General features: G+C 57.5%; 44 protein-coding genes and 2 tRNA genes (2 of these 46 running past the window's edge). 23 read left to right on the forward strand and 23 right to left on the reverse strand.

Going from position 1 to position 57,671, the window contains the following annotated elements; all coding sequences use genetic code 11:
* Positions 1 to 368: the final stretch of an Nramp family divalent metal transporter gene (locus KFE13_RS17735; protein WP_260704924.1), read on the forward strand. Its footprint begins 883 nt before the window's first position; 368 of the gene's 1,251 nt are visible here — the last part of the coding sequence; its start codon lies off the left edge, out of view; the stop codon is at positions 366 to 368.
* A 120-nt stretch (positions 369 to 488) separates the two neighbouring features.
* Here the strand turns inward: KFE13_RS17735 and KFE13_RS17740 are convergent, their stop codons facing one another.
* The 5 genes from KFE13_RS17740 to KFE13_RS17760 form a co-directional block, all read right to left on the reverse strand.
* On the reverse strand, positions 489 to 950 hold the full coding sequence (locus KFE13_RS17740) for a (deoxy)nucleoside triphosphate pyrophosphohydrolase (protein WP_260704925.1): 462 nt from the start codon (positions 948 to 950) through the stop codon (positions 489 to 491).
* Between the two features lie 46 nt (positions 951 to 996).
* Positions 997 to 1,719: an HAD family hydrolase gene (locus tag KFE13_RS17745; protein ID WP_260704926.1), complete on the reverse strand. Its 723-nt coding sequence runs from the start codon at positions 1,717 to 1,719 to the stop codon at positions 997 to 999.
* A gap of 166 nt (positions 1,720 to 1,885) precedes the next feature.
* Positions 1,886 to 2,521, reverse strand: coding sequence for an outer membrane lipoprotein chaperone LolA (lolA, locus tag KFE13_RS17750; protein ID WP_260704927.1), 636 nt, complete (start codon positions 2,519 to 2,521; stop codon positions 1,886 to 1,888).
* Between the two features lie 11 nt (positions 2,522 to 2,532).
* On the reverse strand, positions 2,533 to 3,066 hold the full coding sequence (locus KFE13_RS17755) for a type IV pilin protein (protein WP_260704928.1): 534 nt from the start codon (positions 3,064 to 3,066) through the stop codon (positions 2,533 to 2,535).
* A 40-nt stretch (positions 3,067 to 3,106) separates the two neighbouring features.
* On the reverse strand, positions 3,107 to 4,426 hold the full coding sequence (locus tag KFE13_RS17760) for a M16 family metallopeptidase (protein WP_260704929.1): 1,320 nt from the start codon (positions 4,424 to 4,426) through the stop codon (positions 3,107 to 3,109).
* A 76-nt stretch (positions 4,427 to 4,502) separates the two neighbouring features.
* Between KFE13_RS17760 and rlmN the strand changes: the two genes are divergently transcribed.
* On the forward strand, positions 4,503 to 5,810 hold the full coding sequence (gene rlmN, locus KFE13_RS17765) for a 23S rRNA (adenine(2503)-C(2))-methyltransferase RlmN (RefSeq protein ID WP_260704930.1): 1,308 nt from the start codon (positions 4,503 to 4,505) through the stop codon (positions 5,808 to 5,810).
* A gap of 4 nt (positions 5,811 to 5,814) precedes the next feature.
* Here rlmN and KFE13_RS17770 read toward each other — a convergent pair whose 3' ends face one another.
* From KFE13_RS17770 to KFE13_RS17795, 6 genes are all read right to left on the reverse strand, one after another.
* Positions 5,815 to 6,165 (reverse strand): VOC family protein, encoded by a 351-nt coding sequence (locus tag KFE13_RS17770; RefSeq protein WP_260704931.1) that lies wholly within the window; start codon positions 6,163 to 6,165, stop codon positions 5,815 to 5,817.
* 194 nt (positions 6,166 to 6,359) lie between these two features.
* Positions 6,360 to 7,010 (reverse strand): GNAT family N-acetyltransferase, encoded by a 651-nt coding sequence (locus tag KFE13_RS17775; RefSeq protein ID WP_313900664.1) that lies wholly within the window; start codon positions 7,008 to 7,010, stop codon positions 6,360 to 6,362.
* On the reverse strand, positions 6,958 to 7,800 hold the full coding sequence (locus tag KFE13_RS17780) for a GGDEF domain-containing protein (protein WP_260704933.1): 843 nt from the start codon (positions 7,798 to 7,800) through the stop codon (positions 6,958 to 6,960). Before KFE13_RS17780 ends, KFE13_RS17775 begins: the two co-directional genes overlap by 53 nt.
* A gap of 17 nt (positions 7,801 to 7,817) precedes the next feature.
* Positions 7,818 to 8,879, reverse strand: coding sequence for a gluconeogenesis factor YvcK family protein (locus KFE13_RS17785; RefSeq protein ID WP_260704934.1), 1,062 nt, complete (start codon positions 8,877 to 8,879; stop codon positions 7,818 to 7,820).
* An 80-nt stretch (positions 8,880 to 8,959) separates the two neighbouring features.
* Positions 8,960 to 9,517 carry a tetratricopeptide repeat protein gene (locus tag KFE13_RS17790; RefSeq protein ID WP_260704935.1) on the reverse strand — a complete coding sequence of 186 codons (558 nt, stop codon included), beginning with the start codon at positions 9,515 to 9,517 and terminating at the stop codon, positions 8,960 to 8,962.
* 156 nt (positions 9,518 to 9,673) lie between these two features.
* Positions 9,674 to 10,369, reverse strand: a complete 696-nt coding sequence (locus tag KFE13_RS17795; RefSeq protein ID WP_260704936.1) for a DUF4254 domain-containing protein — start codon at positions 10,367 to 10,369, stop codon at positions 9,674 to 9,676.
* An 18-nt stretch (positions 10,370 to 10,387) separates the two neighbouring features.
* Between KFE13_RS17795 and KFE13_RS17800 the strand changes: the two genes are divergently transcribed.
* From KFE13_RS17800 to rfaD, 3 genes are all read left to right on the forward strand, one after another.
* On the forward strand, positions 10,388 to 11,491 hold the full coding sequence (locus tag KFE13_RS17800) for a glycosyltransferase family 9 protein (protein ID WP_260704937.1): 1,104 nt from the start codon (positions 10,388 to 10,390) through the stop codon (positions 11,489 to 11,491).
* 98 nt (positions 11,492 to 11,589) lie between these two features.
* On the forward strand, positions 11,590 to 13,071 hold the full coding sequence (hldE, locus tag KFE13_RS17805) for a bifunctional D-glycero-beta-D-manno-heptose-7-phosphate kinase/D-glycero-beta-D-manno-heptose 1-phosphate adenylyltransferase HldE (RefSeq protein WP_260704938.1): 1,482 nt from the start codon (positions 11,590 to 11,592) through the stop codon (positions 13,069 to 13,071).
* Entirely contained in the window at positions 13,068 to 14,042 is a 975-nt protein-coding gene (rfaD, locus tag KFE13_RS17810) for an ADP-glyceromanno-heptose 6-epimerase (RefSeq protein ID WP_260704939.1), read from the forward strand. Before hldE ends, rfaD begins: the two co-directional genes overlap by 4 nt.
* Before the next feature lie 57 nt (positions 14,043 to 14,099).
* On the opposite strand, the gene KFE13_RS17815 is transcribed toward rfaD, so the two are convergent.
* Positions 14,100 to 14,175 (reverse strand) — tRNA-Lys (locus KFE13_RS17815).
* A gap of 331 nt (positions 14,176 to 14,506) precedes the next feature.
* Here KFE13_RS17815 and KFE13_RS17820 point away from each other — a divergent pair.
* The 6 genes from KFE13_RS17820 (at position 14,507) to KFE13_RS17845 (ending at position 32,084) form a co-directional block, all read left to right on the forward strand.
* The gene (locus tag KFE13_RS17820) at positions 14,507 to 16,954 is read left to right on the forward strand and encodes a cellulose synthase operon protein YhjQ/BcsQ (protein WP_260704940.1); all 2,448 of its coding nucleotides are present in this window, start codon (positions 14,507 to 14,509) and stop codon (positions 16,952 to 16,954) included.
* A complete protein-coding gene (gene bcsA, locus KFE13_RS17825; protein WP_260704941.1) occupies positions 16,951 to 21,399 on the forward strand; it encodes a UDP-forming cellulose synthase catalytic subunit in 4,449 nt (1,482 codons plus the stop codon). The genes KFE13_RS17820 and bcsA overlap by 4 nt, the downstream gene beginning before the upstream one ends.
* Before the next feature lie 91 nt (positions 21,400 to 21,490).
* Positions 21,491 to 22,615, forward strand: a complete 1,125-nt coding sequence (bcsZ, locus tag KFE13_RS17830) for a cellulose synthase complex periplasmic endoglucanase BcsZ (RefSeq protein WP_390891588.1) — start codon at positions 21,491 to 21,493, stop codon at positions 22,613 to 22,615.
* Between the two features lie 156 nt (positions 22,616 to 22,771).
* Positions 22,772 to 27,784: a cellulose synthase subunit BcsC-related outer membrane protein gene (locus KFE13_RS17835; RefSeq protein WP_260704943.1), complete on the forward strand. Its 5,013-nt coding sequence runs from the start codon at positions 22,772 to 22,774 to the stop codon at positions 27,782 to 27,784.
* A 308-nt stretch (positions 27,785 to 28,092) separates the two neighbouring features.
* Positions 28,093 to 29,979 carry a DUF3857 domain-containing transglutaminase family protein gene (locus KFE13_RS17840; RefSeq protein ID WP_260704944.1) on the forward strand — a complete coding sequence of 629 codons (1,887 nt, stop codon included), beginning with the start codon at positions 28,093 to 28,095 and terminating at the stop codon, positions 29,977 to 29,979.
* A gap of 47 nt (positions 29,980 to 30,026) precedes the next feature.
* Positions 30,027 to 32,084 (forward strand): DUF3857 domain-containing protein, encoded by a 2,058-nt coding sequence (locus tag KFE13_RS17845; RefSeq protein WP_260704945.1) that lies wholly within the window; start codon positions 30,027 to 30,029, stop codon positions 32,082 to 32,084.
* On the opposite strand, the gene KFE13_RS17850 is transcribed toward KFE13_RS17845, so the two are convergent.
* Positions 32,029 to 33,693, reverse strand: coding sequence for a hypothetical protein (locus KFE13_RS17850; RefSeq protein ID WP_260704946.1), 1,665 nt, complete (start codon positions 33,691 to 33,693; stop codon positions 32,029 to 32,031). The two genes, KFE13_RS17845 and KFE13_RS17850, sit on opposite strands and share 56 nt — an antisense overlap.
* Positions 33,694 to 33,944: 251 nt before the next feature.
* Between KFE13_RS17850 and KFE13_RS17855 the strand changes: the two genes are divergently transcribed.
* Both KFE13_RS17855 and KFE13_RS17860 read left to right on the forward strand, forming a co-directional pair.
* Complete coding sequence (locus KFE13_RS17855) at positions 33,945 to 34,967, forward strand: lysylphosphatidylglycerol synthase transmembrane domain-containing protein (protein ID WP_260704947.1); 1,023 nt, start codon at positions 33,945 to 33,947, stop codon at positions 34,965 to 34,967.
* Positions 34,968 to 35,008: 41 nt separating this feature from the next.
* The gene (locus tag KFE13_RS17860) at positions 35,009 to 37,012 is read left to right on the forward strand and encodes an arginine--tRNA ligase (RefSeq protein WP_260704948.1); all 2,004 of its coding nucleotides are present in this window, start codon (positions 35,009 to 35,011) and stop codon (positions 37,010 to 37,012) included.
* Positions 37,013 to 37,070: 58 nt separating this feature from the next.
* Here the strand turns inward: KFE13_RS17860 and KFE13_RS17865 are convergent, their stop codons facing one another.
* Positions 37,071 to 38,627, reverse strand: a complete 1,557-nt coding sequence (locus KFE13_RS17865; RefSeq protein WP_260704949.1) for a leucyl aminopeptidase — start codon at positions 38,625 to 38,627, stop codon at positions 37,071 to 37,073.
* A gap of 157 nt (positions 38,628 to 38,784) precedes the next feature.
* Positions 38,785 to 39,327, reverse strand: coding sequence for an SsrA-binding protein SmpB (gene smpB, locus KFE13_RS17870; RefSeq protein WP_260704950.1), 543 nt, complete (start codon positions 39,325 to 39,327; stop codon positions 38,785 to 38,787).
* 209 nt (positions 39,328 to 39,536) lie between these two features.
* Here smpB and KFE13_RS17875 point away from each other — a divergent pair, with 209 nt between their 5' ends.
* The 4 genes from KFE13_RS17875 (at position 39,537) to KFE13_RS17890 (ending at position 44,281) form a co-directional block, all read left to right on the forward strand.
* Positions 39,537 to 42,083 carry a cohesin domain-containing protein gene (locus KFE13_RS17875; protein WP_260704951.1) on the forward strand — a complete coding sequence of 849 codons (2,547 nt, stop codon included), beginning with the start codon at positions 39,537 to 39,539 and terminating at the stop codon, positions 42,081 to 42,083.
* A gap of 2 nt (positions 42,084 to 42,085) precedes the next feature.
* Complete coding sequence (locus KFE13_RS17880; RefSeq protein ID WP_260704952.1) at positions 42,086 to 42,559, forward strand: type II secretion system protein; 474 nt, start codon at positions 42,086 to 42,088, stop codon at positions 42,557 to 42,559.
* Positions 42,553 to 42,972: a type II secretion system protein gene (locus KFE13_RS17885; RefSeq protein WP_260704953.1), complete on the forward strand. Its 420-nt coding sequence runs from the start codon at positions 42,553 to 42,555 to the stop codon at positions 42,970 to 42,972. The genes KFE13_RS17880 and KFE13_RS17885 overlap by 7 nt, the downstream gene beginning before the upstream one ends.
* A 127-nt stretch (positions 42,973 to 43,099) precedes the next feature.
* Entirely contained in the window at positions 43,100 to 44,281 is a 1,182-nt protein-coding gene (locus KFE13_RS17890; RefSeq protein WP_260704954.1) for a M48 family metallopeptidase, read from the forward strand.
* 2 nt (positions 44,282 to 44,283) lie between these two features.
* On the opposite strand, the gene KFE13_RS17895 is transcribed toward KFE13_RS17890, so the two are convergent.
* Positions 44,284 to 45,042 carry a hypothetical protein gene (locus tag KFE13_RS17895; protein ID WP_260704955.1) on the reverse strand — a complete coding sequence of 253 codons (759 nt, stop codon included), beginning with the start codon at positions 45,040 to 45,042 and terminating at the stop codon, positions 44,284 to 44,286.
* Between the two features lie 168 nt (positions 45,043 to 45,210).
* Here KFE13_RS17895 and queF point away from each other — a divergent pair, with 168 nt between their 5' ends.
* Together queF and KFE13_RS17905 are read left to right on the forward strand one after the other, a co-directional pair.
* On the forward strand, positions 45,211 to 45,648 hold the full coding sequence (queF, locus tag KFE13_RS17900) for a preQ(1) synthase (RefSeq protein WP_260704956.1): 438 nt from the start codon (positions 45,211 to 45,213) through the stop codon (positions 45,646 to 45,648).
* Positions 45,649 to 45,726: 78 nt separating this feature from the next.
* Complete coding sequence (locus KFE13_RS17905; RefSeq protein WP_260704957.1) at positions 45,727 to 46,248, forward strand: BON domain-containing protein; 522 nt, start codon at positions 45,727 to 45,729, stop codon at positions 46,246 to 46,248.
* A gap of 164 nt (positions 46,249 to 46,412) precedes the next feature.
* On the opposite strand, the gene KFE13_RS17910 is transcribed toward KFE13_RS17905, so the two are convergent.
* From KFE13_RS17910 to KFE13_RS17925, 4 genes are all read right to left on the reverse strand, one after another.
* Complete coding sequence (locus KFE13_RS17910; RefSeq protein WP_260704958.1) at positions 46,413 to 47,288, reverse strand: M48 family metalloprotease; 876 nt, start codon at positions 47,286 to 47,288, stop codon at positions 46,413 to 46,415.
* A 128-nt stretch (positions 47,289 to 47,416) separates the two neighbouring features.
* Positions 47,417 to 48,607, reverse strand: coding sequence for a glycosyltransferase (locus tag KFE13_RS17915; RefSeq protein WP_260704959.1), 1,191 nt, complete (start codon positions 48,605 to 48,607; stop codon positions 47,417 to 47,419).
* Positions 48,608 to 48,695: 88 nt separating this feature from the next.
* Positions 48,696 to 49,991 (reverse strand): spinster family MFS transporter, encoded by a 1,296-nt coding sequence (locus KFE13_RS17920; protein WP_313900665.1) that lies wholly within the window; start codon positions 49,989 to 49,991, stop codon positions 48,696 to 48,698.
* An 18-nt stretch (positions 49,992 to 50,009) separates the two neighbouring features.
* Positions 50,010 to 50,924, reverse strand: a complete 915-nt coding sequence (locus KFE13_RS17925) for a hypothetical protein (RefSeq protein WP_260704960.1) — start codon at positions 50,922 to 50,924, stop codon at positions 50,010 to 50,012.
* Positions 50,925 to 51,799: 875 nt separating this feature from the next.
* Here KFE13_RS17925 and KFE13_RS17930 point away from each other — a divergent pair.
* The gene (locus tag KFE13_RS17930) at positions 51,800 to 52,765 is read left to right on the forward strand and encodes a tetratricopeptide repeat protein (RefSeq protein ID WP_260704961.1); all 966 of its coding nucleotides are present in this window, start codon (positions 51,800 to 51,802) and stop codon (positions 52,763 to 52,765) included.
* A 27-nt stretch (positions 52,766 to 52,792) separates the two neighbouring features.
* Here KFE13_RS17930 and ispG read toward each other — a convergent pair whose 3' ends face one another.
* Positions 52,793 to 54,025, reverse strand: coding sequence for a flavodoxin-dependent (E)-4-hydroxy-3-methylbut-2-enyl-diphosphate synthase (gene ispG, locus KFE13_RS17935; protein WP_260704962.1), 1,233 nt, complete (start codon positions 54,023 to 54,025; stop codon positions 52,793 to 52,795).
* Positions 54,026 to 54,091: 66 nt separating this feature from the next.
* On the opposite strand from ispG, the gene KFE13_RS17940 reads away from it, so the two are divergent.
* The 3 genes from KFE13_RS17940 to KFE13_RS17950 all read left to right on the forward strand — a co-directional run bounded on the left by KFE13_RS17940 (position 54,092) and on the right by KFE13_RS17950 (position 55,742).
* Positions 54,092 to 54,168 (forward strand) — tRNA-Arg (locus tag KFE13_RS17940).
* A gap of 32 nt (positions 54,169 to 54,200) precedes the next feature.
* The gene (locus KFE13_RS17945) at positions 54,201 to 54,842 is read left to right on the forward strand and encodes an O-methyltransferase (RefSeq protein ID WP_260704963.1); all 642 of its coding nucleotides are present in this window, start codon (positions 54,201 to 54,203) and stop codon (positions 54,840 to 54,842) included.
* Between the two features lie 78 nt (positions 54,843 to 54,920).
* On the forward strand, positions 54,921 to 55,742 hold the full coding sequence (locus tag KFE13_RS17950; RefSeq protein ID WP_260704964.1) for a fumarylacetoacetate hydrolase family protein: 822 nt from the start codon (positions 54,921 to 54,923) through the stop codon (positions 55,740 to 55,742).
* Positions 55,743 to 55,761: 19 nt separating this feature from the next.
* Here KFE13_RS17950 and KFE13_RS17955 read toward each other — a convergent pair whose 3' ends face one another.
* Together KFE13_RS17955 and KFE13_RS17960 are read right to left on the reverse strand one after the other, a co-directional pair.
* Positions 55,762 to 57,006 carry a NupC/NupG family nucleoside CNT transporter gene (locus KFE13_RS17955; RefSeq protein WP_260704965.1) on the reverse strand — a complete coding sequence of 415 codons (1,245 nt, stop codon included), beginning with the start codon at positions 57,004 to 57,006 and terminating at the stop codon, positions 55,762 to 55,764.
* Between the two features lie 92 nt (positions 57,007 to 57,098).
* Positions 57,099 to 57,671 carry the 3' portion of a GGDEF domain-containing protein gene (locus KFE13_RS17960; RefSeq protein WP_260704966.1) on the reverse strand. 732 nt of this gene lie beyond the right edge of the window, so only the last 573 of its 1,305 coding nucleotides appear in the window; its start codon lies beyond the right edge, outside the window — the gene reads right to left on this strand; the stop codon is at positions 57,099 to 57,101.

A 57,671-nucleotide genomic window follows, 5' to 3' on the forward strand; every position in this document is an offset into this window, starting at 1 on the left:
TCGCGGCATCTATCCTTCCGCTCTCGACGGCATATACGGTTTGCGAAGGTTTGGGCCTTGAAAGCGGCCTGGACAAGAGCTTTGGCGAGGCGCGCTTCTTCTACTGGTTCTATACGCTGCTCCTGGCCCTCGGTGCAGCTGTAGTTCTGATCCCGAATTTTCCTCTGGTCAAGGTCATTATCGGCTCGCAGGTTCTCAACGGAGTTCTGCTGCCGATCGTCCTCATCTTCATGCTCCGGCTGATCAACAGGCACGAGCTGATGGGAAAATATACGAACTCACACTGGTTCAATATCGTGGCCTGGGTGACGGCCATAATCGTCATCGGCCTCTCCCTGATGCTGATGTGGAACACCATTCACGGCTAGCAACGGAGGGAGGAGCGGGCGAAGAAGATAAAGTTGATAAAACCAGATTTTGGGGGAGTCCACCGCTCCCTCCAAGCCGTCTAAAGGAAAGTTTGGAGCTTATCGAATATTTCGAAGCAGCTAGATAATCTTTCCTTCAGAAAGGTCCTGAATCAACCCCAGGTCCGCCGCCAGAAAGTCATACTGCGGGAGCGTCGAAAGTGTCGCCCAGCGCACATCGTTGAAGATGCGGTTTTCAATCTCGCCTGCAAACTCAAGCACGGTAAAGAACTCCAGATCGATCACGCCGCCGTTGCGGTATTTATGACGGACGCGGGCAACACTCTTGCCCAGTGTAGCCGTGATACCGAGCTCTTCATTCAGCTCACGCAGCAGGGCATTCTCTGGTGTTTCGCCCGGTTCGATCTTGCCTCCAGGAAACTCCCACTTCAAGCTCATCGGCTGATCCGGCTTGCGCTGGCAGATCAGAACCTCAGTTTCCGGCCCCGTTGTTCGCAAAATTAGCCCTGCGACAACAAAGCGTACCGGCCTGGGCAATGTCGTGCCGGGAGGAACCTTGAACTTGGGAATCGACTCACTCACCGAGTCCAGTGTATGCCGCCAACCGCCCTGCGAGAGCACCTATTCTTTATGCGGGTGTAACGGAGGCAGGATAGTAAACAGCCCAGTTCTCCTGCGCGCTACGCTCCAACAGGCCTGCCGTGGGGTTGACCGGAAACGCCCGCTTCGCAATCGCCAGCATTGCCGCATCATGGACCGAGTTGCCAAACACTGCATCCGGAGTAGTAATGCCCACCAGTGCCAGCGATGCCACCTTGCCTTCGTCTGTTGGCACATCCAACAGCTTGTCGGTGATTATGCCGTTTCGCGACGCGACTTTGGCCGCCAGCACGCGCTCTGCGGGGATGCCGAAGCGGCGAACGCCTTCCTCAATCACCCAGTCGTTCGTGGAGCTCACGGCCCATATCTCGGTGCCCTGGGCAATCAGCTCCGCAACCAACACAGACATCTCAGGGAAGATATTCCGCTCAATCTTCGTCGCAAAGAACTCGCGTGCCGCCTTGCGTAGCTCCTCCTCGCGCAGTCCCTGGTACAGTTGCACCATCTCGCCGCAGATCGCAATCTCCGAAACCTCGCCGCGGTGGTAGGCCCTATAGCGGGCATCGATCCAGTCCGCACCTTCACGTGAAACCAGGCCTGTCTCGATCGTCCACTTCATAAACGACGATCCGGCATCGCCCGACCACAGTGTTCCGTCGCAGTCGAAGATAGCAATCTTTGGGGACAGGGAATGGACGGCGGCGTGGAACTCTTCAGTCGACAGGGTTCGAATACTTAGTGCTTGGCTCACGGGAAACTCAACTTTTCTGCGCGACCGCAACTGGCGCGCTCTCGATATTCGTCAGATCTTCTAGGGAATTCTACCAACGTGACGTTACAAATTCGACGTATCAATCGCATGGCTTGAACCACCGTCAATACGTCCTCAATGTTAAAAACACGTTATTTCAAGCGATTTAGATCGGTGCAGGAGCGTCCACGACCGCAATGCCTGCCGGTGGTGTGAACGTAAAATCACCTTCACGGATGGGCACGTTCTCCTCGACTTGCGTAAAGGAAAACTCCGTTGTGGCTCCATCCAACTCCTCAAGCTTCATATGCTGAATCGCTCCAGTACCTGTAACATCGAGCGTCAGCAGCTTGATGCGCTGCTCCATGCCATGAGGAATACCGGCGATATGAATGCCGTGCGAATCCTCAGTCACCGTCAAACTACCCAGCTCTTTCTTCAGCTGTGTATGGCCCAGCAGAAACCGCAGAGGACTGCGTAGATCATCCAGCTGCTTTGCCGGTACACGCTGCACTTGCGCATCACCAGGTGTAAAAAACCACGCATACTTTCCGTCCAGCACAAAAAGTTTGCCTTCCGGCTGGTCATAGTTCCAGCGCATGCGTCCCGGTTTCTTTAGCAGCAACGTGCCGGTCTCCGTGCGGTCTACTCCCATGCCCGCATAGCGTTCCGCATAGTGAGCACGCAGAGAGCTAAGCCGGTTGTAGTGGTCGTCCACCTTACGCAGCAGGGCATCTGCATCCTGCGCCCGCAAGATGGCAGGAAAAGCCAGTGCAAAGGTCAGGGTCAAAGCACCACGCATCAAACGACGTCTCACTGGATCGGCTGTGTGCAGTTTGTGCCCCCGGCCGGGTCATAGGTGAGGTGATTATTCTCGTCGGAGCAGAAGCCGCGGTCACCCGACTTTCCGACAGAGAGCGGCACAGCCGTCACCTCAAAGGACGTGATCATGTCCTGGTTGTTGACCGTTACCTTGTTGCAGTTGGTGATGGCAAAGGCATACCCTGCCTTGCTGCCAGTAGCAAGTTCGGTGGGGATCAGCTGTGCGGCTTGTGCCGAAGGCGCTCCCGACTTGGGGTCGCCACCAAGCTGCGCCAGCGAACACGCAAATCCGTTGGCAGGGAACTGTGAGTTGTACTGCAACTGGGCCTGCACGATCGTGCGTACCGACTGCATCGCCGAGGTCTCATGAGCCGTCTTGGTCAGCTTCAACATCTGCGGCACGGCCAATGTCATCAGGATCAGCATCACCGACATAACGATCAGCAGCTCGATCAGCGTAAAGCCCTGCTCGTTCCGTGTTCTCTTCTCTTGAAGACCCTGCTTTATCCTCGACCGATCCATCATGTCCTCGTATCCTCGTTTGTCCTGCCAACTCCAGACTTTATCAGCAGGCGAGGTCTGCGCGCTCGACGTTCATTGCACCAAGGTTACCAAGCAGGGTCAGGGCCATCGCCTCCGGCCTGAAAAGCTCACGTGCCAACCGCTGAACGTCGTCCGGCGTCACCGCCTCAATCTCGCGCGTTATCTCGTCCACGCCAAAGAAACGCCCGTAGTACATCTGCTGGCGCGCCAGATTCGCCATCCTGCTCGACGAACTTTCCAGCCCCAGCACGATGTTACTCTTCAGTTGATCCTTGGCGCGAAGCAGCTCCGCTTCGCCTACCGTCTCCTGCTTCAGACGCCGCAGCTCCGCCATCGTGAGCGCCAGAGTCTCCTGTGTCTTATCCACGGCAACACCAGCCGAGATCATCAGCGCTCCCGTATCCCGAAACGGGCTCATCTCCGAGTAGATCGAGTACGCCAGCCCACGCTCCTCGCGTACCGTCTGAAACAGCCGCGAGCTCATCCCACCGCCCAGCATCGCATTCAGCAGGTAGATCCCATAGCGGTCAGGATGGTTCACTGCAGGTGCCGGCATTCCCAGCATCAGCTGTACCTGCTCCAGCGACTTCTTACTCTTCAGCGTGATGTGCGGCATCGCCACCGGAGCCTCACGCCGGGGGAAAGGCGTGCTCGCGCTAGGAGCCAGCCCGCCAAACTTCTTCTCCACCTCGGCGACAAAGCTCTCATGATCAAGATTGCCCGCCGCCGAAAACACCATATTCCGCGGCGTGAACTGCTCGCGGTAGAAGTCAAAGACCATCCCCTGCTCGAACGACGAAACCGTCTTCTTCGTCCCCAGAATTGGCCTGCCCAGCGAATCGCCCTTCCAAAAATTCTGCGTGAAGATTTCGTTTACCAGATAGTCCGGGTTGTCCTCATCCATCTTGATTTCTTCGAGGATCACACCCTTCTCGCGATCCAGCTCCTCTGGCGTAAACGTCGGGTGCAGCACAAGGTCAGAAAGCACATCGAGTGCCGGGGAAATATGCTCGTCCAGCACCTTGATGTTGAAGCAGACCGTCTCTTTGCTGGTAAAGGCGTCGAGATTGCCGCCGATCGTGTCCACCTCGCGGGCAATCTGACGGGCTGACCGGCTCGTCGTCCCCTTGAACACCATGTGCTCCACAAAGTGCGAGATACCGTTGATAGGGGCCGCCTCGTCCCGGGAGCCGGAGCCGACCCACACGCCCATCGAAACGCTGCGCAGGTGCGGAATGCTCTCCGTCAGAACGATCAGGCCATTATCCAAAACAGATTTGCAGATGTTGCGGGAGATACGGGGAGTAATACGAATATCTTCAATCAGAGTGCTTGCTGCCATAGCTCTATTCTTTCATAGGCGGCACAAACGGCGTAAACTGTAGAAAGACAAGGATATGGGTGAAGTTTAGATCTGTATGTCGAACAAAATAAAAGACGAAACCCTGGCCCCGGCTTCTGCCGAAGCTCCCCGCCCGCAGGCCCTCTTCGGCATGCTCCCCGACGAGTTGAAGCAGCTCGTGGAGAGCCGCGGGCAGAAGCCCTACCGAGCCGCTCAGATCGCCGAAGCCTTGTATCGTGAGCGAGTTACGTCTATCGACGAAATAACCGTCCTCCCTGCAGCCCTTCGCCAGGAGCTGGTCGGTGCCGGATTCACTCTCGGCCTGCCCGAAATCGTACAGACTGCGCGCTCTGTGGACGGGACCGAACGCTACCTCATGCGTATGGCCGACGGGGAAACCGTCGAAACTGTTTGGATGCCCGACGGCGATGGAGGCGAGCGAGGCGACGGCAGCGAAGCCTCAGCTGAAGAAGAGGCTGTCGACGGCCTCGAGGGCAACGCCTCCGAGTTCTCCGAAGTCCCCAAACGCGACCTCAGCGGCCATGATCTGAGAAAAACCGATCTCAGAAACATGGGTGCGCTTGCCGAGAGCGGGTATCGCCGCGCCACCATCTGCATCTCCTCGCAGGTCGGTTGCGCCGTCAACTGCCAGTTCTGTCTCACCGCCAAGCTCGGCATCAAGCGTAACCTCACTGGAGGCGAAATCGCCGGACAGGTTGCCCAGGTACTGAACCGCCATGGCATCAAGATGGGTAAGGACCGCATCAACCTCGTCTTCATGGGCATGGGCGAGCCCTTCCTCAACTACGACGAGTTCATCCGCTCGGTCCACGTTCTGACGAAACATATCGGCATCCCCGAATCGCGCATGACCGTCTCGACCAGCGGCATCGAACCGGCCATCCGCCGCTTCGCCGCAGAGCCAGTCCGCCCCAAGCTCGCCCTCAGTCTCAACGCCTCCAACGACACTATTCGCGAGCAGGTGATGCCCATCACGCGCAAATGGAAGATCGACCAGCTGCTTGAAGCCGTCAGCACTATCCCGCTCGGCAAACGCGAATGGGTCACCTTCGAGTATGTCCTGCTCGGCGGCGTCAACGACCAGCCCCAGCATGCCCGCGAAGTCCTCGACCTGCTCAAAGACATGCGGGCCAAGGTCAACCTCATCGTCTGGAACCCCGGCCCCGGCATCGCCTACACCCAGCCGAAGCCCGAAGACGTCGCCGTCTTCCAGAAGATGCTCATCGACGCCGGCATGCCCACCTACATCCGCCGCCCACGCGGCCGCGACATCTACGCCGCCTGTGGCCAGCTCAAGCGAACAGTGAACGAGACTCAGCCCGGATTAGTCGAAATCCAGGCTGCATCGGTTCACGCGTCGTGAGCCGTTACTCCGACCAAACCGCCAGATGATTGCCATCCGGGTCGAGAAAGTGAAACCGTCTGCCTCCGGGGAAAGCAAAAATTTCTTTGTGAATCTTCCCTCCAGCTGCTTTGACGGCAGCTAACGTCGCTTCCAGGTCTTTACTGTACAACACAACCCGGGCGCCACCCTCCGAAGCAGGCTCTGACGTCGTGAAGCCGCCTTCAAGATGCCCATCGTTGAACGAGACGTACTCCGGCCCCCAGTCCTGAAACGTCCAGCCAAACACGGTCGCATAAAAGCGTTTGATGGATTCAGGATGCTTGCAGGGAAATTCGATGTAGTTGATCGTATGGTGCAGACGCTCGGCTGGCATGGTGTACTCCTTCGGCTAAAGAGGCGGTTGTGAGCATAGCAATGCTATGCCTGCATGGCCTCCGTTCACAGCGCTGCGGGGCGAAGCTGTGAGTAGAGTCTCCCGTCTGGAACCTGAACCATACAAGCGGGCGGAGACTGCCGAGGTACTGTCACAGGCTATCGAAGGATATCTGCCGATGCAACTCGGGTGATCTATCGCGTATCGGCGGCAAGCCTCGCCTGCAGATTCGCACGAACGTCTGGCCACTCTTCCTTCGTAATCGAAAACCACACACTATGCCGCAGCGATCCATCCGGCATTACGCAGTGATTGCGAAACGTTCCTTCATACACAGCGCCCAGCTTTTTGATTGCCGCCTGCGACTGCAGATTCTCGTGATGCGTCTTGAAGGCCACGCGGTTCAGTCCGAGCGTGTCGAACGCATACTCCAGCTGCAGCAGCTTTGCCTCTGGATTTACGCCTGCAGCATGAAGAGCAGGCGCAATCCACGTATGCCCGATCTCGACCGTACGGTGATGCAGGTCGAGATCGATAAACCGAGTCGACCCCACCACGCTCCTGTTGCGCCTCAGCACCGTCACCCACGGAAGCTGCGTGCCCGTGGCAGCGACCTTGAGTGCTGCTTCCACCCAGTCCTCAAGATCCTTCTTTGTTTCGACCCGCGTCAGCATGTACCGCCAAATGCGGCTATCGAATGCGAGCCCTTCCAGGGCAGGCAGATGCTTTCGGGTCAGAGGTTCCAGTCGCACATGCCGTCCTTCAAGTACCGGTTGTTCCATGCCGATGACTCTAGCAGGCCCAGCGATTGCGGCCGCCGCGTTTCGCCTCGTAAAGGGCAGCATCGGCCCGGTCGATTACATGAGCAAACCCTTGCTCCACGCTGCTGAGCCCGATGCTGACCGTGACGGCGATCGTTTCCTCTTGAATAGACACCCGCGTCATGGAGACTGAGCGCCGTAGCCGCTCTGCGATCGCGCACGCCTCATCGAGAGCTGTCTCCGGCAAAAGAACAATGAACTCCTCTCCGCCATACCGTGCGAGCGTGTCCTGCGGCCGCAGCGGAGTTCGTATGGCCCGAGCGATAGCCTCGAGCGCTATGTCGCCGCCGATATGTCCATAGCAGTCGTTGATCGATTTAAACTCATCGACATCGATCATCATGATCGACAGCGGAGCCTTGATCTTCTGCGCTCTCCGTCTCTCTGCCTCGAAGCGCGACATGAAGTACGAGCGATTATAGGTCGAGGTCAGGGAGTCATGGGTGGCCATGTAGTGCAGCTTGGCTCGTGCCTCTCCCAACTCGACCGTCAGCCGGATGATCCTGGACATCGTCAGCGGTACCATGATCATCGGAACAATGGTGCCGATAACGCCAGAATAGAGATATCCAACGCCGGTAAGTCCGAGCAGCCAGGCGAGTGTAAGAGTAACCAGGACTGAGCCAAGTGTGCTGGCTAACGTCAGAAGCAGCAGTGCGCGCCCATGCCCAAACCGCAGTACCCAGCTGTCTCGCTCTTGAGAGACAGATGAGAGGTTATCGAGCATTGCTGCAGCCTGCAGCTGCCTGCGAATCGGTTCTTCCTCGATTGCGGTGATAGCAGAAGACGCATTCGAAGCAAGATGATCGTTCATGGCAATGGGCGTGGAGTCTAGCGAACCGGCATGGAGCCAGTTGAAGTCAAGCAGATGGAAAGCAGTATCTGGGCAACCCGGTCGTAGTCATGCCGCAGTACATCCCCTTCGTGAAGAAAATTACCTGGGATCGGCTCAACGCCAAGAGCGCGTACCTTCTCGAGATCATTCACGAGCGGCTCCTGACCCTCACGTGCGTACTGGGCAAGGATTGCCGGCGAGATCGGTGCCGTATTGATCACCGCGTAGTCAAAGATTCTTTTGCCTCCGGCGTACTGCAATGTCTTCGCAATATGTTCGGAGGCAGGTAAACCCAGCGATTCATTGGCCTGCGTCATCAGATTGCAGATAAAGACACGGGTCGCTTTCGAGGCAGCGATGGCCTCGGGAATTCCGCGCACCAGCAGGTTGGTGATCAACGAGGTGTACAGCGATCCCGGTCCGAGCGTGATCAGGTCCGCATTCGCGATGGCCTCCAGCGTTTCGGGCAGGGGATCCGCGCCTGTAGGCTGTAGTGTCAGCTCAACAATCGTCCGCTTGCTCTTGGTTATATTTGTCTCGCCCTCAACCATAGAGCCGTCATCCATCCGCGCTGCCAGGGTGACATTCTCCGTCGTGGCAGGGAAGATCTTGCCACGCGTCGCCAGAATCTGTGATGACAGACGCACCGCCTGGGCAAAATCGCCTGTGATGCCGGACATCGCGGCGACAAAAAGATTGCCGAAGCTGTGCCCCTCAAGTTCACCCTGGTCGAAGCGATAGCTGAATAGGCGGGAGAGCAGGTGCTCATCTTCTGACAGCGCCACCATGCAGTTGCGGATGTCACCCGGAGGCAGGATGTTCAGGTCTTCGCGCAGACGGCCTGAGGAGCCGCCATCGTCCGTCACGGTCACCACTGCAGATAGGTCCGCAATGATTGAACTTTCCTGCATTGCAGGATCATGCTCCCGCGGAGTGCGACGGCGGTCGGGCACTGCCACAAACCGCTTCAAGCCGCGCAGCAGGGTCGAAAGTCCTGTGCCCCCTCCGATCGCGACGACACGAAGCGGCCTGACGTCGGACGAAACTGTACTCTTCAACAAGACCTCACAAAGAAGAAGCGCTCAATTCATGGTACTGGATTGAGCGCCGATCGTTTGCAAGCCACTGCACGTGAGGACTATACCTCTGGATAAAGCAATTCCGTAAAGCGTGGATCGTCCGCCATATCCTGGAAGTCCGAGTCCGACCTTGCCTGAATGCGGTTCTGCGGATTGCGGCGAATCGCCTCCGTCAGATGCTCAAGGCAGGTCTGCGAATCACCCGTCATCGAGGCCAGTATCGCCAGTCCGTAGAAAGCGTAGTCAGCGTTCTCGTTCTTTTTGAGGATCAGCGTGAACTGCTCACGTGCATCCTCATAGTTGCCATCGTTCAGTAACGAGACCGCATAGTCATACTGCTCCTCCGCGCTGGAGAAAGAGGCTTTGTTTTTTGCCCCCTGAGCCACGCATGCACTGATGTACATGCGTACGCGATCCGCAAGATCGCCTGCGCCTGAGTGGAGCAGCTTCTCAAAGGCGGCATGCGCCTTGTCGAACTTGCCCTCCTGCAGCAGCCGTATGGCGCCCTCATAGGTTGCTAGTACGGTGGCCCGGGCTGGATCGTCTGCTGGTGAAACCGCACCGGCGATGGTGCGAGGGGGGCGTTTAGTAGCAGCTGCGGTCTTTGTCTGTGCCATGTTCGAATTCAATCTCGCCTTCTGGGGCGCACTCCTGAGTCAGCCGCTGTCAGCGGTGACCGATTTTCTTAGACTGCTTCAGTCTCGGATTTATACGCAGAGTCAAGCCTAAGGTCAACTCCACCTTTGCATCAACTCGACGTCGGCCGTCTCCGACTAAGGTTTGCTATGGTTTGCGGTGTAGATCATCGGGTTCAGTTCCGGATCGTTATACATCTTCATCTGTCGATATAGCTTGAACCGCTTTCTGCCCGCAACTATATCCTCTTCCAATGCTGCCAAAGCTGTAGCCAGATCATCTCGCTGTTCATGCAGCAAGGCAAGACGCTGCTTGTTTTTGTCTCGATGCTCCTCCGTAGCGCTTGCCCTTTCCGACTCTTCACGCGTGTGAAAGATTTTTAGCGCCAGGATCGACAGTCGGTCGATCATCATCCCCGGAGTCTCCGAGTGCAGGGGACTCCCTATATGAGCTTCAAATACAGGCGTCAGCTCGGCCAGCAGCAGGGAATCGATCTGCTCCACCAGATCGTTGCGCCACTGGTTCAGTTTGTCGATTGACCGCTTGACCGCTGCGATGCCAGCATCCGTAGCCTTTGGATCGCGCGCTTTGTCCTCTTCATGCCAAAGGTCGAAATTGGCGCGGTGCTGCGCGCGAATCAGCTCCTTCAAGCTGGTTGAGTTGCCTTCGCGGACGATCATCGGTTCATCGCCACGAGGCCCATGCCAGTCGGCCGTCGTCTGGTCCTGCAATTGTGTAATGGAGAGCGCGTCCACCATGCTGTACAGAATCGTTACCTTAACGAAGACTTTACCAGTTTGCGACGTATCGGTTGCCTCATCCCGCGTAACCAAGCAGACTAAGACCAGGCCATGACGACAATACCCCTCCCCCAATCAGCAGAGGCCGCCGAGACGCAGGTGCGTCGAGTTTTGATCTATCGCCTGGGCAGTCTTGGCGATACTCTGGTCGCGCTTCCTGCCCTCAATCTCGTTGCTCGTGCTTTTCCTAATGCCGAGCGCCGCATGCTCACCAACGTTCCCGTCAACGTCAAAGCTCCGCCTGCTGCAGCCATTCTCGATCACACCGGCCTTGTACATAGCTTTATGCGCTATGCGGTTGGAACGCGCAGCCCTCTGGAGCTTGGCCGTCTCTGGTGGACACTGTTCCGCTGGCGTCCTGAAGTTCTTGTCTACCTCGGCTCGGCACGCGGTGTCGCTTCTGCGCAGCGCGATGCCCGATTCTTCCAGTTCTGCGGCGTCCGTCGCATAATAGGCATCCCGATCACCGAAGAGATGCAGACGAATCTTTGGCAGCCTGAACACCAGGCGCTTGAGCCCGAAGCCGAGCGTCTCACCCGTAATATCGCATCACTTGGCGATGCTCGTCTTGATGATCCGGCAAGCTGGGACCTCCACCTCACTCCCGAAGAACAGGCACATGCCGATGCGGCCCTCGGTTCCCTCGCAGGTAAGTTATTGATTGCAGTGAGTGTTGGAACAAAGGTCCAATCCAAGGACTGGGGGCGCGATAACTGGCGCACGTTTCTGACAAAGCTGGCCGTGCTATATCCCGGCTACGGTCTCGCCCTCAGCGGTGCTCCTGAAGAGAGTGATGCCAGCGAATTCGCCGGTGATGGGTGGCGTCAGGCAGGTGGCGGCCCGATCGTCAATCTTTGCGGCAAGCTTACTCCACGCGAGAGTGCCGCAGCCTTCCGCCGTGCGCGCCTCTTCGTCGGGCATGACAGCGGCCCAATGCATCTTGCCGCAGCCGTACAGACGCCCTGCGTGGCCATCTTCGCGGCGCGCAACAAGCCGCGCGTGTGGTTCCCTTATGGCAACCGCCATCGCGTTCTTTATCACCAGACAGAGTGCTGGGGTTGCGGCCTTGAAACGTGCATCGTCGAGCAGAAGCGGTGCCTCACCTCCATCACTCCCGATGAGGTTGTCGCTCACGTCCGCGCCATTCTGGGTTGAGGTGGAAGTTGCGTTCTGCGATGCCTCCAGCGCAGACGTTCTTCAGAATGTCACGGTGAAATGCGATGATTGAAAGCGAAGGAGTATCTCCCCGCGGCATGTTACCTGAACTGCACTCCATCCTGAACCTCCTCGAAGGAGGTTTCTCGAAGCTCAAAGTTCTTGTAGTGGGCGACATCATGCTCGACCGCTACATTCACGGCGAGGTAGAACGCATCTCTCCTGAGGCACCTGTTCCGGTTATCCGTCACGCGCAGCGCTACGAGCGCGCAGGCGGCGCGGCCAACGTAGCCATGAATCTCGCTGGCCTTGGTTGCCAGGCGATCCTGGCGGGTTTCTGGGGCGACGATACCGAGAAGACCGAGCTTGACGTGATCCTCCAGCGAGCAGGTGTCGATACGGTTGGAGTCGTAACCAGTTCGCTGCCCACCATATCGAAGACACGTATTGTTGGTCGCATGCAACAGCTTCTGCGTCTCGACATTGAGAGTCGCGAGCTGCCTCCATCTGGAGAGATGACACGGCTGATCGAGCGAGTGACCGGACTCGTCGACAAGGTCCACGCCGTCATCCTCTCCGACTATGCCAAGGGCGCGCTCTCCCGCGCCGTCTGCGGAGCGGCTATCCGGGCCGCGCGTGCCAAGGGCATTCCTGTTTTCGCTGACCCTAAGTCGCCTGACTTTAGCAAATATTCCGGCGCAACCTCTGTCTGTCCTAATCTTGGCGAGCTGTCGTTAGCTACTGGCGTCCCGGCGCATCAGTCAGAGGCTCTTCTTGACGCCGGCCAGCGTCAGGTTGCGGAACACGATCTTAGCTTCCTCACTGTCACCATGAGTGAGAAGGGCATCAGTGTTCTCTGGCCCGATCGCCGTTTTCATTCTCCTGCGCGTGCCCGCGAGGTCTTCGACGTTTCTGGCGCTGGTGATACCGTGATTGCGACGCTGGCTGCTTCCCTGGCCGGTGGTTTGCAGATCGAGACTGCCGTCGATCTCGCCAATCTTGCCGCCGGAATCGTCGTTGGCAAGATGGGAACCGTCCCTATTGCCCAGCATGAACTTATAGCAGCACTGACTCCAAGCTCTGGTGTGACCTCGGGAGAAAAGATTCTTGATCGTGATCGGATCGCCAAGCGCGTCGCTGAGTGGCGCGCTTCAGGTGAAACGATCGTCTTCACCAACGGCTGCTTCGACCTCCTTCATGTAGGCCACATTACCTTGCTCGAAGACTGCCGCCGCTTCGGCACGAAGCTCGTCCTCGGCCTCAATGCCGACGCCTCCGTCTGCCGTCTCAAAGGTCCCGCGCGGCCCATCGTAGGTGAGCGCGAGCGCGCTCGCGTAATGGCGTCTCTGGCCTCGGTCGATGCCGTCGTGCTCTTTGAAGAAGACACGCCGTTAGAGTTGATCCGGGAGTTGCGCCCCAACGTACTCGTCAAAGGCGGCGACTACACAATCGAGACTGTCGTTGGCCATGAAGATGTTCTTGCCGCTGGGGGGCGCGTCGAGATCGTTCCGACGGTTGAAGGTTTCTCTACCACCAACATCGTCAAAAAACTTACGGCTACACAGGAGAACGCGAAGTGATCATAGTTACCGGAGGAGCAGGTTTCATCGGCAGCAATCTCGTTCACCAGCTCAACAGCATCGGTGAAAAGAACATCCTCGTGGTAGACAATCTCGCTCCTGCGCCCAACCTCAGCGGGCCGAAGTTCCTCAACCTCGCCGGTGCCGTTTACGCCGACTACATGGACAAGCGCGAGTTCCGTGCGCTCCTCAAGTGCGGCGACTTCGAAGGTGCCAAGGTCCGCGCCATTCTTCATCAGGGTGCCTGCTCGAACACTCTCGAAGACGACGGCCGCTACATGATGGACAATAACTTTACCTACTCGAAGGAGCTTCTGCACTTCGCCCTCGAGCATAGGATCCCGTTCGTCTACGCCTCTACGGCTGCGACTTATGGCGCTAGCGCCAGCTTCACCGAGGTTCCTGCGAACGAGCGTCCCCTGAATGTTTATGGCTACTCGAAGCTTGTCTTCGACAATTACGTGCGCCGCCTGATGCCCGAGATGAAGTCGACTGTCGTCGGCCTGCGTTACTTCAACGTCTATGGTCCGCGCGAGCAGCATAAGGGACGTATGGCCAGCGTGTTGCATCACTTCACCAAGCAACTCAAAGAGACCGGCGTTATCAAGATGTTCGAGGGCTCAGGTGGTTACGCCGATGGCGAGCAGCGCCGCGATTTCGTTTTCGTCAACGATCTCTGCCGTATCAACATGTTCTTTACTGGCCTGCTTCCGGGCGAACACGCGCCGAAGAACGTGCATGCCGTTGTCAATGCTGGAACCGGAGAGGCTCGCACTTTCAAAGCCGTAGCCGAAGCCCTGATGAAGGTCCACGGACCGGGCAAGATCGAATACATTCCGTTCCCCGGCGATCTCAAGAACCGTTATCAACACTTTACGCAGGCGGATATTACGGGCCTTCGCAATGCTGGGTACACAGCGCCGTTTACCTCTCTGGAGGAAGGCACTGTCGAAACGTTTAAGCCGCTCTAAACGCAACTTGAGGTTAGTTTGGCTGGTCTTGATGAAATTTTATAAGCAGGGAAGAAGTGGTGAGAGCGCTGGGGCTCGAACCCAGGACCAACGCCTTAAAAGGGCGATGCTCTACCAACTGAGCTACGCTCTCTCCATACTTCCAAGTTAGCACATTCTTCAGTGCAAAATTTCTTTTGCTCATTCTCGTCGCCGCCGCTCGAAGAAGCTATCTGCAGTCTCGTGAGGCGTCGTAACTTCGAAACGTTTACGAACATGGCGATATGCCCGCAACGTACACAAATAGAAGTACCAAGCGGGTCACGGTGTGACACGAAAGTACCACGCTGGATTCATTGACTTGCATTTGAGGTGCCATTAACCTCGTGCTATTGCATGACAACGTGTGCAAGGTGTCTGCAAACAAGCAACGCCGCCGGCAGCAAATTTCTAACGGGCCCCCGCGCCGGGACAGGACTAAGACGATGGAAAAACGCGCCACGGACAGGATTGATGATCTCGGAGTAGCCGAGACCCCGGAAGATGTAGCCGTACTTTACTCGTGGGCGAATCTCCATGGGGCAAAGTATCGTGACTTTTCCGCATCGCGACGGGAGTATCGCGCGCAGTTGCGGCATCGTGCTGCCGAACAGGTTCGCCAGCAAGCCCTGATGGCTCAGGCCGAGGCCGAGGCCGCTGCTGAAGCCGCTGAAGCCGCAGCGCGCAGAGCTTCCGAAGCGGCACGTGCACAAGGAACTAAATCGGACTCATCGGTCCGCATGAATCTCAAGCAGGCAGAAGACGCCGCACGTACCGCTGCCGCCGAGCGTGTTGAGGCTGCGCGTCGTGCCGAGGCTGCAGCGATGGCCGAAGCCGCAGCGCGCCGCGAAGAGCGCGAGATGGCGGAGGCCCACGCCTCAGCCGAGCGCCAGGCAGCGCGGTATGCTGAATCTGAGCTTCGCCTCCGTCAGGCCGCCGAGCAAGGGCGCTCGGCACAGAACGCGGTTCCCGGGCGGATCTCCGACCCCTACACTCCGCATGTCGGTGCAGTTTCACCTGCAACTCATCAGGCAGAGCCTGCGGCACAGAGCCGCCAGCCTGTGTCGTATCAGCCAGCGGCGCAGCCTCAGGTGTCGTCGGCTCCTGTGCAACCCCAGCCGGTTGCGGCACAGATTGTGGAATCTCTTTCTCCTCGCCACGATTCCAGCTCACAACGGCGTCAGGGCTATCATCCTGACGATGCCTCGGGCGTCAGGCAGATTTACCGCCCTGCACAGGATGCTGCAGTTCCTGCACGCAGAGCGACGGATTCACCATCCGCTATTCAGGATCAGTCTGTACGTGAACGGCGTGTAGTTCCGCAGCCTCGCTCCGAATCGCGTTCGGAGCCGGCGAACACGGCCACCCCGGGTTCTGCAACTTCCGGTGCGGGTACCGCAGGCGCAGGCACTGCCGGTTCCAGCGGCGGACGTCAGCCGTATACCGCTCAGCCGAATTCCTCGACGCCTTTACAGGGGAAAACGCCTTCCGATCTACCCATCACGGGCACTGTTCCTGTCGAAGCCGCTCGTGTTGTACCTCCTGCAGCCCACCACAGAGAAGCCTCTCCGATAGCCCCTTTCTGGGAGCATTCGCGTCCTGTCGAAAGGGCGATGGGCCTCGAGCCCGGGCCTGTTGCACATGGAGAGCCTGTTCCCGGTTCGGCTTCACCGGTTTATCCGGTTCAGTCAGCTGTTGTCCGTCCCGTGCCAGAAGCTGCTCCACGGCCGGTTTCCCCCTTCTCGCAGCCGCTGGCGACAGAGCCACAACGTGGCCGCCGTGCTCAGGACGACCTGAGGCACGAACGTACCCCAGGTTTTGCTGATATCTCTTACGCTGGCTCCATCACGCAGCAGCCCTCCCCCATTGCTCCACAGCCTCGTCATGATGCGCAGGAGCAGATCCAACCGGGGGCATCGTATCCATCCGATCCCACTGGCCCTGCTTGGCTCTATGCCCCGGCGGGCGGTTATGATGCGCCGCCACCCTCGACGCTGACGCCTCCTGTGCTGCCTTCAGTCGCTGAGACGTTGCAACACTCGCGCGAGCGGGTAGCGGCGCGCTGGTTTGCTCTCAAAGGCGTGTTTGAACAGCCAGGTGAGCCTGTTGAGGCCGCCCCGGTTCGTCAGAAGGAGATTCGTACTCCTGTGCTTGCGGTCTTTTCCCTCGCGGGTGGAGTCGGCAAAACAAGTCTCGTTGCCACCATTGGCCGCTCGCTCTCTTCTCTAGGCGAGAAGGTTCTTCTCACCGATACGACATCGCATGGCCTGCTACCGTTCTATTTCGGAGCAAGCGAGCTTCGTCCGGGAAGCGTTCGTACTTTCTCTCCGCCTAGCGGGAGCACAGACGCACCGATTTACCTCGTCAGCTACGACGTCGGCACGGAGAGCGCCGAGCCTGAGAAGCAGAAACTGGCCGAAGATATTCTCGATAACAGCCGCGGCACGCATCGCATCCTGCTTGACCTGACGGTGAACTCGGCGTGGATTATCCGCAACATGGCCCGCATGAGTCCAACGATCCTCGTACCGCTCGCTCCTGATATGAACTCCGTCATCAGCCTGCAGGCCATTGAGAAATTCTTCCAGGGTATGGTCGATGGCGATGGACGTCCGTTGCAGCCGTACTACGTGATCAACCAGTTCGACGTCTCGCTACCGCTGCATCTTGATGTGCGTGAGGTGCTCCGCCGCCAGTTGGGTGATCGCCTGCTTCCGTTTGTCATCCATCGCGCTCCGGAGGTCAGCGAAGCGCTGGCTGAGGGGATGACGGTGATCGATTATTCACCGGAATCGCCGGTTTCAGGGGATTATATGAACGTCGCGACCTGGTTGCGCACTGTTGCTGCGCCGGCTACGGCAGGCTTCCGTAATGTGCGCTGGAGCGAACGATGAGCCATTCGCCACTCTGGCGCGAGTTTGAATCCGGTGATGGGTTGTTTTTAAGGCTCCTCCGCGTTGTCCTCCTGTTGGCGGGCCTTGTCTTTCTGTTCTCCACCGCCATCCTTGAGCTCACATGGCCGCAGCAGCTTGTGCTTGGTCTGCTCACGGTTCTGGTTGCGATCTGGATGGACCGTAGCTCCAGCTCCTACCTCGTTACATTGACGTTGATGCTGGCGTCTATGTACTCGACCTTCCGCTACGGCTTCTGGCGTATTGCGACTACGGGCAAGTTCTTCCTTGATCCCGGTGCGAAGTGGAGTGTGCTGGACGCTTTCTTCATCTCTCTGCTTCTCATTGCAGAGAGCTACGCTTTCATCATCCTTTTCCTCGGTTACCTGCAGACGGTCTGGCCGCTGCGTCGTACGCCTGTACCGCTGCCGGAAGATCCGCAGGTCTGGCCTTCAGTCGATCTACTGATCCCCACCTACAATGAGCCGCTGAGCGTCGTGAAATATACGGCCCTGGCCTCGATGAACATTGATTGGCCCGCCGACAAACTGAACGTCTACATTCTCGACGACGGCAAGCGCGAAGAGTTCCGTAAGTTTGCCGAAGAGGCTGGTATCGGCTACATGACGCGCGACGACAATGCCCACGCTAAGGCGGGCAACATCAACCGCGCCCTCGAACGGCTTGATTCGCCTTTCGTCGCCATCTTCGACTGCGACCACGTCCCGACACGTAGCTTCCTGCAGGTCACGCTCGGCTGGTTTCTGCGCGATAACAAGCTCGCGATGCTGCAAACGCCGCATCACTTCTATTCGCCGGATCCGTTCGAGCGGAATCTTGGTCAGTTCCGCACCATCCCTAACGAGGGCGAGCTTTTCTACGGTATCGTTCAGGATGGCAACGACTTTTGGAACGCAACCTTCTTCTGCGGTTCGTGCGCCATCCTGCGCCGCACTGCGCTCGACGAGATTGGCGGTATCGCTGTTGAGACTGTCACCGAGGACGCACATACCTCGTTGCGTATGCAGATAAACGGGTGGAATACGGCCTACATCAATATTCCACAGGCTGCTGGGTTGGCGACCGAGCGGCTCAGCGGCCATGTCAAGCAGCGTATTCGCTGGGCTCGCGGCATGATCCAAATCATGCGTACCGACAACCCACTCTTTGCTCGTGGATTGAAACCTGCGCAGCGTCTCTGCTATTTCAACGCGATGACGCACTTTCTCTATGCGTTGCCGCGTCTGATCTTCCTTACCGCACCGCTGATCTATCTTGTTCTCGGACAGGTCAACGTGCCCGGATACTGGGCCGCCATCCTTGCCTACGCGTTGCCTCACCTGATTCTTTCCAGCATTACGAACTCGCGTATCCAGGGCAATCACAGGCACTCGTTCTGGAACGAAATCTACGAGACTGTTCTCGCTCCATTTATTTTCCTTCCCACCATGCTGGCGCTTGTCAATCCGAAGCTCGGCAGTTTCAACGTGACGGCTAAGGGCGGTGTGGTGAACCGTCGTTTCTTCGATACGCGCATCGCACGGCCCTTTCTCTTCATGATGGGGCTCAACCTGCTCGGGCTTCTGTTGGCGATTCCGCGCTTCTTCTACATCGATCTTCCGTGGATCGGAGAGCTTTACGATGCAGGCCATGCCGGTACCGTCGTGATGAACGTGGTCTGGGTCTGTTTCAACATGATTATTCTTGGAGTGTGCTCTGCCGTTGCGTGGGAGAGCCAGCAGCGCCGGCAGACTGTTCGCATTGAAATGGCCGTTCCTCTTGAAGCGAAGATGGCCAATGGAACCATCATCCGCGGTGTCACCAGCGACCTCTCGAGCGGTGGTGCGATGATGAAGATGGAACGTGATTTTGTTGCTGCGCCGGGCGACTCCATTAAACTGACGCTTCCCGTGCTTGACGGGGACGCGATACTGCCCGCTACTGTCATCGAGGTGAGTGGCAACATACTCCGTGCTCAATTCGACCCTCTCACCCTGCAAGAAGAAGAGGCGCTCACCATGGTGCTCTACTCCCGTGCCGACACATGGCTCGGCTGGGGAGAGAATCGCGAACCGGATCAACCGATGAAGAGCCTCGGCCTTATTCTGAAACTCGCTGTTAAGGGCCTGTCTGAAACTGCAAGAGGTTTGATGAAGACGAAGAAAAAGAGTGTTCCGAAGGGCAAGCTGGCTTCCAGCATTGTTCCTCTTGTATTGCTTGCCCTGCTGTTCTCTGCCAACTTTCTGAAGGCCCAGCCTGCGCCCATTGCGGCAGCACCTTCCGATAGTGGCCTGCAGGCACGGCCCGTTGCGCCAGGCTCTTTCGATAACCTCTTCACGCTTTCCGATCTTGGCGTGGCCGATACGATTGTGCTCCGCGGTGTCGATGCTTATCACACTGTGTATTTCTCGCTGCCGCAGACTCAGGTCGTCAAATCCGCGACGATGAAGCTGCAGTATCACTTCTCGCCGGGACTCATTCCTGCGCTTAGCCATCTGAAGGTCTCGCTCAACGGAACGGTTGTGGCAACGCTGCCTGTGACCGTGGCGCCTACACCTCCGGGGCCGTCTGACGGAGTTCGTCGCGAGAACAATGCGCTGCTCGAATCTACTCTTACGCTTCCGGCTGAGATGCTGGTGCGCGACAACCAGCTCACGTTCGAGTTCATCGGCCACTACACCATGGAATGCGAGGACCCATCGCACACTGCACTGTGGAGCCACGTCGACGCCACCTCTACGCTCGAGCTATCGGGGACCCTGCTCCCGCTGAAGGACGATCTCAAGATGCTGCCGATGCCGTTTTACGATGCATCGGTCAATCTGCATCCTTCCATTCCGATCGCTTTCTTCGGACAGCCTTCGCCGCGTGCACTTGAGGCTGCTGGTATCGTCTCATCGTGGTTTGGAGTTCTCGTCAACGACTATCGCCCCATTCACTTTCCTGTTTCGCTCGGCACTATTCCCTCCGGCAACGTCATCGTGATCGCCGAGAACGCGGCTGATTTACCCGCGGGCCTCAAAGGCGCCGGATCCGGTCCCACGATTGCGATGCGGCCGAATCCATCTGATCCCTACTCCAAGGTTCTCGTCGTTACAGGCGATAACGGAGATGACCTGCTAACGGCAGCGCTTGGTCTTTCCCTGCAGCGTGACATGCTCTCCGGCGATGTTTCCCGAGTTGCATCGCTCAAGCTACCAGCACAGCGCGAACCCGACGATGCGCCACGCTGGCTCTCGACCACCCGTGACACTCCTGTCGGCGAGATCGCGCAGACAGGAGATCTACAGGGCGACGGCTCCGTGCCGCTGCGCATCTACATGCGCGTTCCTCCGGATCTGTATTACGGACAGAAGCAGAACCTGCTTTTCCATCTGAACTATCGCTACAACGGCATTCCTCTCTCCAATGAGAGTTCGATGCAGGTTTACATGAACGAGGCCTATGTCAGCTCCACGCCGCTGCCTCATACCGACAATGCATCGGCACAGCTTGAAACGGTTGTTCCTATCCCCATCGGGAACATGCGTCCCTTCTCGAACACCTTCATGTCGCAGTTCATCTTTCTCCTGGCCAAAAAAGGGAAGTGCCAGGATACTGCGCCTTATAACATGAAGGCGGCGATCCTCAAGGATTCCTACCTCGACATCAAGGACATTCCGCACTGGACCTCGTTGCCGAACCTTGAAATCTTCGCCAACGCCGGCTATCCCTTCACGCGACGCGCTGATCTCTCCGAAACTGCGGTTGTCCTTCCTGGAACCCCCACCGCCGATGAGATTGAGACCTACCTCACTTTTATGGGCCACTTTGGCAGCCAGACCGGCTACCCCGTCACCAACGTTACGGTTACCGACGCTGATGGCATGAGGACCGACAAGCGCAAGGACTATCTCGTTATCGGTACGGTTGACGATTCGCCTGCGCTTACCCGCCTCAACCCATCGCTCCCCGTCGTAGTCGACGGTAGCGGCCTCCATATTCAGGACACCCAGGGTTTCTTTGCCTCGTTGCAGCACGCATGGTGGAAGGTTCGCAGCTCTGATCATATCCAGTCCGGCGAACTTGAAACCGCTGGTGGTCTCCCCGATGTGCTCATCGAAGGCATCGAGTGGCCCCGGGACTCCAAGCGTTCGGTCGTCCTCGTCGCGCTTCGTGACCACGCTGTCGTTCCCAACTTCCTCAATGTCTTCCTCAAGACATCACAGTCGTCCGATATTTCTCAGTCGGTCAGCGTGTTGCATGGTAAGCGTTTCGTCTCCTACCGCATCGGCAACGATGTTTATGAAGTCGGCTCGCTTTCGTGGTGGACCTATATCCACCTGCAATTCTCCCGCTATGGATGGTTGATGGTTTTCGGCACCTTTGTCTTTTGCTTCCTGCTGGCTACGATCGTGCGGGCTTGGCTGCGCCGTCGTGCGCGGCATCGGCTCCAGGGAAATGACTAGGGTGACCGCCGAAGAGTCTGGCCTTCCGCGTCATCGTCGGTGTGGCGCATCGCTAATACGTCGCGCTAAATCTTCCCACTTTTTGCTGTTCGTGTTGTTGCTCCTGTATGTTCCCTCTTTCTGTCATGCACAGCCTGCATGGCCGCTTTGGGAGAATTACAACCGCGTCATCATCGACCAGCAGGGACGCGTCATCGATCACAGTGCACAGGACCGTACCACCAGTGAAGGCCAGTCCTATGCCATGTTTTTTGCTCTGGTGGCCAACGATCGTGCGCGCTTCGACAAGCTCCTGCATTGGACCGAGGTGAACCTCGCCGGTGGCGACCTCACCCAGCATCTTCCTGCATGGAACTGGGGCAAGGCCCCCGACGGTTCGTGGAAGGTTCTCGACGCACATCCTGCTTCAGACGCCGACCTATGGATGGCTTATAGCCTTATCGAAGCTGGCCGTCTCTGGCATGATTCGCATTACGATCGCCTCGGTACAGCGCTGGCCGCACAGGTAGCGCAATACGAGGCCGTTTTTATCCCCGGATTTGGAACGACACTCCTTCCTGGTTCCTCCGGTTTTCATCCTGATGACCGGACCTGGATCCTTAACCCCTGCTACCTCCAGCCATCTATCCTCGCTCGTTTGGCCAAGATCATGCCGAACGGGCCCTGGGCCAGCATTCTTAGTTCACTTACCCCTCTCCTGACATTGGGGTCCAGCGTCGGGTATGCCATGGACTGGGTAGCAGTCTCCAGCAATGGCGTCCATCCATCGATCACGCCAGCGCAGCAAGCTGCGGGCGATACCGTCGCCACACCTGTGGGAGGCTACGAGGCAATCCGTGTCTATCTCTGGCTCGGCATTGCCGATCCCGACACCCAGAATGTTCGTTCTCTGCTGGTCCGCCTTCCGGCTATGGCGACCTATATGAGCCTCCATCCCAACCCACCGCAGCAGGTCGATGTGCAGGGAAAGGTCATCAACGCAAACGGCCCTCCCGGATTCTCTGCGGCTCTTATTCCATATCTTCAGGCTGTGGGCAAGGGTTCGTTGGCCAGGGAGCAGATGGAGCGGCTTACTTCGACGCTCAATCCAACAAACGGCTTGTACGGAAAGAGCGCAGACTACTATGATCAGAATCTCGCACTATTCGCAACAGGCTGGTCCGAAGGAAGATATCGCTTCGACCGGGAGGGAAGACTCCGCGTGAAATGGAAGTAAACTCGGCTAACGAAACAGCTATTGGTAAAGCAGTAAACACAAGAAAAAAAGGTACAAAACCGGAAAAAAGCGGTAAGCTTCATTAGGATACGCGAGGTGTCGGCAGAACATATTTGCCGCATTTCTCCGGGACATTTACGAGGGCAAGAGTCCTGCATGAGTTCTGTAAGACCAAATCGGACGTTCTGGGCTGCCATACTTCTCGGAGCTGGCGTCTTTGCTCCTTTTTCTGCCTATTCTCAGACGCCCGCATCGGCAACGCAGGCCCTGCTCGACAAAGCGCATACGCTCGAATCGCACGGGCGTATGGATATGGCTGCGCAGACATGGCAGCAGGTCCTGCTCGCCGACCCCAATAACGTTGAAGCGCTCGCCGGCCTGGCCCGTGCTGCCAAGGTGAGCGGCAACAATGCGCTTGCCAGTACCTATATCGATCGGCTCCGTGCCATCAATCCCAATGATCCAAACCTCTCGCGCATCGAGAACATGGGATCGCAGCAGAGTCAGACCAACCAGCTCCAGCAGGCAGGGAAGTACGCGCAATCCGGCCAGTACGCGCAGGCGATGGCCATCTATCGTAAGACCTTTGGTGAAAACCCGCCTCCCGGCGATTGGGCGCTCGCCTACTACGAGACGGAAGCTGCAACCGAAGACGGACGTCCCCATGCTATCGCTGGTCTCCGCGCTCTCGTGCAGAAGTACCCCAGCGATTCGCGCTATCAGATCGCTCTGGGCCGCATACTCACCTACAATCCGCAGACACGCGCCGAGGGCCGCCGCTTTCTCGAAAAACATCCCAATGATCCGCAGGCAGTCGAAGCGCTCCGGCAGTCTCTGGTATGGGATTCGGCGAATCCTGCCTCTGCTGCCGATATCCGTTCGTATCTAGCGAAGCACAACGACACGCAGCTTTCGGAGGCACTCAAGAAGCAACCCAAGCCCAGCACCACCATCCCTCAGACTCCTGAGCAATTGGCTGAAGCCTCCGCAGCTCGCGCACGCAGCCAGGAGGAGGCCGCGGCTTACGCTGCGCTGAACGGCAAGCATCTTGACGAGGCCGACACGCGGTTCAAGGCTATCCTCGCCAAAGAGCCTGACAATCCTCGCGCTCTCGCCGGTCTCGGCTATGTCCGCATGCAGCAGGGCAACTTCGGCGGAGCCACCAGTTTTCTCGAGCAGGCGAAGCAGTATGGCGCACGCGATCCGGGGCTCGATAATGCGCTCGAAACCTCCCGGTTCTTCGGCATCATGGGTGATGGACAGACGGCGCTCGCCGAAAACGATCTCACCACAGCAGAGCAGAAATATCAGCAGGCACTTTCGCTGCGTCCCAACAGTCCCGAAGCTCTTGAAGGTTTAGGCGGAACGCTGCTCAAAGCGCAGCAGAACGATGCTGCCGCCGAAATTTACGAACGCTACACCAAGGCCAGACCTTCATCTCCGGCTGCATGGCGCGGACTCTTCATTGCTCAGTACAACGCCGGCAATGCTCCTGGTGCGTTGCTGACAGAGCGCAAGATTCCCGCAGCCGTCCGCGCGCAGTTGATGAAGGACCCTGACTTCCTGCGTACCTTAGCTTCGGCTTATTCCGCTGTCGGGCGCGATGCGGATGCGCAGCGAGTCCTCAAGAGCGCGCTCGATCTCCCTTTTCCCACCGGAGCAAAGGGCCTCAAGGTAGAGACGCAGTTGCAGTATGCTGCGTTGTTGCTACAGGCTAACCGTCTCGATCAGGCTTCCGCACTCTATCGTCAGGCCGTGGAGTCTGATCTCAACAACGCGCAGGCCTGGCAAGGACTGGTTCGTGTTGAGCATGCCCTCAAGCAGGACGACCTCGCCGTGCAGGCGCTGCAAAGCATGCCACCTTCGGCCTATCAGATGGCGATGCGTGATCCTGGCTTCCAGACCACAGTCGCCTCGATCTATCAGTCGCAGAACAAGCTCGATATTGCGCAAGACATCCTCGAAAAGTCCGTTGCCACCCAGATGCAGGCAGGGCAGAAGCCCTCAACTGGCGTCCTGCTTCAGCTTGCAGGAATCTATCTGACGCGTAACGATGCACAGCATGCCTATCCCATCTATCGCAAGATTCTCGCGGATGATCCGCAGCGCGCCGATGCGTGGAAGGGCCTTGTGACCATCCTCCACGGGACCGGCCGGGATCAGGAGGCGCTGGCGCAGGTTCAGCAGATTCCTGCTGGCGTTCGCACGCAATTGGAGAACGATCCCGAATATTTGCAGGCCGTAGGCGCTGTTTACAACGCGCTTGGTCAGCCGCAGCAGGCGATGGTCTTCATGCAGCGCGTACAACAGCACTATGCTATGCGGAACACTGCGCCACCTGCTGATATCGACATTCAGGACGCATGGCTGCTTTATAACGGAGGCAATGACGCCGGGCTCTATCGTCAACTCATGCAGCTTGGAAGCCGGCCCGATCTTACTGACGAGCAGCGCCGAACAATCCAGACCATCTGGTCGAACTGGGCTGTTCGTCGTGCCAATCAAACGGCAGCTACAGGTAACCTCAAGCGTTCGTTGGCAATCCTGAATGCAGCGGCGAAGGCGTTTCCCGATAATCCCGGTGTCCTGCGCGCTCTCGCTTCTGGATATGCTCGCGCAGGGCAATCGAAACAGGCTGTTCTGATCTTCCAGTCGCAGGATATGACCTCCGCGACTGCTTCCGATTACAAGACCGCCGTAGGCGCTGCGCTTCAGGCAGGCGATACTAAAGATGCCGAGACGTGGCTACGCTATGGCCTCGATCAGTATCCGCGCGACTCGGAGATGCTGGGCTTGGGTGCTCGATTCGAGCAGGCTCGCGGTAACAGCGGACGTGCCGCGGACTACTTTAAAGCCTCTCTCGCCGCCATGCCTCCCGGCGATCCTGGTGCCGAGCTTGCCAGCGAGCTTAGCCAGCCCGCACCTGTCCGTGGCCTGCCTAGCGCTGCGCACGCAGCCGATCTCGCCACGCTGCTTGGTGTCTCCGATGGATCTGATATCGATGGATCGTCGCAGTCGCCATCGCATCCATATCTTCCCAGCTACTCCAACTCTTATGGGCAGGCTCCGGTTCAACCGCAAGGACCGTATTCTGGCCACTCTAGTGTTGTTCCGCAGTACATGGCGAACCCCGCCTCCCGCCGCGCGCAACCAGCAACGACTGCTCGTCTTGGCGATTTTGTTCCACAGCCCTCGAGCCCGGCTTCGACTGTCGGCGTAAGCCAACCTCCATCAGAGATCATCGAAGCGTCTTCGCAACAGGCTCCCATTGATGAGTATCAGCGCCAGCAGGTAGCGCGTCTTACGCAGCAGGCTCAGTCGCAGCCGCTGATTACGGATCGGCCGCAACAGGAGATTTACGGCTCGTATGTCCCCTATACACCAGCAACTCAGAACGCCGTCGATACAACGGCTCAGGCCGCTCTGCAGGCTCCGTCTTCTGCCGTTCAGAATTCTGGGTGGGGCTATACACCCACTCCCACAACTGTGCAGCTTGGCGATGCAACGCCGCGCGTCGAGCCTCAGCAGAAGGAAGTCACTGATGTTCTTCCGACTGCGCGTTATATGCCGAACGCTCGTATCGGCTCGGCCCGTTCCAGCCGTCCGATGGTAGGGCAGAGCAATCCTCCGGAAGATACTGCGCTCAACACACATAATGCACAGTACAACCCGCAGGCAGGTGACAGCTATGGACAACAGTACCCGCAGCCTAATCTGACTCCATATTCAACAACCCGCCGCAGGTCGTCCACATCCAGCGTGGCTGCTCCTCGGGCCACTGCTCAGCCACCACTCAGTTATCCCAATGTCCAACGTCCCATTACGGACTCCGGTTACCCTATTCTGAATCCGTTGCCGCCACAGGGAATACCGCCAACCGACGCGGATCTGGTCGCCAAGAATGTGCCTCCGCTGCGCGGCTCGTATGATCCCAGTGCCGTTGTTCGTGGTGGTCCACTCTCGCAACGCGAAAAGACTGAGCTGGAGCTTGCTGCTCTTGAAGGTTCCTACTCTGGCTGGATGGGCGGCGCAGCCTATGCGCGCTATCGCAGCGGGACTCCGGGCTTCGATCGTCTCACCGATCTTGAGACACCCTTCGAAGCATCGGCCGTTCTCGGCAAGACACTGCGTGCAACGGTTATCCCGCGCGCAGTCTTCCTTAACTCCGGGGCTGTCAACACCACGAACTTCCAGAACCAGACCGGCGGCATCATCCCGGTGCTTGGCACCCTGCCTGGCAATGCCCTTGTTGCGCCATCGCAGCAATTTTCTTCAGGTATTGGCGGAGAGATCCAGCTCACCACACAGAACATTGGCCTCGCGGTCGGCTATACGCCTTACGAATTCCTCGTTTCGAACGTCATCGGCCACTTCCGTTGGAAGCCTCTCGGGGGCCCCATCACCTTTTTCGGTGATCGTGATTCGGTTAAAGACACGCAGCTCTCCTACGCTGGACTGCGTGATCCGGGAAGCATCTCGCCCATCTATCAGGGGAATATCTGGGGTGGCGTTGTCTCCACTGGTGGCGGTATCCGCATTGAGGTGGGCAACGAACGCGCCGGTTTCTACGCGCAGGGAGGCGGCTATAACATTGAGGGCTACCATGTCCTCGAGAACCGGCGTTATGACGGCACGATGGGTGCCTACTTCCTGGTTCGTCAGTTTCCCGGCTTTGGCAAACTTAATATGGGCGCCAACTTCTTCGGGATGCACTATGACCACAACGAGCGCGGCATGACATATGGCCAGGGCGGATACTTCAGCCCCAATGCCTACTTCCTCGCTTCGGTGCCCATCGTCTACGAAGGCAACTACGGCAAAAACTTCCACTTCACCATCAATGGCAGCGTAGGTGTACAGACATTCCAGGAAGAGAGCGCGCCCTTCTATCCGCTCGACCGGCCGCTCCAGACCTCATCCGGTAATGCGTACTATCCGCAGAACAGCAGCACAGGACTCAATTACGGGCTCGATACTCAGGGCGCTTACCGTGTGACGGATCGCTGGTATGTCGGAGGCTTCGTCGTTGCCAACAACACGAGTAACTACAACATGGTTTCTGGCGGCTTTTTCGTGCGCTATCTCTTCAAATCGCAGATCCCCACCGAAAGCTCGTCGCGCGGCTTCTTCCCACCCAATACCGGCTTCCGCCCACTGCGTGTGCCATAGTCTTTAGTCGTTTTGAAACTTGATAGGCCCCCATACTATGGGGGCCTATCAAGTTAAAACAGCTTGCTTTCACAATGTTCCTAAATGGGGAACTGACAGCCAGCATTATTTTGGTTGAATCTCTGCTCGGTTCAACGTATAAAATCGGCATCGTCAACAGTTAGCCTCTGCAGCAATTTATGGCATTTTGCTGCGGACAGGGTTTTTTCATGAACGACTTGAACGTCTTTCTGCGAAGGTTTTACTCCCGTTTCCTTGTTTCTGTTTTTCTACTCTCCACATCGCTTTGTTGCGCTGCAAAAGATAGCGTGCCCGACTGGGTGCGTACGGCAGCCGCGCAAAAGCTCCCAGCTTATCCGGCCAATACCAATGCTGTTGTTCTCCTCGACAATACAACCTATACAGTGGCTCCTGACGGTACCGCAGTCGAACACGTTCGTCGTGTCATCAAGATTCTCCGGCCGCAGGGACGCGATGAAGGCCTCGTCTTTGTCTCCTTCGATAACGACCGCAAGATACTTTCCTTGCATGTATGGAGCATCTCTCCCGACGGCCACGAATTCTCTGTAAATGACAAAGAGATCGTCGAACTGGGATATCCGGGGCAGGGAAATCTTTATGACGACGAACGGATCAAAGCAGCTAGGCCTCCAGGACGGGATCCGGGGGGAGTCATTGCATACGAGTACGAGCAGCGGGTTCGGCCGTACGTCGCTGAGACGACATGGTTCTTCCAGAGCAATACTCCACGCCTGAACCAGAATTTCACTCTTGAGCTTCCTGCAGGCTTCACCTACTCGACCGTCTGGGCGCATCACGTCTCGGTTAAAGAAGCAGATCTAGAGAACCGTCGCTGGCGCTGGGAGATGAATGAAACTCCTGCCATTGATCTCGAGCACGTACTGCATCGTCCTTCTGAGCTTTCGCTCGCAGGGCGGATGACTATCCATTACTCGTCCGCATCAAAATCGGCCGATGTGAAGGATAGTTGGCAGAGCATTGGTGAATGGTACGACGGACTCTCACACCCGCGGCTGGCTTCAACCCCTGAGATTTCGGCAAAGGCAATTGAACTAGTTGCAGGCAAGTCCGATTTCTATGACAAGACAGAGGCCATCGCAGAATTTGTTCAGAAGCAGGTTCGCTACTTCGCGATCGAGATGGGAATCGGCGGTTATCAGCCCCACTTTGCCAGTGATATTTATCGCAACCGCTATGGTGATTGCAAAGACAAGGCGACTCTGCTCTCCTCGATGCTCTCAACCGTCGGCGTTCACGCCGCATTATTGATGGTCGATACGCGTCGCGGCGTTATCGACCCCGACGCCCCCTCTATCGTTGGCAACCACATGATTGCGGCCATCGAGATTCCCAAAGGTTACGATTCTCCCAAACTGCGCAGCGTCGTCACAGCTAAGACCGGCCGTCGTTATCTCATCTTCGATCCCACATGGGAGAAGACTCCTTTCGGCCAGCTTGAGCATAACCTGCAAGGCAGCTACGGGGTTCTGATGGAAGGGGTGGATAGTCAGGTCATCGCTCTACCTCTGCTCGCGCCTGAGCTCAACACTGTTCGCCGTGCCGCAACGATGCAACTTGATGCCGATGGCACACTCAAAGGTACGGTCGTCGAGAAGCGCTTCGGCGATGTCTCAGTGCGTCGTCGTGCACTTTATACCAACGGCGACGCGAAGGAGCAGAGCGAATTTATCGACCATGCTCTCGAACAGGATTTTCCAACCTTCAAGGTTGCCGACATGAAGGTTGAGAATGCTGAATCGCTGAACAAAGATCTGACCAACAGCTACACCCTTGATGTCGAACGTTACGCTCGCTCCATGGGGCAACTGCTCATGGTACGTCCTCGCATCCTGGGTAGCGAGGCCCCATCGGTTGATCACGAACGCCGTACCGTCCCCATTGACCTCAGCCAGACCATGCAGGCCATCGATGACTACACCATCGAACTTCCATCTGGTTACGTCGTCGATGAGCTTCCGCCTGCAGTCAAACTCGATCTTGGCTTTGCTTCGTACCAAAGTTCCAGCGAGGTCAAAGGCAGCACACTTCACTACGCACGCACCTACACCGTCCGTCAGGTCACTTTGCCACCCGAGAAGTACGCCGACCTGCAAAAGCTTTCCAGCACCATCGCAACCGATGAACAAAGCCGGGCCGTCCTCAAAAAGCAGTAAAGATTATCGAGGAGCAATTGCTGTACCTGAAAGAAAAGGATTCAGATATGTACGGAATCAATCGTCGCGTTATCTACACGACACTGGCGGCCTTAGCCGCTTGTATTACGCCTTTCCTCCACGCCGCCGATCCATGGATTGCTCCAACTCCTGAAGAGCTATCCATGAAATCCATCCCTGAGGTCCCGGGAGCAGCCGCAGTCTACCTCAACCGTGAAGAGATCACCGAGGACAAGCTCCATATGTGGAGCGTCTATGTTCGCCTCAAGGTGCTGACGGAGGAAGGGAAGAAGTATGCCAATGTCGAATTGGGGTATGGCTCCTCCAACAGCGGTGGTGGTTATACCGTCAGCGATATTGCCGGGCGTACCATCCACCCTGACGGGACCATCATTCCGTTCACCGGCAAACCGTACGAGAAGCTCATTGAAAAGACCCAGGGCTACGAAGGCTATAAGCACATGGCTAAGGTCTTCACCATGCCCGACGTCGAGGTCGGCAGCATCATCGAATACCGCTACGCTTTACGCTACGACGATCACTACTTCTTCTCGCCAAGTTGGTATATCCAGTCTGAACTTTATACTCGTAAAGGCCACTATCTATGGAAACCAACGAGTGAGCAGCTTGTCTCCAGGCACGGTAGTCATGAACAACTCACGAATTCCATTGGCTGGTTTCCCGTTCTTCCTGCAGGTACCGAGCTTAAGCAAACTCGCCTTCCACCCATGGGCATGCAGGATGGTCAGTTGCTCCTCGATTTGAACGTGCACGATATTCCTCCCGCGCCGAAGGAGGAGTTTATGCCGCCCATCTCCAGCTTTACTTATCGTGTATTGTTCTACTACTCGCCCTACCGCAGTGGCGAAGAGTACTGGAAGAGTGAAGGTAAAGACTGGTCCAAAGAAAGAGATAAATTCATCGGCCCAGGACCGAAAGTCTCCGCTGCTGCCCATGACCTGACGGCTCCTAATGACACACAGGAGCAAAAGCTGCACAAACTCTACGCTGCCGTCATGCAGATGGAGAATACGGATTTTACTCGCGAGCACGATCGTACCGAAGATAAAGCTGCGGGTCTGCACGATGTGAAGTCCACCGAAGATATCCTCGATCGCAAACGCGGTTCGGGCGATCAGCTCACGCAGCTCTTTGTCGCTCTTGCCCGCGCCGCAGGTATGAAGGCCTACGTCTTCGCCGTGACCAATCGTAGTCGCAGTATATTTGTCCCCAGCTATCTCAGCATGTCACAACTCGACGACCTCGTTGCCATCGTCACTGTAAATGGCAAGGACCAGATGTTTGATCCGGGAACCCGCTACTGCCCCTATGGCCACCTCGATTGGAAGCACACCTTTGCCGCTGGCATTCGCCAAGTGGATGGAGGAACGGCCACGGCTGAATCTGCTGGCGAACCCTATACAGCATCGCACGTCACACGCGTCGCCGATCTCGTGATGGATGAACATGGCGAGGTCACCGGGTCGATCAAGATAACCTTTACCGGAGCGCCAGCAATTGCGTGGCGTCACAGCGCTCTTTCCGGTGACGAGACCAGCCTCAATAAAGAGCTGAAGACCAGCCTTGAGCATCTCCTCCCCGGAGGTGTCGAAGTCAAGGTCGGTTCCATCCAGAACCTTACAGCTTATGAGGAGCCTTTCATTGTCAATTACAGCATCAAAGGGCCCATCGGTGCTCCCACGGGCAAGCGCCTCTTTCTGCCGAGCGATATTTTCGTAAGCAACGAGAAGGCTACCTTCCCGCACGAGAAGCGTGAGATCGCCGTAAGCTTCCACTATCCCAGCTACATGCAGGACGCCGTCCGAATCAAATTTCCTGCCAGCATCAAGATTGAATCCGTTCCAACTAAAAATGAGCAACAGTTCCAGAAGTATGCCGTCTATTCCATGACGTCGGATTCGACAACGAACTCAGTTACGGTGCGGCGTAATCTCGCTATTGCTGAGATCCTCTTTATGCCGAAGGAGTATCCCGACCTGCGTTCCTTCTATAGCAAGTTCGAATCGAAGGATCAGGAAAACATCGTCCTTACCGCTGCGCCTGCTGGTGTGTCTGATGCAAAGCCTGCTGGCGCTGCAAACTGAGCCTGTCGCTGTCTGCCGAAGCCTCGTTCGGCAGACGGCATACCTTTACCGCCGCATTGGCGTAATCGCACGAAAATCCGGTGACTGCGTCACGCTTCAAAACCACCCACTCCACTCCCTTGGGCGCAAGGGATGCTAACCGCTCCCGATCACTCCGTTCGCTCAGTCTCTCCTGCGCATCTTGACCGGCTTTCCACTCTTCCGTCAACGCAGGCGTAATGGCTGCTTCGCCCCCGTCCTTTGAGTAGTCCGGTAGTGCGCTTCGTTCTGCAATCGCGCGAAAACATTGTGCGTCTTCGCCTGGCCTTGTAATGTAATCCGCATCTAGCGCAAATACGGCATTCTTGGGTGTGTTCTGTCTGACCCATTCAAAGGCCTGCGCCCAGGCATTCACCGGTTGGCTGCCAAATTCCATCAGCTCGATATGCGCCGAAGCTGGGAAGGTCGCGCGCTCGGCAAAATACATCATCGTGGCCAGTACGGCAAAGACACCCGCCCACCGTAGCGTTCTTCTTCCCATCCACCGCGCCAGAGACGCTCCCAGAAACAAGATCATGACGATATAAATCAGCTGGAAGATTCGCATCGGTTGCAAACGTGCCACGATGTGGGTTGCAGATCCTTCACGCGCAAATAGCAAGGCAACTACCAGAGCGATCGACCCGGCTGTAACGCACATCTGTGTCAGCGCCCATCGCTCCGAGTGTGTTTTTGGCTCGCGCCATGCAAAGAAGCCAAGGATCGCCAGCGGGGCCACCGCACCGACCACTTCATACCAGCGCCATGCGCTTAAAAACCAGTAAGCGCGTGACATCGCAACGCTATGATAGGCCACACTTTCCGGCTGTGCGACGGCCGTGAGCCCAGCTGCAACCAAAATCGCTGCTGCTCCCAGCGCTATGATGGCCGCTCTTCGCGTGGTACGGCTCTCCGGCATCGTTGTGCTCAGTGTCAACACGCAGCCAAACCCGTATGCAGCCATCAATGGATGCGCTAGTCCCGCAACAGCCAGCGTTACGACAGCGAAGGCAAGCCTCGACCATCCCCAGTGCTCACTGCCATTCCGCAGGGAGCGCAAAAAATCAATCGCGCACACCAGCGCCAGCAAAGTCAGTGGAGTCGAGATGCTGCGAGCCGTCACATATGGGTCCATCAGCATCAACGAAGTCCCGGCCACAGGGAGGGTCAGCCAGACAGCGAGCAATGCTACTGCGCCTGTTCTTTGTCGCAGCGAGACAAAACATCGCCGTGTCAGCATCCAGGCGGCCCATAGGGTAAGCCAGATGCTGGCCAGGTGCACCAGAAGCAACACAGCCTCCAGCCGTATCCCCGTTGTTCGAACCATCCACGCCATTGCTGGAGCAAAGGCGGAAAATCGCAGATGCCCCAGCACGAACTCAGGACTGCTTGCATATAGCGATGGATCCAGCACCCGTTTTACGCCGGCCAGATATAAGCCGCCGTCTTCGGCATAAGGGTGAAATCCGTGGATAAACAATGCGGCAGCCGTCAGCCCTGTAATCAGGCCCGCGGCATAGGCCCGGTTCTCTCGTGTCAGCTCTTGATCTGGGATTTTCGCTGAATTTTTTTGAAACAGTACCGATGTCACCAAAAAGTGTGCTCCTGGCGCGGATTGAAAATCTAGGCCTCAATCACAGCGGCTTAGTTCAATCGCCGCCAAGTCCTGCATTCGGTTCATATTTCACGGAGCACAGCTAGACATCTCTTACATTCTCTGATGCTTAAGACGCACGATATACATCGTTGGTCTACATTCAAAGCTAAGAATCATAACGTTACAATAAAAATGTCTATGGGTTTTCATCTGTTGTACCAATCTAATCCTCCCCACAGGTCTCAATGACCCAGCCGCGCAGCCGAAATCTCTTCAAAACCATCCCTGGCCTTCTCGTCAGCGCCTTCTTCCTCTGGTACACCTTCCGCGGTATCTCCTTTGACGAGATCCGCTCCCTGCGCCTCGCCAATCCTGCCTGGGTCTTCGGCGTCCTCGGCTTTACCCTTGCCAGCTACACCCTGCGTTGTGTTCGCTGGACCCGCATGATGCGCTCTACCGGTGCCCGCTTTCCTGTGTGTGCTCGCGTCTTGATGACCTCGCTTGCCGCCAACAATATCCTGCCGTTCCGTATTGGCGACATCATGCGCGTCTTTACCTACGCTGGTGACCTCGGAGCGTCTCCTTCCGTGATTCTCTCGACGGTCATCCTCGAAAAGCTCCTCGACATCTTCGTCCTTGTGCTCCTCTTCGTTGCCTTCATGGGCAAAAACGTTAACCCACACTCGAGGCTTACTGCCGAAGTTCTCCTCGGAATCTCTTCCGTGGGGTTGCTTATCCTGCTGCTCGGCGCACGCATGCTTGAGCCCGTCATTCAGCGTTTTTTTGCCCGTTTCCACAAAGACCCCGGCCAAACTTCGAAGTTACACAAAATTGAGCATTGGCTCCTCCTGGCTCTCGACTGCATCCGCCAGATCGGCATCGCCGGCTCGCTCCTCCTCCTCCTCCAGTCGTGCATCATCTGGGCTTGTGAAGGCATGATCTTTGTCTCTGGAGCCCGTCTTATCGATCTTGCCGTCGATCACATCGGGCCATGGCAAGCCGTCTCCGTGGCCAACCTCTCCTATCTCATCCCCAGCTCCCCTGGAGCAATCGGTACCTTCGAGTGGGCTGTCAAAACCTCGCTTGTCTCCCACAGCGCTAACGAGCCGCACGCTGCCCTCTACGGTCTTGCTCTCCACGCGTGGCTGCTCATATCTGTAACTGGGGCCGGAGGCATTATCTTCCTCCTCCATCGCGTCCGCATTCACAATCGCACGCCGCTGCTCCAGGAGATCGAAACGCTCCCACGCGAACTGCCGGATGCTTAGGGAACTACAGCTTCCTCACGTAAACTAGAAAGACAACCAGCATGTATCGCACAATTCAGCAGTCGCTCACTGCCCGCATTCAGGCCATTCTCGCCTCGAAATACGACGTCACCCTCTCGAGCCTAGCCGTCGAGCAACCTCCATCCATCGCTCTGGGGGAACTCGCTTTGCCTGTAGCGTTCGAGCTTGCTAAACGCCTGCGCAAAGCCCCCCGCGCTATTGCTGCGGAACTCGCAGCCGAGCTTTCCGTGCAGCTCCCCGAGGGCATCACCTCTGTCGAGGTCGCCGGTGCCGGCTACCTCAACATTCGCCTCGACCGTGCCTTCGTTGCCCGCCACATCGCTCAGGACAAGCACGCTGATATTGGCGGTCCGGGGTTCCGTCTGGTCGAACATACCAGCATCAACCCCAATAAGGCCGCTCATATTGGCCATCTGCGCAACGCTATTCTCGGGGACAGCTTTCAGCGACTTCTCCGTTCTGACACCTACAAGTCCGGCTATCAGGTCGGCGTTCAGAACTACATCGACAACACCGGCGTCCAGGTGGCCGACGTTGTCGTCGGTCTCGTCCATCTGGAAGGCAAGGATCTTGCTGCAACAAAGCAACTCCTCGCTGACCTTGCAGTCAAAGGCGAGCGCATCGACTTTTATTGTTGGGATCTCTACGCCCGCGTCTCGCAGTGGTATACAGCTGATCCTGCCCAAGTTGAAGCGCGCAAGCAGATTCGCCTTCGGACCCTTCACGCCCTCGAAGAGGGAGGCAACGACACTGCTACAATCGCGGATCTTATTGCTACTGCCGTCCTCCGTCGCCACCTCGAAACCATGGAGCGTCTCTCCATCGAGTACGACTTCCTTCCTCGCGAGAGTGAAATCCTTCACCTCCATTTCTGGGACGCCGCCCGTCAGCTCATGATCGACAAAGGTGTCCTCTACCTCGAGACGGAAGGCAAGAATAAAGGTTGTTGGGTGATGCGCCGCGCCGGGAATGAAGCCGAGCAGGAAACGGATGGCCCGGACGAGGATGCCAAGGTCATTGTCCGCTCCAACGGTACTGTTACCTATGTCGGCAAAGATATCGCCTACCACCTCTGGAAGTTTGGGTTGCTTCCCGGTAAGGATTTCGGTTACCAGAAATTTCACCAGTACCCCACGCACATGTGCTGGATCTCTACCGATGGTCCCAGCGACGAAGGCGCGCCCAGCTTTGGCCATGCCGACGCCATCTATAACGTCATCGACTCGCGCCAGAACGATCCGCAGAACAACGTTATTGCTGCCCTCCGCGGCATGGGCTTTACCGAAGCCGCCGATCATTACACACACTTCAGCTATGAGATGGTCGCGCTCACGCCGCGCTGCGCCATGGATCTCGGCTACCCCATCAGCGAAGAAGACCAGAAGCGTGCCTACATCGAGGTCTCCGGTCGTAAGGGCTTTGGCGTCAAGGCTGACGATCTCATTGATCGACTCACCGCAGCCGCGCGTACCGAAGTCGATGCCCGCCATGCTGACATCCCCGAAGCCGAGCGCGCAAAGATTGCCTCGCAGATCGCAGTCGGGGCCCTCCGCTATTTCATGCTGCGCTACACGCGCAACACGGTTATTGCCTTCGACTTCAAGGATGCGCTCAGCTTTGAAGGCGAGACCGGTCCCTACGTGCAGTACGCTATCGTGCGGGCGGCTAATATCTTCCGCAAGGTAGGTACCACTGCCGAGGCTGCGCTTACATCGCTCGCCCATCTTGATATTGCCCCCATCCTCAACTCCGAGGAGGGAACGACGCTCTGGGAGACCTGGCTGCTCACCTCACGCCTCACCACGCTCATAGAGCAGGCTATCGCCACCTCCGAGCCGGCCTACCTCGCCAAGTACGCTTTCCAGCTCGCGCAACAGTTCAATAACTTCTATCACCGTCATCACATCATCAACGAGGAAGACGCGACGAAGAAAAGCCTCTACCTCGCGACCGCCGCTGTTGCTCAAAGAGAGATGACTCGCGCCCTCGGCTACCTCGGCATCGAAGCCCCGGAGCGTATGTAGTTTTTCCCAAAAATGAAAGGGCGTCCAACGGGACGCTCTTCTTTTTGCTTGAACTGGCTTAAGCCGAATACGTTCGCACCCACTCCACAATCGAACGCACAGCAATCCCGCTTGGGCCCTTTGCCAGCCACGGCTTCAGCTCTTCGTTCCACGCGCAACCCGCGATATCCAGATGCACCCACGGCGTGTCGCCCGCGAACTCCCGTAAGAACATCGCGGCTGAGATCGCACCACCCCAACGCGATCCTCCCGTGTTCATAATGTCCGCAATCTGGCTCTTGATCGTGTCCTTGTAATCGTCGGTGCAGGGAAGCCGCCAAAACTTCTCTCCCGATACGTTCATTGCGGCGAGGAACTTCTCAAACACGCTTTCGTCGTTTGCAAACAGCCCCGCATTGATCATTCCAAGAGCCACGACGCACGCGCCCGTCAGTGTCGCTGCATCGATCAGATGGGTGCAGCCCAGCGTTTTCGCATAGTGCAGCCCATCGGCCAGCACCAGTCGCCCCTCGGCATCCGTGTTCAGCACCTCAATCGTTTTGCCTGACATCGCCTTCAGTACATCGCCCGGCTTATAGGCCCGTCCGCTCGGCATGTTCTCTGCCGAACAGACAATGCCAATTACCTTGACCGCTGGCTTCAGCTGCGCAATCGCTCGCATCGCGCCGATCATGGCTGCTGCTCCGGCCATGTCGTACTTCATCTTTTCCATGCCGTCGGCCGGCTTGATTGAGATGCCACCTGTGTCGAACGTAATGCCTTTGCCTACCAGTCCAATCACCGGAGTATCCTTCGGCAGTATCTTGCCTTTCTCCGGCTTCGGCTCATATGTCATGACGATCAGGGCCGGTGGCTCATATGATCCCTTCGCTACTGCATGGAATGCACCCATCCCAAGCTCCAGAAGCTTCTCCGTCGAGTAGACCTCGCACTTCAGGCCCACCTCGTCGCACATTGTTTCTGCGCGCTTGCCCAGCTCCGTTGGAGTCAGCACATTGCTCGGCTCATTCACCAACGCACGGGCAAAATTCTGCGCCGAAGCGATAACCCGGCCTTCCTCAAAGCCAGTCTGGATCTCCTTCTTTGTTGTTTCTTCAACTTCTCTGGCCACTACTGTCAGCTCGTGCACCGAGCGGTCTTTCCTGTCGCTCCGGTATGTATCCCAGTCCAGTTCGCCCACCAGAGCGCCCTCGACAATAGAACGGCTCAACATCCGGCCAGGAAGCGTCTCCAGGTGCTCGTCGTCCAGAGCGTAGTCCTCAGGAAGCGCAATCGCCATCTCGCGTATCCCGCGCGGCTTAGCCGACCGGACAGCTGTCCCTGCACCCTTTCGCACCTCGTCCACCGAGAGCGTTTTGGCCTTGCCCAATCCCACCACAACGAGCCGCTCGGCCTTCAGGCCACCCGGCGAATGCAATAAGAGCTGTTCTCCGAGCGTTGCTTTAAACTCGCCTGAAGCTAAGGACGGAGCCGCAGCATTACTCACTGCATCCGAGGTTGTCAGCAGCGCTACCAGCGGATCGGCGTCCTTCCCCGTAGCGACATCCACCGCAAACACTGCAAGCATCGGCGTAGCCAGGCCCGCCGGATCCTGAAAAATAAGCTTCGTCTCCATGGTCTTATCCTAGCGCGAGTTGCCCGTGCGGAACCCTACAACTGAAGCATTATCAATCATTCACAGATTTTTTAAATGCTTGTGACACAACCTGTCATCCCCACCCTGAAGGAAGAGGGAGCTGCATCTTTTTGCATCATACCGGATTCAGCCTGGACTATCGCCGCTGTCCCCTGGCCATAGCCGCTCGAGCTTCGCGGTCTGCCTCGCGCTTCTTCTCTGTCTCGCGCTTGTCCCAGTCCTGCTTACCTTTAGCCAGTGCCAACTCACACTTGACGCGTCCATGGCGGAAGTACAGCCGCGTCGGAATCAGTGTGTAGCCCTTCTGCTTCGTCAGCCCTTCCAGCTTGCTGATCTCCCGTTTATGCAACAGCAGCTTCCGCGTGCGCAGCGAATCATGGTTCATCGTGTTGCCATGCGAGAACGGCCCGATATGCGCATTCAGCAAAAAACACTCTCCATCCTTCAGCAGGCCGTAGGAGTCCTTCAGGTTGGCATTCCCCTCGCGGATCGACTTGACCTCCGTTCCACGCAGGGCTACGCCGGCTTCAAACCGGTCCGTTAGAAAGTAGTTATGGCTGGCAGCCCGGTTCACCGAGGCATCTCTTTCCCCCGAAGCTACCGGGTCGCGGTCCTTGGGCTTGGCTGCCGTAGACTTAGGCTGATAAGCGGTTGTCGGGTTGGAGAGTGAACGAGGCATGAATCTTCTACTTTAACAGGTGACGGCCCGCGCCACCACACTTCCAGCCTGGGCGAAGCCGAAGGACCTGTGATTTACTCCCGCCGTCTTCAGAATCCCTATCGCTCATCCCACCATCGGGTTACTCACCCCACGGACTGGCTTTCGTCTAAGCCTCAGGGAAGGACTCAAGGCTTTCACTGCTCAATCAAAGGAACTTCAAGCCCAGAATGCTATACTCACCCGAGCGCGACAGCCTGGCAGGCGACGCCTTTCCAGGAACTCGCCTCGCCCGCGGCTCAGGCGTATTCTCTGGCTCACGGCTCACTCTTCAAGGCTATTTAAAGGAAGCAGACAGACACAGAATGGGTCGCGGCAACAAGACAGTCCTCTCGAAGCTCTCCCTCCTCGCCGTCGAGGCGCTTTCAGTTATCGTGCTTATCCTTCTCGTCTCCGGCAGCTCTCCGGCTGCGCACGCCCAGTCCGCAGCGAAGTGGAGCAAGCGAGGCATTGAAGCCGAAGCTCGCCAGGACTGGGATACCGCCTACGAGGACTACAAACACGCTACGGAGAAGAAGCCCAAAGAGCTGCGCTACAAAGCTCAGTTTGAGCGCATGCGTTTCCAGGCCGCTGTCTCGCACGTTGATCGTGGCCGCGTCCTGCGCCAGAACGGCGACCTCAATGGAGCACTCGCCGAGTTTACTCGCGCACTCCAGATCGATGGCGGTAATCAGGCTGCTGCCCAGGAGCTAGAGCAGGTTCAGAAGGAGCTTGCCGCTCCCCCCACGCCTGCTTCCGCTGCCAGTACATTGTCGTCTCCAGGTGTTGATGCAGGCTCCCGAGATTACGCTACGCTCGCTGGCCCTATTGAGCTCAAGCCCGTATCAAACGATCCGCTTACACTTCATATGGTTGAGGATGTGAAGAACATTTATCAGGCCATCGGCAAGATGGCTGGTCTCAATGTCATCTTCGACCCCGATTACACCTCGAAGCGTATCCCGGTTGACCTCAATAACGTCTCGCTCGCCGATGCTCTGCGTATCGTGGGGGTTGAGGCCGGCACTTTCTACAAGCCCGTAACCTCTAACACGATCTTTGTTGCGCAGAACAATCAGACCAAGCGCCGCGACCTCGACGAGATGGCCGTCCAGACCTTCTATCTCACCAACGCCTCACAGCAGGCCGATGCCAACGAGGTTCTTACCGCGTTGCGCAACCTGATGGACCCCAGCACCAAAATCACCCTGGTTCAGTCGCAAAATGCAATCGTCGTGCGCGCCACGCCCGACCAGCTTCTTCTTGCGCAGAAGCTCATGGGTGATATCGACCGTGCCCGTCCCGAAGTCGTTATCGATGTGGCCATTCTTCAAGTCAATCGTGACAAGACGCGCAATCTCGGGCTCACCCTCCCGCAGTCCATTACCATTACCCCGCAGGCATCGCCAAGTTCCACCAGCTCTTCAAGTTCCAGTTCTTCTAGCTCGACCACCACACCATCCAATTTCACGTTGAACTCGCTGGCTAATATCAACGCCACTAATTTTGGTGTGACTATTCCCGCAGGAACGCTTACCGCGCTGCTCTCTTCCTCCGACACACGCATCCTGCAGAATCCGCGAGTACGCGCTAGCGATGGCCAGCGTGCCGACCTCAAGATCGCTCAGAAGATCCCCATCGCCACCGGCTCCTATAATGCCGGCGTCTCCACTGGTGTTGCCAGTATTGGTGTGCAAACGCAGTTCACCTATCTGGACGTCGGCGTCGAGATCGACATTACGCCCACTGTTCACTATGACCGCCAGGTAACCCTCAAAGCCAAGCTGACGGTTTCTTCGCAGCAGGGCTCCGTTACAATCTCCGGCGTAACCCAGCCCATCATCGGTCAGAACACCGTCGAGCAGGTGATTCAGCTTAAGGAGGGTGAGCCCAGTATCCTGGCTGGCCTTGTTACCAAGTCGGATACACGCAGTACCGCTGGAACGCCGGGCCTCAGCGAGCTTCCTCTCTTCAAGTATTTCTTCGCTACCAATAACAAAGACGTGCAGGAGAACGAGATTATCTTTCTCCTCATCCCGCACATCGTCCGCGAATCCGTCCTTACGCGCATGAACACCCGCGCTATTGATACCGGTACCGGCCAGTCCTTCGAGCTTCGTCAGGATCCCACCCTTGGCGATCTCAATATCCCTGTCAGACCGGCTGGCGCGCGTTCCACTACGACGCAGCCCACATCAGCAGCCAATGCTGCCAACGCAGCTGCTCTTGAGATGAAGCAGCAGGCTGCTCCGCTAACGCCGCCCGCTCCAGGAACCAATCCAGCAGCCAATCCGGTATCGCAGCAACAAGCCGCACCAACCGGTCCGCCCGTCAGCCTCTCCGTAGCACCTCCGGCTGGCAACCAGGCTGTTGGAAGTACCTTCCAGGTTTCCGTCAATGCCGCTAACGCGCGCGATCTTTATGCCGTGCCGCTGCAGGTCCAGTTCAACCCTGCCGTCCTTCAGCTGGTAAACGTTGACGCGGGCGACTTGCTCTCACGCGATGGACAGGCAGTCTCTATCGTTCATCGTGACGAGGGCAACGGTCTGGTTACCATCTCCACCTCGCGGCCGCCCAACGTTCCTGGAGTCAACGGTCAGGGAAGCATCGCCACCCTGACCTTCAAGGCGGTCTCCGCAGGAGACTCCAACCTGGCCCTCGTCAAGGTCGGCGCGCGCAACAGCTCGCAGACCAGCCTGCCCGCCGTAGGCTCTCAGGCAACGGTGCATGTCAAGTGATCGTGCAGCACAATTCGGATTCGATTCGCTTTAGCCCCGAAGCCGGACTGACGCTCGTCGAGCTCATTATTGTCGTGGCCATCCTCTCCCTGCTTGCCACCGCAGCCGTTCCCATCGCGCGCTTTCAGGTACGCCGCGAAAAGGAGCGCGAGTTGCGCCGTGACCTCTGGGAGATGCGCGCCGCCATCGACCGCTACAAAGACGCGGCTGACAAAGGGGCATTTCAGATCAAAGCCGACTCCATGGGCTATCCCCCGGATCTCCAGACGCTTGTCGACGGTGTGGATGTCCAGGGCAAGAAAGTTCGCTTCCTCCGCAAGATTCCTGTCGATCCCATGACTGGAAACAACGAGTGGGGTCTGCGCTCCAATCAGGACGACCCCGACTCCGACTCCTTCGGCGGCCAGAACGTTTTCGACGTCCACTCCAAGAGCATCGGCACGGCTCTCGACGGTACAAAATATTCCTCATGGTGAAACTCTCTTCAACCCGAGCGAAACTCCTCGCCGAACGAGGCTTCACCCTCATTGAGCTGATGATCGTTATGGTCATCATCGGCCTGCTCGCCGCTATCGCCGTGCCCATGTATGTGCAGAGCGTCCGCCACGCCCGCGAGGCCGTGCTCAAAGAAGACCTTCGCGTCCTCCGTGCCGCTATCGATTCCTACACTGTCGACAAGCAAAAAGCGCCGCAGTCCCTCGACGACCTTGTGCAGTCGGGCTACATCAAAACCATGCCGGTCGATCCCTTCACCCACCGCTCCGACACCTGGATTCCCGCTCAGGACGACACCCTGCAAACTCTTGATCAGACTGAATCCGGCATCACGGACGTCCATTCTGGCGCTGCTGGGGCCGCTGCCGACGGTACTTCCTACTCTTCCTGGTAAGTTCAGATAGCTCAGGGCAAAGCGTTTGCCTTGTCCACCACGACTTTTGAAGCGCATACTACGTCTAACAGTATGGGCCTCTTCTCGCCTTCCTGCGATCTGGGGCTTAACTTTCAGGAGACTCCCTATGCGCCGCACAATGCAACTCGGTCTGGCCGCCCTGCTCACCATCTCCTTCGTCTCCTACGCACAGACCACGCCTCAGTCCACTCCGCCACCCACTACGACAGACTCTTCCGCACCACAGGCGACGGACGACAAGTCCGCGAAGCCCGACAGCACTGCCGACACTTCCAAAGATTCTAAGAACGCTAAAGACACCACGAGTAAGAAGGCCGACTCCCTTCCATCTCCCGGCGAGGCTCTTGATCCGCATATTAAGAAGGGAAGCGAGGACGATGTCGACGCCGTAGGCACCCGCAATATCGGCGGCCGCGGCCTGGGCAATTGGTACTCCACCGACTGGGAGATCCGCAACGGCAAGATGTACGCCATGGAGATCGAGAAGTCCGCTCATATGGTCACCGACCCGGTCGTCGTCGAGTACGTAAATCGCGTTGGACAGAACATCGTCAAGAACTCCGACTGCAAGGTACCCTTCACTATCAAGATCATTGACTCGGACGAGATCAATGCCATGGCTCTGCCTGGAGGCTTCTTCTACGTTAACTCCGGTCTTATCCTCGCAGCGGACGAAGAAGCTGAGCTTGCCGGTGTTATGGCCCACGAGACTGCCCACGTCTGCGCACACCATGCCGCTCGCCAGATGACCAAGATGAACTATGCGCAGATCGGCTCGATCCCGCTCATCATCTTTACGCAGGGAACATGGACCGGCTATGGCATCTACGAGGCTGCGCAGCTCGCCATCCCCATTACCTTCCTCAAATTCTCCCGTGTCGACGAAGCCCAGGCCGACTGGCTCGGCGTCCAGTACATGTACAAGGCAGGGTACGATCCGCAGGCCTTCATTCAGTTCTTCGAAAAGATCGATGCTCTCGAGAAGCACAAGCCCGGGACGCTCTCCAAGGTCTTCTCCGACCATCCGCAGACACCCGACCGCATCGCCCATTCTGAGGAAGAGATCGCTACCATTCTTCCGGCGCGGCCAGACTATATCGTCTCTACCTCCGAGTTCGATGACGTCAAAGCGCGTCTCGCTCGCATCGAAAATAAGCGCAAGCTCAACGACAAGGGCAAGGACGGCAAGCCCACTCTGCGACGCGTTGGCGGAGGCAACAACGACCCCAACAATCCCAATGCGCCATCGAGCACTGACGACCGTCCAACCCTGGGACGTAGAGATTAGTTTTAGCTCACCAGTCGGTTCATAGCGGCAGCCAAGTTGTGCCAGGCTGCCGTCATGCCGATAGGAACCGCCAGCGCATTTACCGCAAAGGTGAACGGTGCTGCCCACATCGTGGACCGGTGAATGCGGTGTAATGAAACAAGGTCATACATAATCAACAGCAGTATCAGGATGCCTAACCCCGTCAGTGCTCCAGCGGCAGGCGGAAGGCCCATCCTGGCCCATGGAAACCTTCCGAACGCGGCTTCCACCAGCCCCATCGTTGCCAGCAGGATCAGCCGCTTGTGCACATCGGGCTGCCTTCTCGTCTTCCACGACGCGTAGATCACCACAATAAAACCGAGAATGCCAATCGTGGGAATGGCAAACGATGTCGACGGGTCTAATGGACCAATCTGTACGCCACGATGCAGCGCATTCACCGCAGCGATTACTCCCAGTACGATCATGATCGGCGGAAGACAGAACGCTACCGTGCCCAGCGTCCGGTGCAGCTTCACACGATGCGCTGCCACCAGCACGGCTTGCACGGTGAATAGCAGCATCCACAACGTGAACAACGCTCCGTGAATATGAAGAATGGGAGTGGGAAGCGGGGCGTGAATGATCCCCGCCTGAAAATAGGTTGGAGAAAATCCAATGTAAACGCATGCGCACATCAAAACCGCCATGCCCGTGAAGAAGGCATGTTCTAGTGTGCGATTGACTGGTCTGTAGGTAATTCTTCTCGAAGTAGATGCAAATACAGCATTTGTTGCCATAGATTCTCCTGAATGCAGTTCGTTCGTAAATGCCGCACAACAGGGCCGAGGGGAGTTCTAACGGATGCCGCAAGATATCATGTCTATCTTGTTCTTGGGAAACGTGCAGTGCGTCAGACAAACGCCGTGATGGCCAAACTCCGCTGTTCAGGCAGGTAAAATAGAAATATGCCCAAGAAGGACAAAGCCCCCAAGCGCACTACCGGCTATACCGACGACCACGCCGCTGCCGGTCTCGATACAAAGTTTCCAGAGATCGAAACCTGGCCAAACCAGTTCCCGGCCTACGAGATCCTCATCGACGATCCCGAGTTCACCTCTGTCTGCCCCAAGACCGGACTGCCTGACTTCGGCCGCCTCACCATCCGTTATATGCCCCACAAGCGCTGCATGGAGTTGAAGAGCCTCAAGGAGTATCTCTTCACCTACCGCAACTTGGGTATCTTTCAGGAGAACATCGTCAACCAGGTTCTCGATGACGTCGTCAAAGCGACCGATCCCCAGTGGGCACTTGTAGTCGGCGATTTCCGCCCGCGCGGCGGCATCTCCACCATCGTTGAAGCCTTCTACCCACGTCCGAAGGGTTCAAAAGGCCCTCGCGGCTGATTTCTTCGGTTGAACGTGACCGGGGTCACAGACAGTCATGGCTGCTCTCCCTAATCTCTAGGTAAAGGGAGAGCGATTATGACACCTACTCTTCTCGAATTCGCCAAAAAATCGGATGAACGGATTCTGTGCGACATCATGCGTCAGATGAATTGGCAGTCTGATATCGATGCGAGCAATATTCGTGTTGAAGTTCGCAAAGGAGTGATCACGTTACGGGGCGCAGTTGAGACCTGCGTGGAAAAAATCGAGGCCGAAAACGCTGTCAAAGCTGTCTATGGTGCCACCGCTATCATCAATCATCTCGAAGTCAGCCCGTCGCATGTGCCAACCGACAGCGAGATCGTTAACGACATCATTGCCGCTCTTCATAACACCACAAGTATTTTAGACAGGATGCCTCAAGTCACCGTGCGGGATGGCATTGCCATCTTTCATGGCAGTTGTCGCTGGGACTTCCAGAGGCTCTGTGCCGAACGTACAGCTCTTTCCACCAAAGGCGTCAAAGCCGTCGTCAATTTGATTACCGTCGATCCTGCTCCGTCTCCGTTGCCTCATACAGATGTGGGCGGCCCGACTCTCGTCCGGCAAGCTAGTTAACTTCTTTGGAGGTGAGCTGTGTTCAATTCTCTTAACGTATGTCTCTTTGCCATCCCGACGATCACGCTTGTGGTATGGTTCGTTGTCCATGCTCTCATTGTGAAACGGCACCAGGGCGCTCCATTCCGTCTCACCGATCACCGGAGATAATGGCTGCATGCTCCCTAATGCAGAAACGCCTCCGGCGCGCCCTTTGTAATCGAAAGGGGCGTCGCCGACTTCGGATCAGGATCGAATCGATCAAACACCGCACGGTTCTGCCGGAAGTGACGTTTCAGCGCCGTGATGCGATTCTGGTCGTTCGGGTGGTCTGAAAGCAGTTGAGGAATCTGGCCGACGCCAGCGCTCTTAAAATCCTGCAACAGCCATACGAGGCCCCACGGATTGTATGGCGTCTGCGCGCAGATATCCGATCCCGTCAGATCTGCCTGCTTCTCCACCTCGCGCGAGTATCCCAGCGAATTGAGCTTGCCCAGCAACGCAATTGCCAGTAGGTGTGCGCGTGTCGGGCCCAACAATAGAGCGGCGCCAACCTCACGCCTCTCAAGCTTCTTTTGCTTCTCCATCAGTGTCACCGTATCGCGATGGATCGTGTGCGATACCTCGTGACAGAGCGTCCCCGCAAGCTGTTCCTTGTTTTTCACAAAGTAGAGAAGAGAATCCACCACATAGACATTCCCTCCAGGAGTTGCAAATGCATTCGGCTGCTCCTCATGTACCAGGTAGAACTTGAATGGGTGGTTATATTGCGGTTGGGCGGCTTGCGTAATCGCATCTGAGATCGGTCGCAGCTGGTCATACAAAGGAGACGATTCGATAATCTCGCCCTTGGCCTTCAGTTGGTCGAAGACCTCCTGGCCGATCTGCTGCTCTTCATCCAGCGTTTGCGTTGCTGGCTGTACCGGTTGACTCTGCTGCGCAGGTTGAGCTTGTCCTCCCGCTGCAGATGCTGGCACCTTCTCAACAGTTACAGTGCAGCCTGTTATCGTCAGGCATAGCACTACAGCAATACTCGACAGGTATCGTCGCACTGTCTTCATGAATGCTCCTGTTCCAACCGTATCTGCCCACAAATGATTGTTCCGAGATTATTCGCAATTATGCTTTGTTGCCAGCTCTACGTATCAATCTCTGCTTCCAATGGTCTGCTGCGCTGGGGTCATGAGCTCTAGCGAAGTACGGTCAGATGTTTTCTAAGCTCTGCGAGCGGATAGAACGTCCCTCGCCACGTAACGCCGTCCATTTTCAGTGTTGTAATGGTGGAGCGAAGGATGGAATAGACGAACAGGATGGCTGCAATCGGGAACAGAATGCAGTAAGAAGTTGCAATCAAGCTGTAGCGGCGAGAGAGAGCGTAAAGTACTGCGATGGCGATCAGGCTCAATGAGGCTGCAGTTCGGGTCTCTGGCAGAAAGAGGAAGCATATAGGTCCGAGACAGAACACGATAATCCAGATGCAGGCGAGCACGACAAGCGAGAGACGGAAACGAAAGATGGAGAAGAGATTTTTCGTCATGACGTTCATTACCCCTGTTATGCCCGCAGCCCAGTGAACACTGACCATTCCGGGGGCGGAGGCGACGCGTTGGCGGAGTTGGGCCAGTTTGACTTTGCGGGCGAGAGTGAGATCTTCAAGGATCTCCATGCGGAGAGCGTCGAAGCCGCCGAGTTTTTGGTAGGCGCTGGTTTTGAGAAGGTTGAAGGCGCCGATGCCGATGGAGTCGCGGACGGCTTTAGGGTCAGAGGCTTTCCAGGGGCGCGTTGCCCAAAGTCCCATCACACCGAGATAGCCGAGGAGCATACCTTCTCCCCGGGTTTTGATGATGGGTGTTGGGAAGGTGACGAAGTGGTCGGCGTTGGTGGCGACGGCCTGGGCGAGAGAGCGGCGAATGGCGTCAGGCGCGAAGAGGATGTCGGCGTCGGTGAAGAGCAGGTAATCGGGACGATGGACGGAGAGCGCGTGGCGGGCTGCGAGCGCCATCGCGTGCGTTTTACCGAGCCAGCCTGAGGGAAGGTCGGTGATGTGAATGGCGCGGAGCTTTTCAGGATTCTTTGCGGCGAGAGTGTCGATGATATTACCGGTTGCGTCGGTGGAGCGGTCGTCGACGGCGATGATCTGCAGGTTGTTGTAGTCCTGCGCGAGGAGCGATTCGAGGCAGGCTGGAAGGGCTTCGGCCTCGTTGCGCGCGGGGACGATAACGACGATCGACGGATTATCGCGTGGGCCGCGATTGAACTTCGATTCGAGCAAATTGGGGATGGTTGGAAGGCCTCGCCAGGCAGTGATCGCTTTCCAGAGCCAGCCGAGGGCTGTGATCCATGCGAGGATTTCGATGATTGTTTTGAGTGCAGGGATCAACGGTTGTCTGCTTCCTGTTCATTCGTGGCCGCGCTGGAACGCGAGTTGCTCGACTGTACCTCGTCTGGAATGACACGGTTGAACTGCCTTATGTTGTGGCTGCGGCTTCATCGTCGGTGAGCGGCGGTGCGTAGCGCGAGCCAAGGAAGAAGATCACGGCGGCGAGCAGCAGGGTAATGAGCGTTGAACCGAGGCCGAGGTTGAGTGTGCTGCGGTCGCTGACAGCTCCAATGATGCGGGGCGAGATCGCGTCGCCGAGCGCGTGAATGACGAGGAGCTGTCCAGCCATCGCGGTGGCGCGAACTTCGGGTCTTACGGCGTTCATTGTCGCGGCGTTGACGGGGCCGGTTCCGAGGAAGATGAGGAAGATGGCCACGGCCAGCGCCGGAATCGTCAGGTTGTGTGGGCCGAAGAAGCAGACGAGCGCGGGCGGCACGGCGAGTGCGGCGCTGATGGCGGGCACGAGGTAGAGCGCCTTTGGAGTTTTCTTCGACCAGCGCTGGGCGATGATGCCGCCGGTGATGGTTCCAAGGAGGCCGGTGACGACTGTGATGGCGCCCATCAGGAAGGCTGCCTTCGATTGCGCGAATCCGCCGACGCGCTGGAGGAAGGAGGGCATCCACCAAGAGATGCCGCCGAGGGAGAAGGTGACGGCGGCGTAACCGAGGATCGACGCCAAGTATGCTTTGTTTTTTACAAGCGTGAGGATGGTGCCTTTCTCCAATTTTGCTTTCTCATGCTGACTGGCTCCGCGTGCTGGTTCCTTCATGAAGAAGAGGATGAGGAGAGCGATGATGACTCCGGGGATGGCGGAGACGATGAAGGCGTGGCGCCAGCCATAGTGCTCGCCGACGATGCCGCCGACGAGGTAGCCGAGTGCAGCGCCGACGGGGATGGCGATGTTGAAGATGGTGAGGACGCGGTTACGCTGTTCTGGCGGATAGAAGTCAGAGAGCAGGGCCGGGGCGAAGATGCCGAAGCTGGCTTCGCCGATGCCGAGGGCTGCGTGGCGAAGATTGAGCGAGCCGTAAGAGTTGACCGACGCGGTGAAGAAGTTGATGCCTGACCAGAAGAGCGCAGCGATGACGATCATGGGCTTGCGCGGGAAGCGATCGCCCAGCCAGCCGGTGATGGGCGAGGTGAGCATGTAGGCGATCATGAACCAGAAGGTGAGTGTGCCGATGTGCTCGTCGGTGAGATGGAACTCGCCTTTGATCTGCTCCTGAACACCGGGGAGGATGTAGCGGTCGATGTAGTTGACGAAATTGAGTGCGGTGAGAAGGACGAGCGCGGTGGTGGCTCCGGCGACAGAGGCGGTTTTTTTGATCGTGGTGGCCATTAGAGGGAGGATAGCAGGGGAGAGTGTCGTTGCTTGCTGCTGCATGCTGCGAAAAATGCGGGGCTATCGGCTGCACGGCTGCACCGCTTCGCGCAGAAGGGCACTTTTGGAGCGAGTGTGCGGTGGCTTTGCAGAGATCCTGCGAAGATACGGGTGTTCTTCCTGTCTCAACGAGCAAGCTCGCCGGGGACCCCGTTTCTCGACTGCAACCCTCGGCTTTCGTTCGGAATGGCACCTGGCAGGAGCGAGAGATGCGGCTTCGAGAGAGGGGATGATCTCGGTTTGTGCGTCTTGGAGGTGGCTATCGGAGCGATCTTGGGAGCGGTCTTCGAAGCGGTCTTGGGGGGAGCCTGGAAGTGGCTCGGTACCGTGGTGGCGGCCTAGTGTTTCGAGCAGCATCCTGCCGGTTGCGGGTGAGCAGCGGCGCCAGAGTGCGGGTGGAGGCGTGAAGTCGAGTGAGGTGGGCTGGGTGGAATGGTTTTGTGTGGTGGAGAACGGCTCACCATTGGATGTGTACTGAGGACGCGGGCCGGAGCCGTAGTGGGGTTGGGCGGGTTCGTTATCGGGGGATGACGGCGGGTCGGCAGTGAGGCCGTTTTCGAGGAGCGCGGTGTTTGGGGCGTTGCGCGGGAGGGTGCGCTGGTGCTCGTTGAGGTTGGAATTAGCGATCTGGAGGGCGTAGAGAAGCAGGCCGGCGCGGCGAAGATCGATCTCGTTGCCGGCGATGGCGTGCATGATGGTGCCGAGAGCGTCCTGAAGCCCGGCGCGGCTGCGGGGTGAGGGGAGAGCGAAGGAGTGGTGGCGGGCCTTGCGCTGGCGGATCTGTTCGGGAGTGCCGCGGACCTCGCTGTGGTAGTGGCAGAGGTTGCTGCCGCGGAGGGCGGGGGAGCCGCAGCGTGCTCCATCTGGTTTGGTGTGGCGGCAGCGGATGCGGTTGAACTTGTTGTCGTCTTCGGGGTGGCGGGGTTCGAGATGCATGGGGGACTCCGTATGAATTCGCGCAAAGTATTCGAAGGAAGGGCCTTATTGGAACGGTTACCGTGATGACCTACGGAGGCCGGACTTAAAAGAAAACGCCCGGTCAGAGACCGGGCGTTTCTTCCTTACTTCATTAAGTTAATGATATTGGGTGTGTCAAGAAATTCTGTGGAAATTCAAGATTTGCCCGGAATAGAAAATCAATTATTTTCAATTGATTAGAGGGAATGTCTCACGTTGCGCATTCGGTTTTTTCGGATTGCGATTTTGCCGCAGATTCCTGGCTGCTTCCCCTGCAATCGCCCTATATAACAGCATTTCTTTGCAGATGCCGCAAAAGCCAGGTAGGGCACCGACTCCTAATCAATAAAGTGTCATTGCAAAAGTCTTTATTCCGATCGATGCTTCATCGTGGCGTAACGAAGGGCGAGATGCGGGCTTTGTGCTGTTCGTCACAAAGAGAGAACGGGCATTGAACGGCGCCGTATCTATGCACAAGTGAATCCTGGAAGACTTTAGGCTGCGATGCAAGAATCAGAAATTTCCTAACCGAGAAGAGTTCTGCTGGTCTAATCCGCTGACCGTAGAAATGGGATAGGCCGGTCGGTTTCATTTCAAAAAAAGACGCAAAAGCAGGAAACAGCAAGCTGTAAATTTTTACTACTACAATGTGTAACTAATTAATTTGAGTTGAGTCTATCCGGCATAACCGATGCGGGAGGGGCTTCGCTGGAAGCTGTGAGATCGCAATACGTCGATCGACAGAGAAGCTCGTTCGCTTAATACGAATTGATTCGTAATTAACCCGAGGAACGAGGTGAGCTATGCATTTGCGTGGATTCGGATGGAGTTCGGTCATAAAGAGGATGTCTGGCTTGCTGCTGGGGCTTGTTACGGCGGCGATGCTTTTGTGGACTTCAGGTATGTATGCGCAGCGTGAAGGTGCTGCGCGAGTAAGTGTGCCGGAAGCACAGGCGTATGCGACAGCGGCGCTACAGGCGAGGATTGCGAGCGAACGCGGGATGATTGAAGCGGGAGAGCGGCAGCACTTCTCTGAAGAGCGGATGGGTTATCTGTGGGCGACGCTGGCGGTGGATTATCGCAAGGCGGGGGACTTCAATGCGGCGGAAGACGCGTACATCCGAGCGCTTGATCTGCTGAAGCGCAATGCTTCCTCGGCTCGCAACTATGCGGTGGCGCTGGATAATTTCGCGATGCTGTACCTGACATATGGGCGGCTGGAGGAGGCAGAGAGCTACAACAGTCAGGCAGCAAAGATACGGAGCGGGCTTGGATTTCCGCTGGATGCGGCGCGATCGGAAGGGCATCGGGCGGAGATCGATCTGGCAAAGCACAAGTTCAAGGAGACGGAGGCGGAGGCGAATCATGCGCTTCAGGTATTTGAGGCAGAGCATGATGCTGAGCTACTGGACGTGACCTCGGCACTGAATGCTTTGGCGTATGCGCGTTGCATGCAGAAGAACTGCGGACAGGGGATGCAGGATGCTGTGCGGTCTTTGGATCTGGCGCGTCGTCATTTTGGGGCCGATTCGATGCCTGCTGCACATGCATTGCTGGCGGTTGGGTTTGCGCGATGGAAGACGGGCCAGATAGAAGAGGCGGATCGAACGATGCGGACGGCGATTGAGATGATGCGGGCGCATCCGGGGTCGGAACGAGCGCAGCTGTTAGCGCTTGCGGAGTATCGCGATTATCTGAAACAGGTACACAATCCAGGAGACGCGGAGTGGGCGGAGAAGATGACGACGGAGGTGCGCAATCATGATTCGTACTGCGGGACGTGCATCAACGTGCGCAGTCTTTCGAATGCGATGAGGTAACGGAAGTGGAGGGTATGGGCGGGTGCTTTATGCTTCGACGAGCACCTTGCCATAGCGCTTTTCGACGTATTCGTTGAGGATATCCTGGAACTCCTCGACGATGCGGTCGCCTTTGAGCGTGGTGTAGAGCTTGCCGTCGACGTAGACGGGAGCTTTGGGTTCCTCGAAGGTGCCGGGGAGCGAGATGCCGATGTTGGCGTGCTTGGATTCGCCGGGGCCGTTGACGATGCAGCCCATGACGGCGAGCTTGAGCTCTTCGACGCCAGCGTATTGCTTCTTCCACTCGGGCATCTGTTCGACGAGGTAGCCCTGGATGCGCTCGGCGAGCTCCTGGAAGTAGGTGGAGGTGGTGCGTCCGCAGCCGGGGCAGGAGGTGACCTGCGGCATGAAGCTGCGGATGCCGAGCGACTGCAGGATCTGCTGGCCGCAGCGGACTTCTTCGGAGCGGTCGCCACCGGGCGTGGGCGTGAGCGAGACGCGGATGGTATCGCCGATGCCGCCGAGGAGCAGAGGAGCGAGGCCAGCAGCGGAGGCGACGATACCTTTCATGCCCATGCCCGCTTCGGTGAGTCCGAGGTGGAGAGCGTAGTCGCAGCGGCTGGCGAGCTCGGTGTAAACGTCGATGAGATCGCGGACGCCGGAGACTTTGGCGGAGAGGACGATCTGGTCGCGGCGGAGGCCGTAGCGCTCGGCGGCGGCGGCGTTGTCGAGTGCGGAGACGACCATCGCTTCCATCATGACATCGCGCGCGGGCTGGGGATTGGATGACTTCGAGTTCTCGTCCATCATCTTGGTGAGGAGCGCCTGATCGAGCGAGCCCCAGTTGACGCCGATGCGGACGGGCTTCTGGTGCTTGACGGCGACCTCGACCATGGTGCGGAAGTTGTCGTCATCTTTACGGCCGATGGAGACGTTGCCGGGATTGATGCGGTACTTGGAGAGTGCCTGCGCGGTATCGGGGTATTTGGAGAGAAGGAGGTGGCCGTTGTAGTGGAAGTCGCCAATGATGGGCGTGTTCCAGCCCTTCTTCTGGATGCCTTCGACGATGTAGGGAACGGCCTTGGCGGCATCGTCGTTGTTGACGGTGATGCGGACCATCTCGGAACCGGCGCGCGCGAGGGCGGCGATCTGCTGGACGGTGCTTTCGACGTCGGCGGTGTCGGTGTTGGTCATGGACTGCACGACCACAGGTGCACTGGAACCGACGCGAACTCCACCGATGTTGACCGTTACTGCATGACGACGCTGTATCTCAGGCATAAACTCTCCACCCTTAAGTTTACCATTCGGCGGGTGTTGGGCTTCGCGATACACTTGGGGAGGTAAGGCCCGGTAGCTCAGTTGCATAGAGCAGCGCACTCCTAACGCGAAGGTCGCAGGTTGGACTCCTGCCCGGGCCACCAACCCCCCCTTGGAATACGCAAAAAGGGCATTGATGCGACTGTTCAGGAAAAAACTCAAGCAAGAACACAAGATTATGCTGCAGGCGGAGCGCGCTTCAGGGGCCCTGCTGCCCGAATACCATCGTCCTACAGAAGAGTGCCCGCACCCGGAGCGCTGGCATATGTACGACTCGATGACGGCAGAGGCGGAGGTCCTGGAGTTTATTCAAACGCTGGTGATGACGATCAAGCCGAATCTGATAGTGGAGACTGGATCGTTTTTAGGCGCGAGCACGCTGTGGATTGCGAAGGGACTTAAAGCCAACGGTTTTGGCAAGGTCATCAGCTGTGAGTTCGATCCTGTCGTTTTTGCGAAAGCAAAGGAGAAGATCGATGCTTCGGGGTTGGGGGAGTGGATCGATCTGCGAAATGAATCCAGTCTTGAGATGACGGTCGATGGGACGATTGACCTGTTTTTTTCAGACAGCGATACGCCGATACGTGCTTCGGAGATCCGGCGGTTCCTGCCCCAGATCTCTCCTAACGGAATTATTTTGATTCATGACGCCAGCTCGCACCTGAAGGTTGTGCGCGAGGCGGCGTTTGCATTGGAACGGGAGGGACTGCTGTCCTGTGTCTTTCTTCCAACGCCGAGAGGATTAGTTGTTGCTCAGAAGCGAGAGGGGCGTAAATAGCCGGTTCTCGTCTTGGGCGATGAGCAAGACGACGCTTGCACTTCTGCGCTCGCTTATCATGTTTGGCTGGAGCCAAACATGAGGCTGTATCGCACGCTGAAGGGTAATTTGATTGAACGGGACGGGGCTTATTTTGAAGCTCCTGAAGGTGATTGGGATGCATTGCTGAACCATCCTGCGCTTCTGGAGATTGCGCGCGAGGCCACTTCGAAGAAGGCTGTTGTTCTGGATTCGGCAGATGTACTTGCGCCAATCGATAAGCAAGAGGTGTGGGCTGCTGGCGTGACGTACTATCGCAGCCGCGATGCGCGCATGGAGGAGAGTAAAGACGCTGGCGGCGGTAGCTTTTATGACCGCGTGTACATGGCGGAGCGTCCGGAGCTTTTCTTCAAGGCGGCTGGATGGCGTGTGGTTGCGCCGGGCGGTGAGGTTCGCATTCGTCGTGATGCGAAGTGGTCGGTGCCGGAGCCGGAGCTGACGTTGGTGGCGAATGCGTCGGGCAAGCTGGTGGGTGTGACGATCGGCAATGACATGAGCTCGCGCGATATCGAAGGAGAGAATCCACTCTATTTGCCGCAGGCTAAGGTCTACAACGGGAGCTGTGCTCTTGGGCCTGCGGTCTTGTTGCTGGAGGCTCCGCTGGATCGGTCGACGTCTGTCGAGATGGCGATTCAGCGGGATGGGAAGATCGCATTTGCCGGACGCACTACGCTGGCGGAGCTGAAGCGCGAGGCTGAAGAGCTGCTGGGGTATCTCTTTCGCGAGCTGGAATTTCCTTGCGGTGTGTATCTGATGACGGGCACGGGTATTGTGCCGCCGGATGATTTCACGCTTGCTGTGGGGGACCGGGTTCGCATTGCGATTCAGGGAATTGGGACGCTTGAGAATACGGTAGGTTGAACGTCCCCTCGAATGTCATTTAGCGGATGAGCACGGAGACGATGCTGGCGCTCATGAGGTTGGCCATAGTTCCGGCGAGCATGGCTCGGAGTCCGAGGCGGGCGAGATCGTTACGGCGGTTGGGGATGAGAGCCCCGATCCCGCCGATCTGCATGCCGACAGAGCCGATGTTGGCGAAGCCGCAGAGAGCGAAGGTCGCGATGGCGAGTGTACGGGTGGAGATGGCTCCCGCGTGCGCGAGCGTGCCGAGCTGGTTGTAGGCAATGAACTCGTTGAGCACGGCGCGTGTGCCGATGAGGTTGCCGACGAGGCGAGCGTCCTTCCAGGGGATGCCGATGAGCCAGGCGATGGGAGAACAGAGTGTGCCGAGCGCGTTGCCGAGCGAGTGCGGGAAGGGAATGTGTCCGTGCGCCCAGGCCCAGTTAGAGATGCCGAGCATGATGGCATTGATGAGTCCAACGATGGCGAGGAAACTGATGAGCATGATGGCGACGTTGAAGGCGAGTGCGCCGCCGTCGATGGTGCCGCGGGCAATGGAACCGATGAGGTTCTCGTTGGCGTGTTCTTCGCTGGGCGGCATGCGGACGGTACCGAGCGTGGCGGGAGTTTCCGTTTCGGGCACAAGCATCTTGGAGAGGAGGATGGTGCCGGGGGCGGTCATGATGACGGCGGAGAGGAGGTCCTGCGCGCGGATGCCGAAGAGGATGTAGGCCGCCATGATGCCTCCGGAGACGTGGGCCATGCCGGAGGTCATGATGGTCATCAGCTCGGACTGCGTGGCGTTGGGGAGGAAGGGGCGGATGGTGAGGGGAGCCTCGGTCTGTCCCATGAAGATGGACGCGGCGACGTTGGTGGATTCGGCGCCGCTGGTTCCCATGGTGCGCTGCATGAGCCAGGCAACAATCTGAATGACACGCTGCATGATGCCGAGGTGATAGAGCATGGCGAAGAGCGCGGAAACGAAGATGATGGTGGGCAGGACGGCGAAGGCGAAGACGGCGAGTGGGCTTTTGGGATCGCCGAGCGGGCCGAAGACCATGGCGGAGCCGTCGGCGGCATGGCCGAGCAGGGCGGTGACGGCGTCTGAGCCGGTCTTCAGGATGCGTTGACCGTAGCTGACCTTGAGGACGAGGAAGGCGAAGAAGATCTGCAGGCCGAGTCCCCAGGCGACGGTGCGCCAGCGGATGGAACGGCGGTCGGTGGAGAGAGCCCAGGCGATTGCGAGAAGGACGACAAGTCCAAGAAGACCGGTGAATCGAGACAAAGGCGTGACTCTCCTAACTACAAGGCGATCCAGTATCTGGATGAGTGTAACGGGAATGTACCTGTAGCAACCAGATGTTTATTGTAGGTGGGCTAGAGTCCTGCGGCGCGGCTGCGGAAGCGCCCGCTGGCCGTCATGGAGGGGATGCTGTCGAGGCGGATGTGGCGCAGCGGGGTGCGCTTCTGTTTGAGCGAGTACATACGCAGGTCGGCGATGCGGAGGAGGCGCGTGGGATCGGCTGCGTCTTCGGGGTAAAGGGCAATGCCGATAGAGGCAGAGACCTGGAGAATGTTGCCGTCGAAGACGAAGGGAAGCTCGATGGTCTGGCGGATCGTTTCGCTGAGCTCTTCGATCGAGTGTGTGTGGCCGGAGTTGCAGGTGACGAGAGTGAACTCGTCGCCGCCGAGGCGTGCGAGAGAGTCGAAGCCGTGGAGCTGTTCGCGCAGATTGGAGGCGACGTGGCGCAGGAGCTGATCGCCTGCCTCGTGGCCGTAGGTGTCGTTGATCTGCTTGAAGCCGTCGAGGTCGCACATGAAGACGGCAAGGATGGATTCGGCGCGGCGGCAGCGGTCGAGAGCGGCGGTGAGATGGTTCTCGAAGGCGCGGCGGTTGGCGAGGCCGGTGAGCTCGTCGTGCAGAGCCAGCCAGCGGTTGTTCGAGACCTG

The sequence above is a fragment of the Edaphobacter flagellatus genome, from assembly GCF_025264665.1.
In the GTDB taxonomy this organism is placed as follows: domain Bacteria; phylum Acidobacteriota; class Terriglobia; order Terriglobales; family Acidobacteriaceae; genus Edaphobacter; species Edaphobacter flagellatus.

Bases quoted from the DNA above. Each gene is read 5' to 3' on its own strand.
- lolA (WP_260704927.1), bottom strand. From the start codon at position 2,521: ATGCGTGGTGCTTTGACCCTGACCTTTGCACTGGCTTTTCCTGCCATC.
- KFE13_RS17755 (WP_260704928.1), bottom strand. From the start codon at position 3,066: ATGATGGATCGGTCGAGGATAAAGCAGGGTCTTCAAGAGAAGAGAACA.
- KFE13_RS17760 (WP_260704929.1), bottom strand. From the start codon at position 4,426: ATGGCAGCAAGCACTCTGATTGAAGATATTCGTATTACTCCCCGTATC.
- rlmN (WP_260704930.1), top strand. From the start codon at position 4,503: ATGTCGAACAAAATAAAAGACGAAACCCTGGCCCCGGCTTCTGCCGAA.
- KFE13_RS17770 (WP_260704931.1), bottom strand. From the start codon at position 6,165: ATGCCAGCCGAGCGTCTGCACCATACGATCAACTACATCGAATTTCCC.
- KFE13_RS17775 (WP_313900664.1), bottom strand. From the start codon at position 7,010: ATGCTGCCCTTTACGAGGCGAAACGCGGCGGCCGCAATCGCTGGGCCT.
- KFE13_RS17780 (WP_260704933.1), bottom strand. From the start codon at position 7,800: ATGAACGATCATCTTGCTTCGAATGCGTCTTCTGCTATCACCGCAATC.
- KFE13_RS17790 (WP_260704935.1), bottom strand. From the start codon at position 9,517: ATGGCACAGACAAAGACCGCAGCTGCTACTAAACGCCCCCCTCGCACC.
- KFE13_RS17800 (WP_260704937.1), top strand. From the start codon at position 10,388: ATGACGACAATACCCCTCCCCCAATCAGCAGAGGCCGCCGAGACGCAG.
- hldE (WP_260704938.1), top strand. From the start codon at position 11,590: ATGTTACCTGAACTGCACTCCATCCTGAACCTCCTCGAAGGAGGTTTC.
- KFE13_RS17820 (WP_260704940.1), top strand. From the start codon at position 14,507: ATGGAAAAACGCGCCACGGACAGGATTGATGATCTCGGAGTAGCCGAG.
- bcsA (WP_260704941.1), top strand. From the start codon at position 16,951: ATGAGCCATTCGCCACTCTGGCGCGAGTTTGAATCCGGTGATGGGTTG.
- KFE13_RS17835 (WP_260704943.1), top strand. From the start codon at position 22,772: ATGAGTTCTGTAAGACCAAATCGGACGTTCTGGGCTGCCATACTTCTC.
- KFE13_RS17845 (WP_260704945.1), top strand. From the start codon at position 30,027: ATGTACGGAATCAATCGTCGCGTTATCTACACGACACTGGCGGCCTTA.
- KFE13_RS17855 (WP_260704947.1), top strand. From the start codon at position 33,945: ATGACCCAGCCGCGCAGCCGAAATCTCTTCAAAACCATCCCTGGCCTT.
- KFE13_RS17860 (WP_260704948.1), top strand. From the start codon at position 35,009: ATGTATCGCACAATTCAGCAGTCGCTCACTGCCCGCATTCAGGCCATT.
- KFE13_RS17865 (WP_260704949.1), bottom strand. From the start codon at position 38,627: ATGGAGACGAAGCTTATTTTTCAGGATCCGGCGGGCCTGGCTACGCCG.
- smpB (WP_260704950.1), bottom strand. From the start codon at position 39,327: ATGCCTCGTTCACTCTCCAACCCGACAACCGCTTATCAGCCTAAGTCT.
- KFE13_RS17875 (WP_260704951.1), top strand. From the start codon at position 39,537: ATGCTATACTCACCCGAGCGCGACAGCCTGGCAGGCGACGCCTTTCCA.
- KFE13_RS17885 (WP_260704953.1), top strand. From the start codon at position 42,553: ATGGTGAAACTCTCTTCAACCCGAGCGAAACTCCTCGCCGAACGAGGC.
- KFE13_RS17890 (WP_260704954.1), top strand. From the start codon at position 43,100: ATGCGCCGCACAATGCAACTCGGTCTGGCCGCCCTGCTCACCATCTCC.
- KFE13_RS17895 (WP_260704955.1), bottom strand. From the start codon at position 45,042: ATGGCAACAAATGCTGTATTTGCATCTACTTCGAGAAGAATTACCTAC.
- queF (WP_260704956.1), top strand. From the start codon at position 45,211: ATGCCCAAGAAGGACAAAGCCCCCAAGCGCACTACCGGCTATACCGAC.
- KFE13_RS17905 (WP_260704957.1), top strand. From the start codon at position 45,727: ATGACACCTACTCTTCTCGAATTCGCCAAAAAATCGGATGAACGGATT.
- KFE13_RS17910 (WP_260704958.1), bottom strand. From the start codon at position 47,288: ATGAAGACAGTGCGACGATACCTGTCGAGTATTGCTGTAGTGCTATGC.
- KFE13_RS17920 (WP_313900665.1), bottom strand. From the start codon at position 49,991: ATGCAGCAGCAAGCAACGACACTCTCCCCTGCTATCCTCCCTCTAATG.
- KFE13_RS17925 (WP_260704960.1), bottom strand. From the start codon at position 50,924: ATGCATCTCGAACCCCGCCACCCCGAAGACGACAACAAGTTCAACCGC.
- ispG (WP_260704962.1), bottom strand. From the start codon at position 54,025: ATGCCTGAGATACAGCGTCGTCATGCAGTAACGGTCAACATCGGTGGA.
- KFE13_RS17945 (WP_260704963.1), top strand. From the start codon at position 54,201: ATGCGACTGTTCAGGAAAAAACTCAAGCAAGAACACAAGATTATGCTG.
- KFE13_RS17950 (WP_260704964.1), top strand. From the start codon at position 54,921: ATGAGGCTGTATCGCACGCTGAAGGGTAATTTGATTGAACGGGACGGG.